The sequence below is a fragment of the Natranaerovirga pectinivora genome (genome assembly GCF_004342165.1).
Classification (GTDB): Bacteria; Bacillota; Clostridia; order Lachnospirales; family DSM-24629; genus Natranaerovirga; species Natranaerovirga pectinivora.
The window spans coordinates 461,371-511,012 of sequence record NZ_SMAL01000002.1 but is presented as its reverse complement, the minus strand read 5'-3'; the positions used below and the strand labels follow the sequence as shown (position 1 = coordinate 511,012).

Genomic DNA, 49,642 nt, shown 5'->3' with positions numbered 1-49,642 from the left:
AAATGCGTATTATATTATAGAATACAAAAATAGCTCTAAAGCCAAGAATGGAGGGGAATTGAAACCAATCCCCCCCAACTATTGACAAAGAGCCTTATATTATAGAATACAAAAATAGCTCTAAAGCCAAGAATGGAGGGGAATTGAAACCAATCCCCCCCAACTATTGACAAAGAGCCTAAATAACATTTGTAAACTACTTACTACTTCTTGTCCATCTGCAGCAGGCCTTACCCCAAAGTCTAGCATATAGGGTATGGGAATGTCTTCAGTTGCATATACCAAATTACTGAAATTAAACCAAAAAAAAGCACCTAAAACAGCAAACCAAAAGAACTTACCCTTTAAGGAAGCTACCATATTTATTAGTCTTCTGTACGTCATTTTTACCTACCTCAACCCTATTTCTTTTTTCCACTTTTTATTACTTTTTCTAAACTCTCTTTGAAACTTATATTTACAGATTTTTCATTCATTAATTCTTTATAATTCTTAATTTCTCCATCATTAAATTCAGCAATTAAACTGACTTGTTCTTTAGCTGTACTAACTGCAAAATAACGTTCACCTATTTTAATCAAATAAATTGCTTTATTATTTCCCAGCCTTAGACCTTCAATGATTTGCATGTTTTTGTGTTTATTTTGTTGATATTGTATTTTACTTAAGAATTTTGTCGTAAAATAAGCACCACCAAGAATCATGATAAATAATATTAGCAAAAGTATCAAGTACCAAAAATTTTCCATACCAACTGTTAATATTGTTTTCATATTTTACATCCTAACTGATTGCTTTTTTTACTGCTTCTAATACCCTATCTGCTTGGAATGGTTTTACGATAAAATCCTTAGCCCCTGATTGTATGGATTCAATTACCATTGCTTGTTGCCCCATAGCTGAACACATAATAACTTTTGCATTACCATCTAGTTCTTTTATTTTTTTAACCGCTTGAATCCCATCCATCTCTGGCATAGTAATATCCATAATTACTAAATCAGGTTTTAATTCTGTGAATTTTTCAACAGCTTTCAGTCCATTTTCAGCTTCACCAACAACATCGTAACCATTTTTTGTTAAAATATCTTTAATCATCATCCTCATAAAAGCTGCATCATCCACTATTAAAATATTTTTATCTGCCATATCTCTCTCTCCTTAATAATTCCTATTTATTTATGTTTAATAATATCTGTAACTCTTATTCCAAAGTTTTCATCAATAACAACTACTTCACCTTTTGCAACAAGCTTTCCATTAACTAAGACATCTATAGGTTCCCCTGCTATTTTATCAAGTTCTAAAATTGTTCCAGGTGCAAATTCTAATATTTCTTTAATTGATTTATGGGTTTTACCTAGCTCTACAGTAACTTCTAACGCCACGTCCATAATTAAATCAATATTTTCTTTTTGTTGCATTACCTCAGCCATATTAAAGTTTTGGAATTGGGCTGGTTGCACATTTATTTCTCTATGTGGTTGTTGATAATTATTATTCATTTGATACATATTAGGATTATGGCTTGGCTGCCCCATAGGCTGGTTATTAATAGGCGCCTCATATGTTGAAGGAGTTGGTTGTTCGTAACTTGCTATTTGTGGTTTTTCTTCAACTGTATTTTTTGTAACTTTTACTTCATCATTCTCTTTGGCATTTATAAAACTATTGTATAGATCCTTAGCAAAGGCCACAGGATATAATTGCATCATTTCACTATCCACTAAATCCCCGATTTTCATACTAAAAGAGACTTTTACAAAAGTATCAGACAAAAACTCTGCAATTTGATCTATATCTATAGAATCGTTTAAATCTATTAAGTTTGTTACTGGTGGGTTAATATCAATTTTTTTATCTAACATTGAAGACATGGACGTTGCCGCTGAACCTATCATTTGATTCATCGCTTCACTGATAGCACTAATATGCAATTCTGTAAACTCATCAGCTAGGTTAGTACCATCTCCACCCATCATTAAATCGGTAATAATTTTTGCATCTCTTTCTTTAATTATTAATAGGTTATTACCATCTAATCCTTCTTTATAATTTATCTGAATAAATACACAAGGTTTATCGTACTTCTCTACTAACTCATCCCAACCACAAAAAGTTATCTTTGGTGTTGTAATTGTCACCTTTTGATTGACTAATGTAAATAATGTAGTTGCTGCAGTCCCCATACTTATATTTGATATTTCACCTAAAGCATCCTTTTCTGACTCAGAAATCAAATCGTTATTATTTGATTTATCATCCTCCTCAGAATCATTCATCCCATTTAATAAAGCATTTATTTCTTCTTGAGATAACATTCCATCCATTATTAATCCTCCTCTCGAATTACAGAAGTAATTTGTATCGCATTTATATCTTTAAACATACCTGGTTTGGCAGTAAACTTTTTTATTTTACCAACAAAGACATCAATGTTATTGTCGATTTTTGTATCAAGTTTTATTATATCACCTTTTTGTAAATTAACAAAGTCATTTACTGAAATTTTACTATTACCAAGATTTATTCTAATTGGTATTTTTGCTTTAGATATAATAGTCTCAATTGCGTCTTTATAGTCTTCATTATCCTTTTGTTGCATTGTAGAAAACCAAAACTTGGTATTTAATTTATCCATTATTGGTTCAATACAAATATAAGGTAAGCAAATGTTTAATAATCCTTCTATTTTACCAATTTTTATACTTAAGGTAACCAAAGCGATCATTTCATTAGGGGATATAATTTGAGCGAACTGAGAATTAGTCTCTAATTTTTCTAAATGTGGCTCTAAATCTACTACACTTTTCCAAGGATCCCTTAATTCATTTATACAAACTGTAAAGATTTTTTCAAGTAAAATTCTTTCTATTTCAGAAAAGTCTCTTTGCTTTTCTAATGGTTTTCCTTTGCCGCCTAGCATTCTATCTATAATGGCATACCCTATATTTACTGAGAAATCCATTACAATATTCCCTTTTAAAGGTGAAAAATTAACAATACCTAATAATACTGGGTTTGATAAGGCATTTGAAAATTCAGAATAACTGATAGCTTCTGCATTTATGACTTCAGCTTGAACAGATGTTCTCAGATATCCCGGTAATGCTGTCGCTATTAATCGTGAATAATGTTCAAATATTATCTCTAATGTTCTTAGGTGCTCTTTAGAAAATTTAGAAGGTCTTGCAAAATCATAGTCCTTAACTTTCTTTTCTATAGCATTTTGTTTGTATTCTTCTACATCCAATTCCCCAGAACTTAATGCATTCAAAAGATTGTCTATCTCATTTTGTGACAATACCTCGCCCACTATATCTCACCTCCATTTAGAATTGCATTTATTAATTATAGATATACTCTCTAAATATAGTCTCCACAATTACATTCGTATTTAACACTTCATTTAAATGATTGGCTATATCTTTACCTAATTCTTTTGTTCCTACATTTGTTATTACTTCTTCATATGTTTTAAAACTTGCTGCTGAACGAATCTGCGCAATAATATATTGTTCTTGTTCAGCCATTAAGGTCATTATTCTTTTTGAATCTTTGTCTTTTTTATTGATAGTAAATCCTACACTAAATCTTAAAACGTGATTTTTATTAGTTGTTATAGACCTAGCATTTACAGATATTTGATCATCTATCATAATAATTTCTAAATCTTCAATGGGAATATTTCCAACTGTATCTTCATTAATTAACTCTAAATCCAATACTTGTTCCATCGTTGTAACAATTTTATTAACTCTTGTTAATGGTGGCAATGCAAGTATAATAAGTAATGTTGTAAGAATTAAATTGACTACTAGCAATGCTATCCCTATTGGTAATAATATTTTACCTTTTTCCATGTACGCCTCTCCTTACTTGCTTTTACTTTTGTAATTTATTTATTATTTTTATTTCTACTCTACGATTTTTTGCTCTTCCTTGAACAGTGCTATTATCATCTATTGGCCTGTATTCACCGTACCCAACAGCAAATAATTTTTCAGGACTAAACTCTTTATGAGTCATTAAGAAATTTGCAACTGTAATGGCTCTTGCAGAAGATAGATGCCAATTACTAGGGAATTGGATCGTATTCATAGGGACATTATCCGTATGACCTTCTATGGCTATTTCGTTATCTTCATATCTTTTTAGTACATTACCAATAATATCTATTAACTCTGCACCATCAGGCTTAAGTTCAGCTTTTCCACTGTCAAAAAGAATAGCCCCTTCTAATGATAATTGTATATATTGAGCTGAATATGTAATTTCTACTCGATCTGAAATATTCTGTTCATCTAGATATTCACCAATATCATTAGCAATCTCTCTAGCATTTTCTAGCCTATTATCAAAATCTTGAAAATCTTCACCATCACTTTGCTCTAAGTAAAACCCTAGTATATCTAATTGTGATATACCACTTGTTATTAATTCACCAACTTCTATTGCTTGTCCTCCTGGCATTAGATCAATATTATTGTCAAATGAATTGATTATTGCTTTGAATTTAGTAATATCAATTGTAGACATCGCAAACAATAAGACAAAGAAACATAGTAACAAAGTAACCATATCGCCATATGTACTCATCCATGCTGGTGAACCAGCTTTTGAAGGTTCATTTTTAGATCTTCTTGCCATTAAGCAACACCTTCTTTATCTTCCTCTTCTTCACCATCATTTTTTGATAAATCATTTCTTAATGTTGGTGATAAGAAGGCTTTTAATTTTTCTTCAATTACACGAGGATTTTCACCTGCTTGAATGGACAATAATCCTTCTATCATTACTTCCTTAAGTAATACTTCTTCGGCACTTCTCACTTTTAATTTGTTTGATATTGGAATTGCAATAAAATTGGCTAATAATGACCCATATAAAGTTGTTAATAATGCAACTGACATACTTGGACCAATTGTTGATGGATCATCTAAGGATTTTAACATATTGATTAATCCAATTAATGTACCAATCATACCCCATGCAGGACCATAGGCTCCAATATTTTCCCAAAAACCTTGAACATCTTTATGTCTATTTTCAATAAATGCCATTTCTGTTTCTAGAATGTTTCTTACCAATTCTGGGTCTGTACCATCTACAATAAGAAGTACGCCTTTTTTTAGGAAGTCATCATTAATCTCCTCTGAGGCTTCTTCTAATGCCAATAACCCTTCTTTTCTAGCTACATTTGACAAATCTATTATTCTCTTTATCACTGTACCTTCATTTAGATCTGTATCCTTAAAGATATGTACAATAGCTTTAAATGAGTTTAAAAACTTTTTTAAAGGATATGATATTAAAACTGCTGAAAAAGTACCACCGATGGTAATCATTACTGATGGTGCATTTGCAAAAGACCATATATCACCTTCCAAAAGTATGGATGCCAAAACAAAAAAGACACCAGCTATTAAACCTATTATTGATGCTATATCCATGTCCCCACCTCACTATCGTATTTATTATTCTTTATGTATTTTAGTCCTATTGTTGTATTAGAGCAATGCTATTACATTTTCTCTTATAATTTACAAAAAGCGTCATTATTTCTTCTCTTTGTTCTTTAACAATTATTTTTTTACCTGTTGTAAGCGTAATAATTGTATCTGGTGTATCTTCAATATATTCTATTAAATCAGGATTAATTGATATTTTTATATTATTAATTTTTGTTACTTCTATCATAATAAACACCTTTTTAAAAACGAAGGATGAAAGACTTTCATCCTTCGTTATCTATTATCTTTTTAAGTTAACCAATTCTTGTAACATTTCATCTGACGAAGTAATGATTCTAGAATTCGCTTGAAAACCTCTTTGAGTTGTAATCATTTCTGTAAACTCTCTTGATAAGTCAACATTTGACATTTCAAGAACACCTGCATTTAAGGCGCCTCCTGTTGCTGTTGGATCCATACCAATACCATCAAAATCACCAGAGTTAGTTGTTACTTGGAATAGATTGTTTCCAACTTTTTGAAGTCCCGCTGGATTTCTAAATTGAGCTATAACAACTTGTCCTAATAATTTATTTTCTCCATTTGTATATCTACCTTGTATTTTTCCATCAGGTCCAATACTAAAACCAGACATTGTACCTGCTTCTCTACCTGCACCAAAACCACTTGTATCTCCTCTAACAGATTGTATAGAAGTTTTGCCTGAAAACAATGTTAATTGACTTAAATCAACAGTTAAAGGTTCTGCCATCTCCGAAAAATCCGTAGCACCATTTAAGCCTGTAATGTTTAATTGTGTATCCCCTGTTAAATTAACTTTTCCTGTTGCAGGATTAAAAGAAACAGTAACTGAGTCAGTTCCAACAGCTTTCGTTTCCCCTTTAGAATCTTTTACTGCACCAACGGTTATTGCAAAGTCAGTATCGCCTGCTGTACTAGTTAACTTTAACTCTGCAGTATATCTGTACCCTAAGCTATCGTAAAAACTGATAGTAAAAGGTACGCCTCCATTTAATGGGTCTAACTGAGTATCATTTCGATCAATATTACCTTCTAAATATACATTTGTAGTTTTTTCCGGCTCAGAGTACAAATTTGCTGGTGATAATATAGATAAAGATTCTACAACACCTTTTTCTATTTCACCTGTATTATTATTAACACCCCAGCCCATTAACTTTTGTCCTTCAGGACTTACAATATTACCACTTGAATCAATTCTAAACGCACCCGCTCTTGTAAATTTATAACCGGATCCATCATCAACAACAAAAAAACCTTCTCCTTCTACTTTTAAATCTAAAGGATTATCTGTTCTTTGAGCTGCTCCTTCTGTCATTAATGTATCTATTGATGCAATATTAACCCCTAGGCCAACTTGCATTGGGTTTGTACCACCACGACCAGTTGCTTCATTAGCACCACTTGCACCTTGAAGCGTTTGATTAAAAACCTCACTAAAAGTAACTCTTCCCGCTTTAAAGCCCGCTGTGTTAACATTTGCAATATTATTACCAATAACATCCATTTTTGTTTGGTGAACTCTTAATCCAGAAATTCCCGAATACATTGAACGCATCATAATGCATTGACCTCCTTTAATTACTGTGTAACCTCTTCTTTCATTCAGAGGTTAATAGCTTCCATCTTGGTCCAGCTATAGTATCACAGCACCATCTATATTACTAAATATCTGTTCTTCTGTTGATTCTTGTTCCATTGCTGTAATTACCGTTTGGTTTGGTATATTAATTACAAAGGCAATATTATCCATTAATACCAATGACTCTTTAATTCCTTTAGTCTTGGCTTTTAGTACACCATCCTCAAGGCGTTCCATCTGATTTTGAGTAAGTTCTATATTTCTCTTTAACAACCTTTCATTGGCATGTTTAGAGAATTTTATACCTTCTTGCTTTGTAATGATTTGTTCTTGTAAAACTGACTCAAAAGATTTCTTACCTTTTAAGATATCAACCTTATCTTGTTCCCTGTTTCTTTCAACCTGTATTGGAGGAAAATGGTGTTTTTGTATTTTCATAAAATCCCTCCTAAAAAAAACTTTATTTATATACTACTTGCTTCATTCTCAGAAACACTCTCAACATCTTCTAAATTAAGAAGTTTGTTATTAACTTGTAAGTATGTTTTTCCGTTGGATACTTTAACAGATTCTACTTTTCCTTCTGTTACTACAGTTTCTTGAGTATCTGGGTCTACTGTTTTAACTAAAACATGTTTGCCTATTAGAGAAAGCTTTTGTTGTGTCAGTATGTTTTGATTAAGTGCTTTAATGGCATCTAAAGTTGAAAGCTTTGCCATTTGATTAACTATATCACCTTCATTGTATACCAACTTAACTTCGTCTAATGATACTGTTACATCATTTACTTGTAGTTGAACTTTTCCATTAACAACATTTACAGCTTCTACTATGCCTTCAACTTCAGTTACTTCATTGGTAAAAGGGTTTACTGTTATTGCAATAACATCTTTTCCAATTAAAGCATATCCTTGTTGTGCCATCATCGTTGTATTAATGTTTTGCATTTGTTCCAGTGCTGAAAACTGAGCCATTTGAGCTAAAAAGTCAGTATCACTTGTTGGATTTAGTGGATCTTGATATCTCATTTGAGTGACTAATAATTGAAGAAAAGCATCTTTTCCTAAATCATTATTGCTATTTTTTGTCTGTTGAGGATTATATGATTGCATTAACATTTTCTGTACATCATTTACTGAACTCATTTTTAAACCTCCTTAAACTGTATAATTAATGACTGATTCTTCTTCTAATATATTTTTTTCTTCTATTGCCACTTCTTCTGATAGATCTTCTTCCATTAATTCATTGATTCTTTGAATCTTTAGATTTTTCTTAGTAGATCCTTTTTGATTGTCCTGTGTTGAATCTTTTTCTTTATCTTGATTAAAGGGTTCGTTAGATAACACAACTTCTATCTTATCTACCTTTATGCCTTGTTGGTCTAATGATTCTTTTAAGTGAACCACTTGACTTTCAATAGCTTCTTTAACAAATTGATTTTGAGCTACAAATCTTGCTGAAATAGAACCTTGGTTTGATATTAGGGAGAAGTTAATTTTCCCTAAATGTTCTGGGTTAAGTTGAAACTCCATTTTTGTTATTTCAGGTTTTATTTGTACTTTAATTTGTTCTGCTATTTGTTTTATAATTTGTTCGTAATCTAAAGCTGTATCAGCATCTAAAGTCTCAATATGTGGCTGTAAAAAAGTTTCTAGCTTTTGCTCAAATTTTTCCATAAAAGAACTTGTTACTTCAGAATTTACTTCCTTATGTATCGTGTCTTTTTCCGTTACTTCAATAGTAATATTTGTTTTTTCTGTAGATCCTGAATGGGCTTTTTCGCTTTCTTCATCTTTAAAGTTATTTGTAAAATTATAATTTTCTTTTGAAGTTTCCTGTGGTAGTTTTTCAATATTAGTATTCAAATGTTCAATTTCTTTGTCATTTACCATATGATTTAAATCTCTTACTTCTTGGAACATTAATTTTATATCTTGTGACAACTCTTTGTCTGATAGTATCTCAAGGATATTAGAAACTTCTAGTATTTCAACAGTTAAATCTTGAAGTTTATCAACTGTAAATAAATCTTTTAATTCCAAGTTCATTGAACTAAGATAGTCCATTAATATTTCCGGGGTAATTCCTAATTGCTCTGTAATAATTCTTATTAATTTCAATTCAATTGATTCTTCTTCTTTTTCTAGGCTTTCAGTATCTTCTACCGGCTTAATTTCTTTACCACTTAATTGATACTTCTTTTCTGCAAAATTATTATCCACTGAATTATTAGAAGCTTCTTCTACCTTATTACTTTTTTTAGTATATTGGTCCATAATCTTACTAAAGTTATCTCCTAATGCTTTAACAGGTGATTTTAAATTCATAGTTTCTTGAGACATGACCTTGGTACTTATAATACTAAATCCTTCCATTCTCTATCCTCCTTTCTTTGTTTTTTTGCTAGGCTTAAGGTGCCATCATTCTTGTGATTCTTGCTGCAGTTGTTGGATTCATAGCACCTAATATTTTAGCGCGCTGTTCAGTATTTATATTTTTAAGGATAAGAACAACCAAGTCTAAATCTGTAGTCATTGTTTCTAATATTCTTGCAGCTTCCCCAGGCTTCATGCTTTGATAAGTTTCTGCATACTTTTTGGCCTGTTCATCATAAAGATACTGTTCAATGACTCTTTCATATATTTGTGCTGCATTTTGAGGAAATATGGATTCATAAAACTGTTTGTACTCATTTATATCGGGTGCTTTGTCATTAAAAACAACCACTTCATCAAATTTGGATTTATCTTCTAAAAAATCTATATACCTATTTTCAAACTCTTGAAGTCTACTTACTTCTCTTCTAAGCCTATCTGTTTCTTCATTTAAGTTTCTAATTTCACTGTTTTTATTAGCTACAACGACCTCTAGCTCTTTTAATCTATATACAGCCTCTTCTACTGTTTCAAAAGCATAAGGATTCTCTTTTTTATCTATTTCAAGTTGATTTTCTCTAACTTTTTCTTTTGGTAGCATTAAATTCAATACAGGTACATCATTGATTAAAGGTCTCATTACTTGATTCCCTAGACCAGCAATATCTAACTTTATAAGCAATATAAATCCACCTAATAATAAAACTGTAATACCTACCCCTATTAAGATAGAAATTATGCTTCCTTTAATTGTGTTTGTTTTTTCATTTTTGGACATGGTCAACCTCCAGTCTTTTGGGGTTTAAAATATTTATAACTGATTAATTCATCCACTATTTTATTCTCTTTAAGTTTTTCATCTTCTAAGAATCTTTCGAAATCTTTTTCCTTGAGCTTTTCATAAGTTTTTCTATCGATAACAGCAGTATTCATATCAATTCTAGTTATTTCTAGTTTTTGTTCTAATTCTGCTAGTTTACTTTCTTCTTCTTTACAAAACTCTACTATTCTTTCTAATCCATTATAGTAATCTCTAAGATTTTTAGCTGTTACTACTCTTTTCACATTGGTTTTTAGATTGTTCTCATAATCATCTTTTTTATCATACATTCTATACAATTCATCTAGTTGTGAAGAATGGGCCTGTACAGCATTAAAATAGGACAACTTCTTCTGATCCTCAATTTTATGTTTAATCTCTAATATGTTTTGAAACTTATATTTAAACTTTGACATTCTATCACCTATTCATTAAATAAATTGGTTAACTGATTTAAAGTTTCTTCAAATGGTAAATTTTCATTTGTACTTTGTTTCAAGAATTCATTAATCCTATTTATCATTCTTACAGCATAGTCAATTTCTTTATTAGATCCTTTTTTATATGCACCAATATTTATAATATCTTCAGATTCTCTATATGTAGCTAAAGTTGATTTTAATTTATTGGCTAATGCTTTATGTTCATCTGATGCGATATCATTCATAACACGTGAAATACTATTTAGAACATCAATAGCTGGAAAATGATTTTTATTGGCTAAATTTCTAGATAACATAACATGTCCATCTAAAATTCCTCTGGCAGTATCCGTTATTGGCTCATTAAAATCATCCCCGTCTACTAAAACTGTGTACAATCCTGTTATAGACCCTTCTGAGGATGTTCCAGCTCTTTCTAAGAGTTTAGGCATTTGAGCAAATACACTAGGCGTATATCCTCTTGTTACAGGTGGTTCACCAATAGCTAAGCCAATTTCTCTCTGAGCCATTGAAAATCGTGTTAGTGAGTCCATCATTAAAAGGACATCTTTTCCTTGATCTCTAAAATATTCGGCAATAGCAGTAGCTGTTTTTGCAGCTTTTTGCCTAATTAAAGCAGGTTGATCTGAGGTAGCAACAACTACAACAGATTGTTTAAGACCTTCTTCTCCTAAATCTCTTTCAATAAACTCCCTAACCTCTCTACCACGTTCACCAATAAGTGCTATGACATTTATATCTGAGGATGCATTTTTAGCAATCATTCCTAGTATAGTACTTTTACCTACACCACTTCCCGCGAAAATACCAATCCTTTGACCTTTTCCCACCGTTAATAATCCATCCACAGCTTTAATACCTAATGGTAATGGCATTTCTATTCTGTTTCTCTTTAAAGGGTTTGGTGGTGGCGCTTCTATAGGATAGTAATCTTCAGCTTTTATATCCGATGAATTAAGTGGTCGGCCTAATCCATCTAAAACTTTGCCTAAAAGTTCATTTCCAACAGGCACTTTTAATGGCTCACCTTTTGCTTCCACAATGCTACCAAGCCCAATACCTTCAATACTTCCTAATGGCATAAGTAATATCCTATTATCTCTAAATCCTACAGCTTCTGCCAAAACTTTTTTATTGTCACTCTTAGAAGAAATTGCACATAAATCACCTAAGTTTACACTTGGACCAATAGACTCTATTGTTAATCCAATTACTTTTGAAACACTACCTAGCTGCTTTATATAGGATTTATTTAATAAGTCTTTGTATTTGTTAAAATTGATAGTTTTCATAAACTTCAATTCCTTTCCAGTTTCCAAGGCATTAAGTGTATAATAATAGTGTCATTCTCTTTTATATATCCCTTATTTGGAGAGCAGTTCCAAGTCTGCAATCAATTCTGTTAATTGAGTATCAACGCTTGAATTAATTATGCCATTTTCAGTTTCGATAAAACATTGACCCTTTTCAAGCTTGGTATTACTTACTATATTGATCTTCACATTTGGATTACCCATATTAATTACATCTTTACTATGATCAATAATGTAGTTATAGTCATCTATAGCTACATTAATAAGGTATTCCCTAGCGGATTCTCTTGATCTGATGCCTTCATTTATTAAGTAGAGTATAATTTCTTTTTTGTTTTCTACCAGAATGCCTGTCATTTTTTCAATTATGGCAATCACTAGTTGAACGAATTCAGGTTCTAAAGATTCTATTAAGTTATTGTATTTCTCCTCTAATTGAATTTCTTCTTGTTTAAGTTTGTTTATTAGTTGGTCCGCCTCTAACTTCCCAATAGAATATCCTTCACTATAGCCTTGAGAATATCCTTGTTCTTTTCCTTCTTCGTATGCATTCTTTTTAATAACTTCAGCCTGTTTTTGTGCATCTTCCATCATCTGATTGATTTTTTGCTGTGCTTCTTCTTCTTTTAATTTATAATCAATTTCTGTAGAGATAGGCACTATGTTAGATTCCTCATCTTCTGAATCTTTATTAATAATTCTTGGATTTGTATTCTCAATTTTGATAACTTTTTTATTTTCTGGTGAAAAGGTAACAAATGACGATTTAAATAGATTAGACAACTATTTCGTCACCTCCACCTCGAGATATAACTATCTCTGCAGCATCCTCAAGTTTTCTTATAATATTAACAATTTTTTGTTGTGATTCTTCAACATCTTTAAGTCGCACAGGACCCATATACTCCATATCTTCTTTTATCATAGTTGCTAAACGTTTAGATAAGTTGTTAAAGATAACATTTTGCACTTCTTCTCCTGCCCCCTTAAGAGCAATTGCCAAGTCGTTGTTATCAACTTCTCTAAGAACCCTTTGAATAGATCTATCATCAAGAGCAATAATATCTTCGAATACAAACATTTTCTTTCTAATTTCTTCTGCTAATTCTGTATCTTCTATTTCCAATGTTTCCATAATGTGTTTCTCTGTACTTCTATCTACTGAGTTAAGTATTTGAACAATACTATCTACGCCACCAACAACTGTATAATCTTGTGTCACTAATGAAGATAATTTTCTTTCCAATACATTTTCTACATCTTTAATAACATCAGGAGATGTTCTATCCATTTGTGCAATACGTTTTGCTACATCTGATTGCTTTTCCCCTGGTAAAGCAGCCAAAATCAAACCCGCTTGTGCTGGTGACAAGTAAGATAAAATTAAAGCGATGGTTTGATTATGCTCTTCTGAAATAAAATTTAACAACTGGCTTGGATCTGTCTTTCTTATAAATTCAAAAGGTCTTACTTGTAATGACGCAGTTAATCTTCCAATAACATCTTTAGCCTTATCATTACCTAAAGCTTTTTCAAGTAATTCTTTTGCATAAGAAATACCCCCCTCAGCAATATACTGTTGTGCTAGACATATTTCATAGAATTCCTGTAGCACCGCTTCTTTTGCTTTAGGAGATACACTTCTTGTATTAGCTATTTCAAGGGTAAGTTGTTCTATTTCTTCATCTTTAAGATGTTTAAAAACTTCTGAAGATTTTTCAGGACCAAGAGTTATTAATAAAGTTGCTGCTTTTTGAACACCTGTCATTGTTTTGTCTTTTGCCATATTATCACTCCCAATCCTCATTTAACCAATTTCTTAGTAATTGAGCTACTGCATCTGGTTTTTCTTCTACAAATTTTTCAATTTGTTTTCTTGTTTCAGATTTATCATCAAATTCGATATCATCTAAGTGTTGATGTTCTTTTGTAGTTGCTAACATATCTTCTACAGATAATTCTGGCTCTATTTCTGTTATTTCAACTGGTTCCATTCCTTTATAAACAACAAAAGCTAATAAAGCAATTATAAGTATGGTTAGCCCTAATGTAATGTAGTTTGTCCAAGGCGTTCTCGTAACAACTTTGTCATAGAATATAGGAATTTCATACCCTATAACTTGCACATTAGGAATACCTGTAGCGTTTCTTACTAGGTTTACAACTTCATCTCCTACATCAAATAACACTCTTTCACTATGAATTTCTTTATATTCTTCAAAGGTCATATTTTCTAACAACCCTCTACGTTCCAATACCTCTTCGTCATGTATAACAAAGTCATTTACAACAACTGCAATAGAAGAAGAATCAAACAATATTTGTCCAATACCTTTTTCTGCACTTACGATTGTCTTGTTAACATTATAATTAATTTGGCTAATGGTCGTATTACTTTCAGACATACTTCCATCAGGCATAAAATACTCTGGTACAGCATTCCCATCTATCCCAGGCGCTCCACCAGCAACCCCATTCACACCACTTGATTCATATTGATAACTTGAACCAGGAATCCCAGTAGCCTGTCCGTTTGGAGTGGAATAAATCTCTGAAACAGAAGATTCTTTATCAAAATCCACTACAAGATTCACAACAACTTCTGCATCGTCATAAATACCCAAACTTAATAATGCAGACATAACATCTTTTCTTATAACGTCACTTCTTTGTCTTACTATATCAAAATTATTTCCTGGACTATTATAATCATTGCCATCGCCAAGAAACAGAATATTCCCTCTTTGATCAATCACTTTAATATTCTCATTCTTTAAGTTGGGTACTGCTGCGGCTAAAAAGTTAACAATGCCTAAAACTTGATTATTTGAAAATGATGGTTCTGTTGTTAATAAAACGCTGGCTGTTGATTCTCTATGTTGGTCAAATATTGTTCTATCTTGATTTGGAATAACCAGATTAACTATTGCATCTGATATACCATCCATTGTTTTAATACTATTTGCTAATTCTTGCCTAAAGGCTAGTTGATGCATTTGATTTCTTGCTGTTTCAGTTGTACTAAAACTTGTATTAAAAGCATCTTCATAAGTAAAACCTGTCGTAGGAATGCCTTTTTGACCTAAAGCCATATTTGCATCCGCAATTTGTTTTGCATCTACTTGAACACTGGATCCATCAGGTGATACTTTGTATCTAATACTACTTTCACTTAGTATGTCCCTAATTTCTGCCGCTTGTCGTGGAGTGAGATTGTTAGATAGCATTACAAACTTTGGTTGGTTAATTACAAGTATTAATATGGATAAAGCTGCGATTACTAAAATTGCTATTCCGAACATTTTTAATTTTTGCTTTTTATCATATTTTTCAAAAAAACTTGTAATTTGCTGTGAAAAATTGTTTAAAGTTTCATTCATTCTTACACCCCTTAAACCTATTTGGTAAAGGCTTTTGATTTTTTATTTTTAAATAGGTTCTCTGTTTAACCATTATAATTGAATTCTCATTATTTCGTTATATGCTTCTAATACCTTGTTTCTAATTTCCACTGTATACTGTAATGCTATATTTGCTTTTTCTTGAGCAATCATAACATCATGGATACTATCAACTTTTCCAGCAGCAAAATCTATAGACATTTGATTAGCTTCTTTTTCAAGTGCGTTAGTTTGATTAACTAAATTCATTGCTGAATTAAAAAAATCTTCAAATACTGTCTTGCCATTGGTTGAATTTGTTTTTTTATCTTGCCCTAATAGACCATTTATTGTTTGCAACGAGGAAACGTTCATCTTTCACCCTCCCTATTCTATATGTATGTTTTTATATTAAGCTAAATTATCTTCCTATCTCGAGAGCTTTCATCGCCATACCTTTACTTGCATTTAATGCTGTCACATTGGCTTCATATGCTCTATTGGCACTAATCATATTCGTCATTTCTTCAACCACATTTACATTAGGCATTAACACATAACCTTCTTCATTAGCATCTGGATGTGTTGGATCATATACTTGCATAAATGGTCGCTCATCTTCAACAATTCTTGAAACTCGTACTCCGTTAGCATTGTACTGATTCATTGTATTATTTAATACATCATTGAATTTATTATTATTTTTCTCTTCAAAGATAACCGTTTTTCTTTTATATGGTTGCCCATTCTCTGTTCTTGTTGTATTTACATTGGCTATATTTTGGGATATTATATCCATTCTAAGCCTTTGCGCTGTTAATCCTGATGCACTGGAGTTTAATGAACTAAAAAAAGACATAAACATCCTCCTTATCTTGATGTGATTGCTGTTTTCATTCTACTAAAATCATGTTTTACTTGTTCTATTAATGTATTATATCTCAATTGGTTTTTACTTAATTCTACCATTTCAACATCTATATCTACGTTATTACCATCTCTTCTAAATTGTAAATTGACTTTATCTTGTACTACTTTAGGCGTTAATTCATTTGCATTTAATCTTCCACTCATTAATGCTTCTCTTAGTTTGTTTTCAAATACAACGTCTTTTCGTTTGTACCCTGGAGTATCAACATTTGCAATGTTTTCAGATATAACCTGATTTCTTAGCCAAGATGCATCAAGCGATTTATTCATTACGTTGACATTACTAAATATTTTCCCATTCATTTACCTTTTCACCTCATACTTGTTATTAAATATATTATAATTTATCTAAAAAATAATTCAAGTATATTATACTAAGCAATTAGACTTAATTCAATTAAATTCGACATAAACCTTTATTATCCAATGGCTGGTCTAAAAATAAAGGTTATTTTTTTCTACAATATTATATATTAATATACACCAAACAGCGTAAATATGCAAGGTTCACCCTATTATACACCAATGGATTATAAAACTATATAATAAAATCATGTATGTTTTGAATTTCAAAAATAGTTCCATTGAATCAAGAATTTTATCACTTTCCATAAAATTTTATGGTTCTATACTACTAATTTACAAAAAAAGTTCTTGCTTTTTTAATAGCAAGAACTTTTCAAATATATTCTTATTTTTAAATTACTTATTTTCTCATTTTATTTAATTCAATTAATAAAACATCGTTAAGAACTTTAATGTAAGTACCTTTCATACCTAATGAACGAGATTCTATTACGCCAGCACTCTCAAACTTTCTTAATGCATTTACTATTACTGAACGCGTTATACCAACACGATCTGCAATTTTACTTGCAACTAAAATACCTTCCGGTCCGTTTAATTCATCAAATATGTGAAGTATAGCTTCAAGTTCCGAGAAAGATAATGTACCAATTGCTGAACTAACAATAGTTGACTTTCTAATCTCTTCATTATTTTCCTCATTAACAGATCTCATAATTTCAAGACCAACAACAGTCGCTCCATATTCACTTAATATTACATCTTCTAAGTCATATGCAGATTCTTGTCTATAAAAAAACAAAGTTCCTAATCTTTCTCCAGCGATATCAATTGGTACGATGATTCCATCATAGGATTCAACATTTGTGAAACCAAGTGTAGATAAATTTACATTTTCTTTAGTTGATAAAATATTCAATAGTCTTTCATTTAATTGTTCATCAATATAATCACCAATGTTATCTTGTAACAATTCATTTATTAAGCCATTGCCATCTCTGTTTTTTAATCCAATGAGTTTTCCTTTTTTACTAATCACCAAGGCGTTAGATGAAAGTATATCACTCATAACTTCACAGATATCGTTAAAAACTACACGTTGAGAACCTGTTCTCTGTAATAATTTGTTTATTTTTCTAGTTTTGTCTAATAATTGTACACTCATTTTTTTGACCTCCTATAAATATGCTTTTGTCTACTTATATTTAGGAATCTCCATAATTAATAATTTTAATACCATTTCTATTTATATTTATAGTTATAAAAATTATTAAATTATGCAAACCCTTTATATAAAATGAAAGGGATTAATAACATTTTATATTTTATCATAATATTGCTAAATTCACAAGCAATTTTGTAAATCTAAAGTTTATTTTATATTTTCTGTTTGATAATTACATTTTTCGTCTACACATACTAACTTCTTGCCTTTTTCAAGTAACACATTTTTACAATTTGGACATTTTTTATCTGTTGGTTTTTGCCATGTCATAAAGTCACATTCTGGGTTATTTTCACAACCAAAGAAACGTCTTCCTTTTTTTGTTTTCTTTATAACAATATCCCCTGTACATTTAGGGCATGTAACACCAATTTTTTCATAATATGGCTTTGTATTTCTACAATCTGGAAATCCAGGACATGCAAGAAATTTTCCATGTCTCCCATAGCGTATTACCATATTTTTACTGCACTCTTCACAAACAATATCCGTTACTTCTTCTTCTAGTTTAATATCTCCAATTTCTTCTTCTGCTTTATCAACTGTGATACTGAACTCTGGATAAAAATCTCTCAAAACTTGTTTCCAGTCAAATAACCCTTCTTCCACTTGATCGAGTTCTTTTTCTAACTTTGCAGTAAAGTTTGTATCCACAATATCTTGAAAATATTCCTTCATAATACTGTTTACAATTTCACCAAGCTCCGTGGGAAATAAAGACTTATTTTCTTTAATAATATATCTTCTTTGAATAATTGTTGTAATAGTTGGGGAGTAAGTACTTGGTCTTCCAATTCCTAATTCTTCTAAAATTTTTACTAAGCTTGCTTCATTATATCTTGGAGGGGGTTGAGTAAAATGCTGTTTACCATCTAATGCTTCATACTTTAATTCAGTTTCTTTAGTAATTACATTTAGAAGGTTATTCTCTTTTTCCTCTTCCTCGTCTAATTTATAAACTTTTAAAAACCCATCAAAAGCCAACGTAGATGTGCTGGTCGTAAACCGATAATCATTGGCATCAATTTTAATTGATGTAGTGATATATTTTGCTGGTTGCATTCTACTTGCAACAAATCTAGTCCAAATTAATTGGTATAGACGATATTGATCTTTTGATAATGATTTTTTTACTTTATCAGGCTCAAAATGGACATATGTTGGTCTTATAGCTTCGTGAGCATCTTGAACTTTCTTTGTAGATTTTTTTTCTTGAACAACTTCTGATAAATAGTGTTCCCCATATTCTAAACGAATATAATCTCTTAGTAAGGAATCTGCCTCTTCAGATATTCTTGTAGAATCTGTACGTAAATAAGTAATTAAACCAACTGTACCTTCACCTTCTACATCAACGCCCTCGTATAATTGCTGAGCAATTCTCATAGTCTTTTGAGTAGAAAAATTTAATTTCTTTGACGCTTCTTGCTGAAGTGTACTAGTTATAAAAGGTACCAAAGTTTTTTTAATTCTTTCACTTTTTCTAATATCTGAAATTTTATATTCTGCATTTTTCAATTCTGTTTCTATTACAAGCAATTCTTCTTGAGTTGATATTTTTATTTTTTCGTTGCCTTTACCATAGAATTTGCAAGAAATGATTTCCTTTTCATTTATCTTTAAAAAGGCTTCTAGTGTCCAGTATTCTTCTGGAATAAAATCATTAATTTCATCTTCTCTGTCACAAATTAATCTTAGAGCTACTGATTGAACTCTACCAGCACTAAGACCTTTTTTAATTTTTTTCCATAGTAATGGACTGATTTTGTATCCAACAATTCTATCCAGTATCCTTCTTGCTTGTTGTGCATCTACTAAATCCATATCTATTTCTCTTGCATCTTTAATAGAGTTTTTTACAGCATTCTTAGTAATCTCATTAAAAGAGATACGACTTGTTTGTTTCCCTTCAAGATTAAGCGCTTTTAATAAATGCCAAGAAATTGCTTCCCCTTCTCTATCAGGGTCAGTTGCAAGAAATACTTTTTGTGCTTTTTTAACTTCTTTTCTTAATTTACTTAGAAGTTCTCCTTTACCACGAATGGTAATATACTTTGGTTCAAAGTCATCTTCTACGTCTACACCAAGTTGACTTTTAGGCAAATCTCTAACATGACCATTGGATGCCTCAACTTTATAATTGCTTCCAAGAAACTTTTTTATGGTTTTGGCTTTGGCAGGAGATTCGACTATTACTAAATATTTTGCCATAGTTACCCTCCACTAAACATTGATGATAAAATACTTGTTTGGTAATTGTTTAATCAAACCTTTAATTTCTAAAATAAATAATAAATGATTCACCTTTTGTATTTCTATCTTTAATTCATTTGCTATTTCGTCAATATATTTAGGTTCTAGGCTCAAACAAGCATACACCATTTTTTCATTTTTATCAAGTAATTTTAATTTATTTTCTATTTTTTCTTCTATTCTCTCATATTTAGGCATGATATATTGAAATTCTTCTAATATATCTTCAATACTTGTTACCATCTTTCCCCCCATTTTTATTATTTCGTTTGTGCCTTCACTTAATTTATCCGTAATTCGACCTGGTAAAGCAAATACTTCTCTCCCTTGTTCAAGGCTTATCTCTGCTGTAATTAAGGACCCACTTTTTTTAGCAGCTTCTATTACTAAAATACCATCTGATAATCCACTTATTATTCTATTCCTTAATGGAAAGTGAGATGGATTAGGCTTAACGTCTAGATTATACTCAGAAATGATTCCACCTTGTTTTTCAACTTCCATAAAAAGGCTTATGTTTTCTTGAGGATAACATATATTTAGTCCATTGCCAAGAACACTGTATGTTTTTCCTTTACCTTCTATTGCTCCCTGATGGGCATAAGCGTCTATACCTCTTGCCAAACCGCTAATTACTTCAACACCAAGATTCGCAAGTTCTCTTGCAAAATATTTAGCCATTTCTTTACCATAGGACGTACATTTCCTAGCACCAACAATTGCTATTTTTAATTTTTTTTCATTGGGTAATATTCCTTTGTTATAAATTCCAAAAGGTGGATCATATATATTTTTTAATTGGGGTGGATACTCTTTATCATCAATGGTTATAAATTTTATATTTCTTTCTTGTAGTCTCTTATATCCTATGTTAATCGATTCTTCGTCTCTTGATTCAATTATTTTTTTTATATCATTGGTTCTAAGTATCGCTACATTTGATAAGTCTTTTTCAGATGCTCTCCAAACACCTTCAGGATCCCCAAAGCAATCAAGTAACTTTGCTGTCTTTTTTTGTCCAATTCCTTTTATATTACACATCCAATACCAATATAAACTTTTATTCATAATAATAATCCCCCAAGTGTCTTTTTATTATTTTTTAAGCTTATGTGATACACTCTTTAATTTAGGCAAACAAAATTCCCATAACTTATAATAATATTTATTTATTACTAGATCAAATTCTCCAATGTATTCTACAAATTCACCATTAAAGCCTTTTTTAAACTTATACAAACCATATAGTGGATTGTTTGGGTCTAAATCACCAGAAACTCCTCTGAAATCATATATTAGGCAGCCCTTGCTCATAGCATATTTAATCATCTCCCACTGCAATAAATAATTAGGCATTAGATTGCGGTAAACATTATCGCTAGCACCATATAAGTAACAAGCTCTTTTGCCTGATAATAGTAAAATTGCACCAGATACAATGATATCATTGGGATTATTCTTTTTTAATTCTAAAAGTTCATTTTTTTGAAGAATTAACTTCTCATTTTTTTCTATTGTATTATCCCTCGTTGTATTTATGGCAGCAAGCTCCTCATTAATATTGTCTAATGCTTTGTTAATATTGTACTTAGCAATAAACAATTTCATTCTGTTTTTATCTCCTAATGTATCATGCATTTTTTCAAAATAACTCAAGGGTCTAGTGATAAAACCGTCTCTATCTCCTGTAACTTTCATAATCCTTGAAAATTCTTTTAAATCATCCTTTTTACCTTGGTGTATTTCTATGCCTTTTCTTTCAGCCAATCTTATGTTATATCTAGTTTTATGATGAAAGTTTTTCAATACATCTAACTCATCACGATTAATATCTAACTCAAAAACAAATCTAGGCTGTGTGCTTTCAAAACCTAATGCACCCTTTTTATATACAAACCCATAATTAATTAATTTATCAATAATCCCTGTGTTATTTATACCACCTTCTATTACTTGTCCCTCTATATTATGTTCACGGTGCTTTATACAAGGATCGATTTTTACGAACATTGCTTTTGTTTTTTTTCCATAACTTTTTAAATGATAAATAAATTTTTCAAGCACTTCTTCATCGGTATAGTCTAGTACAAAACCTCTAGGTGCATATAAAATTGTTTTAAATGTTCCTGGTATTTTTCTTCTTAATAGTAGCGCCCCGGCAATTAGATTTAAGTGTTCATCCACAAGGCCTACTGTTTCATAAGACCAATTATACCAACTTTTAAACTTCCCCCACTCTATTGTTTGAAGTTCATTGCCAATCTCATGACTTTCAATAAATCTATTAAATTTACTTTCTTCTATTTTTGTAACAAATTTCATATTTTTAACCCTCCATAATATTCTCTTTTTAGAGATTTTCTTATAAATATAGGGGATATTTTTATTTCAACTTCATCTCCAATATTTATATCCTTATATGGAAGTGCTACCATGGTAAATTGCATATTGGGTCTACCTATAACCTTTAATGGGTAGCCATTTAAATATATATTACTCTTTTTTCTAATTAATCCTTTTAATATGTCTTTAACTGTGTTGTACATTAGCGATTTGAATCTAATTCCAACCCTTTCTTTTGATATCCCATATCCATCATAAAACCCAATAGGCACAACACCCACAATTAGATTTTCATTGGCTTTATAATCTTGTCCATAACCAATATATTCATTTTTATTTACTTGGCTAATAGATATTATTTTTCCTCTAGTTGTTGCAATTTTTTCAAGGCCAATTTGTTTCTTTGTATTACATGGACCATACAAACAGTTTCCTAATCTTACCATATTATATCTACACTCTACATAATCAATTGCATTTTCTCCATTTGCAATATGGTATAGAAGGGTAAAGTTATTTTCTTTAAATACCTTTATGATTTTTTCAAACCTTTCCCTTTGCTTAACTACAACTCCCTTTTTAGATTTGTATGTCGCTGCAAAATGTGAGAACACCCCCTCTAAAATAGTAAATTGTTCATCATATAGAGTAATAAATTTATATGCTTCATTTCCATCAATCCCAAATCTATTCATTCCTGTATTCACTTTTAGATGGATCTTCATCTTACAATTATTCTTTTTACACCAACTTAATAATTCTTCATATTGACTAATGGCGTTAATTGTCATAGTAAGATTGTTATCATGTAATTCTTTAAAATTCCAACTTGGCCCCATAACCAATATTGGTTTCTTAATCCCTTCTTTTCTTAGTTCAATACCTTCTTCTAATAATCCAACCCCAAAGTAATCAACTTCCTCTTCAAGACACTTTGCTACTTGGTCAGCACCATGTCCATATCCATTAGCCTTTACCACAGCTAATATTTTTATATTTTCATTGTTAATTGAGCTTTTAATCTTATAAAGGTTTTGTTTTAGAATATCTAGATTAACATTTACAACTGCACCCGTCATTGTGCTCACTCCTTAGAATGGATTCAACTAATCTTATTATTTACCATTCTAACCATGTATATTGTTGTTAATCCCAATATTTACGATCCAATGTTCTATATTGTATTGCTTCACTTAAATGATTTACTTTTATATCTTCACTATTTTCTAAGTCAGCTATGGTTCTAGCCACTTTAAGAATTCTATGGTAAGCCCTTGCACTTAAATTTAATGTTTGAAAGGCTTGTTTTACTATTTCTTTTTCTTCTATTCCAAGAACACAGTATTTCTCTATATTACTAATATGTAGATTAGCATTAAAATACCCTTCTCCCTTTGTTTTATTTAGATAACGATTTTTTTGTATTTGTTGAGCTTTTTTAACCCTTTCCTTAATTTCTTTTGAGGTCTCATTTTTTACAAATTCATTCAATTCATTATATTGTATATTAGAAGCTTCAATATGTATGTCTATTCTATCTAATAAGGGCCCACTTATTTTGTTTAAATATCTTCTAATTTGTGGTGGTGTACAACTGCATTTATCAATATTAGGATAATAACCACATGGACAAGGGTTCATTGAGGAAACAAGCATAAAATTTGAAGGGTAAGTTAATGTGGCATTCACTCTAGAAATGGTTACTTGACCGTCTTCTAATGGTTGTCTCATAACCTCTAGAACATTCTTTTGAAATTCAGGTAACTCATCTAAAAAAAGCACACCTAAATGTGCCAAGCTTATTTCACCTGGTTTTGGAATTTTACCTCCGCCAGTTAAAGCCGAATTTGAAAGGGTTACTATATAGGGAATGGTTTTTTAAATAATATAAAATGGTATTTCATCAGCTAAGTTTAAATTAAACTTAGTTTCTATAGCTTTTTTGTTACTTGCAAATACATAAACACTAATAATTAACTTTTTTAGAGTTGCATTATCCAAATTATTCACATCTACACTATCTAATAAATTAATGTATTGCTTATAATTAAACTTTAGCTCTTTTACCTCTTCATCTAAGCGTAATAGTTTATTATGTTTATATTCATTTTCTTTAAGCTGCTTTTGTAATTCATCATTTTGCTTTTGAAATTGTTTTTCATCTATAATTCCTTTTGTTAATAAGTTTAAATTAGTCATTTCTTGCTTATTAATATCCTCTTTTTCCACTAATATCTTTTTAATTTCTTCATCAACATTAGGATTGAATTTAGCCTTAATTACATCCATAATTTTTTCATCAATTTTTTGTTTGTTTTCTTTTAATTCTATAACTTTATTTTTGACGTTTTCAATAATTTCTTTTTCTATAACCATATTATTGTTTTCACATCTACTTTTACCATATCTATCGTTCATCGTACAACGCCACTCATAACCTAAATCTCTACTTGTCCCATCCTTTCTTACATAAGCTTTTCTCTTTTTTCTTCTCAAACCAACACCACATTTAGGACAGACTAATAAGTTGGATAACAAGTGTTTGTTTGAAGGTCTAACTTTATCTTTATGCATTTTCTTTCTCTTAGCTAATTCACGTTGAGTTAATTCCCACACTTCACTATCTATTATTTTAAGTTCTTCTTTGTAATGCACAATCCACTTATCTTCAGGAACTTTCTTTACAGTACCTGAATTAATATCGTCAACATAAGTCATATGAGTACGTTGAACACCCTTATATAATGGATTTTTTAACATAGAGCCTATCTGCTTTGTACTCCATTGTTTACCTAGTTTGGTAGTTACTTTTAAGTCATCATTTAAGTATCTTGCAATGCTCTGATAGCCTGATCCTTTATTGAGATACATATCATAAATTACTTTTACTATTTCACTTTCTTCATTATTAATATGCAAATATCCCTTTACTAAATCATAACCAAATGGATGAACTCCACCTGTCCACTTGCCCTTTTTTTGACTTTCTCTTATTCCAAATTGTACTGCCGCCCCTTTAATTCTACTTTCTTCTTGTGCAGTAATAGTAAACATATTAATAAATAACTCGTGTGATGGATTTAATGATGACAAAGAACCATCTTCAAAAAATACTTCAACATCATATTTTTTTAATTCTTTTAGAACACTACTACCATCTTTTATATATCTTGTAAATCTTTGAACATTTTTTACGTATATTTTATTGAAGTAGCCTTTTTTAGCATCTTCTATCATTTTTTTAAAAGCTTCTCTCTTTTCATAGTCCTTTGCTCCACTCAAGCCTTCGTCTGCATATATACCATATAAGAAAGATTTTTCACCGCTTTTTTTATATAGCATACCGCAATCAGCCACATCTAAATTCTCTTTTTCAAATAGTTTTGTATAATGGTTTTTTTGATTTTCTAATGAATTTAATTGATCTTCACTATTTGTTGATACTCTACAATAAGCAACTACTTTCATTTTTCATCCTCCGTTTAACAATTTATTTATATAGTAACATTATAGGTGGAGATTTTTAGAATTGTCAAGGATTAAAAACGTGTGAGTCAAAACCCACACGTTAACATTATTAAAACAACCCTAATACTTGTATGGTCATTTTAGCTACTTCAACCCCATCTTCTAATGCAATAAGTTTAAAATATTTTCCTATGTCCCCAAAATCAGACGAACCTTTAACCCTTGCAGTATTATTTGTTGTACTCTCAATACTTGCAATGGAATTACTGTTTCCTAAAGGATCAATAGAAAAAGTAAATGTTGTATTTACTGGAATATCATTATTATATTTAGTTGCAGTATATGTAAGTGTTTGATTAAGCCTAAGTTGACTGCTCCCACTTAAAGTATATGTAAAACTATCTTCCATCTCTTCAATAATTACTTTAACTACTACCTCAATACCTTTGTATAAAATAATTATATTAGTCTCACCTTCAGTAATTGCAGTAATTAAACCATTTTCTTGAATAGTACAAACATCTGTATTATCTACTATAAATACTAACTCAGGATTTTCTACAACTTCATTATTTCTTTTAGCTACTATATTTAATTGTAGAGAATCACCTTCGCTAAGATTGATAATACTCCCTTGTTCTACTTCAAGTGTATATGTGACTTGTTCTTCATATTTCCATCTGTCTGCAATTTCATTTTCTTTATCATCGGTAGAACCAAACAAATCTTTTTCACAATGTAAAATTAATAAACCTTGCTTAGTCCTATCAACTCCAACAACTTTCCAAGCACTACCCATTATAATAAACCTTTGTCCAGTATCGACAAAAGTGTCGGTATTAATATAGAGTATTATCTTGCCTGTTTCAAAAGAAAAAATAGTATTAGTCTCAATATCAAAACTAACACTATTTATAATAGAAGAAACTCGCTCAATATTCCCTTCAAAATTAAAGTTAATACTATAATTACACTCTCTGATTCTTGCTCTATTAATTCCTTTATTTCTATCTATTTGACTTATAATAAGATACTTCATATCATTATAAGTAACGATATTACCTGTCTTAATAGAAAATTTAGTTATGATATATTTGTCTGCATAGTAAGTTAATCCATCGCTAACATCTTCAACTATTGCCGATGTGTCCGTATTGTTTACAATAATATTCTCGCTATTTTTCCAGTTCAATCTGTCTAAATTAATAGTGAACACCTCCAAAAAGTAATATCTTCTAAAAGCCTTTTTTCTTTAGATTATTATTTATAGTAGCAAAAACTTCATTCTTTAATTTTTTTCCAAATCGTTCTAATTGAGGCATAATTGATTCATCTACATTACCATTTATCGTTAGTAAACTATCAATATTCATCTCAACTTTAGATCCACCTAGCGATCCATTCTTATTACTTGGATTCCATGGATTTGCATACGCAGGTACAACTGCCTCACCTTTATGTATTAATGCTAAACCATCATTTTTTATTAATGAAGCTCCACTTGCATAAGCTGGTACGCTCATTCCACTAGTAGTATTTGTAGTAGTTTTTGCATTTACTTCAGCTTGACTACTATCTATTTCACTCTTGCTTTTACGCCAAAAGAATAATTTATCTGTCAGCCAACTAATAGTATTAGATACCCAGTTTTTGAGTCCTGTCCATATAGACTTCATTCCTTCCCATATACTATTGAACATATCCTTTCCTATTTGTACAAAAGTACTACCTAGTCCCCTAAACCAAGAAAATAAGTTTGTAAAAATATCCTCAAACCATTGAATTGTAGTATTCCACACAAATTTCAAGCCATCCCACAAACCATTCATAATAGCTTTTGCAAGTGTTTTGAAGGTGTCTATTGCAATTTTAAGTACCAATTTTATTGATTCGATAGCTATCTTAAAGGTATTTTCTATTAACTTCCATATATTCTTGGTGATATTCAGTAAGGCTTGTCCCATTCCTTCCCAGTCACCTTTGAACAATGCAGTAAAAAAGTCAAAAACACCCTTAATTATATTAAGAACACTCTCTATGTTTTCTTTTATTAATCCAAAATACCTTTGAGTAAATTCTAATATGTCTTTTCCCCACTTATCCCAAAATGCAGAAGCCATTTCAATAAATATAGATATTATATTAGTAATACTTTCGATAACTCCTGAGATAGTATCTCTAATACCACCAAACGAATCACTTGTCGATAACTCTAAATCCTGAAATATACTAATAACAAATCTTATCAATTCAATGAACGGATTAAGGATCATACCTATAAAATCTATACTTTTCTCTATGATTCCAACTATTTTAGGCATACTGTCTATGAACCACTTTAAAACATCATTTACCACTGGCATAAACTTTTCGCCTAATTCTTGTACCAATCCACCTACTTGTTTTTTAGCCAAATCCCACTGTACATTGAAGTTACTATCAAAGGCATTACTTGCACTATTAACAGTACCTTCTGCTTCTTGCATAGTTACAATAAAAGCATCTAAATCATTAGTTCCATCTAACACATTAGACATTGCAACACCTGCTCTTGAGCCAAATAATTCTACTGCTTTTTGTGCTCTTTCTGTAGGATCTTCTATAGCCTGGATATCTTTAAGCATTCTTCTAAACTCTTCAGGACTTTCTACTTGTCTAGCTGCATTATTAAAAGCAGATATTGATTGATTTGCATCTAGTCCAGCTTTAGCCATCATGTTCATAAAGCCATTAGTCTCTTCAATGTTTAAACCTAATGCTTTAGCACTTGGAGCAACATCTTGTAATGCTTTCTGTACACTACCTAAGTCAGTTCCAAAATCTTGAGCCGATTTCTTTAACATATCTAATGAACCAACTGACTCTTCAGCCGTTAACCCCCATGCCCTACCGACTTGAGCTATATCCTTTACTACCTTGTCATTCGCTTGTCCTGTTACCTTAGCATAATCCATATAACTCTGTTGGTATTTCCCTATTTCATCTACAGTTAATCCCATAGATTGCTTTAAGGCTTCACTAGTTGCAACTATGTCTTCCATACTATCTGTATTCACCTTATATAAATCTTGTGATAACTTTCTAATAGCCTCAACCTCATCAGCGGTAGCACCTGTAGTTGCTTTAAACTTACTTAGTTCTTCATCAAGTTTATTTGTAGCTTTTACACCACTTGCAACTGTACCTGCTATTGCAGTTCCTACTGCCGCAATACCACCTGCAACTGATATTTTTAACCATTTTGACAAGTTTCCCATTTTATTATTAAGTTGCTTGTCGCTCCTATCTAACCCCTTCATCAATCCACTATCATCTAAATCTATGGGAGCAACATATTTTGCTAATTCTATAGTAGCCATCAATTCACCACCTTATTAATTTAGTAAAAAAAAAGGAATAGCAGATTTCTCCACTATTCCTAACTCTCCTTCATTGTGTTGGATAACCTCGTTTCTCACTCTGAAGAACACATTTTATTTATGTACTTTTGCATAACCTTTTTCACTTCTAATTCTATTCCAATCTGGTTCAGTTTGTTGGTTTAACTCAGCTTGTTGTAGTGCTTTTCTTCCATCTTCTGTTTGCTCTAATTGGAATATCCTTAAATGTTTAAGATATGATAAGAATACTGCATAAGGCATTTCCATTATTTCATTAAATGGTATTCCTATTTCTTTAGAAACGAATACAATATTTTTCATCATTTCAATCTCTGGTTCTTTTCCCCCATTATTGCTAGTAGTATTATTTCCACTTGTAAAATGAGGGATTATTAGTTTGGGTCTTTACTTATATCTCTAATATGCTCCATCATACTTTCAATAATAGCTTTTAAAAATCTCAAATCATCTAAATTTGTATCTATGTAATTCATATCAACAGTTTGGTTTTTGTCTAATGACAAAATATCTAATACCATCGTTTTCATAGTGTTGATAGCTTTTTCATTATCTTCTAATTCACCTATCTCTTGTTGGTATTTTGATAATTTCATTGTAAAAATTGTACTAATATTTCCTGGTATTACAAACTTATCACCATTTGGAACAACGAACTCCAAAGATTCTTTAACCAATACACCTAAATCTATGACTTTTGACATCTTATTTCATCTCCTATTTATCTTTAATTTTTAATTCAGTCGACTAAACTAAAAAGGGGAGTAACTATCCCCTTATTCTACATTTGTAAATGTTTCAATAATCTCTACTAAGTTTCCACTTTTATCAGATAACGCACTGAACTCGTAATTAATAGAAGTTGCATTATCCTTATTAAAATCTAATGAAAAACCATTTACTGATTGTGCCTTAGCAATGTTAACTATCAACTCCCCTGATCCATCTTTCTTTTCATGTAAAAATCTCAAATAGTTTACAGGTAGTTTTGTTTTACCACCTATTTTTACTTTTTTAACTCCTGTAATCTCATCTACATCTATAGATGCAGGTGATAAAACAGCTAAATTATCAATGAGCCACGTCATTATTCCACAGTTAAATGTTACTTCTTCTCTTGTTACAATTCTGTCTATAAGCCCACGATTAGCTGCTTCAATATCTATTATAGTAGGCGTATATGACAATGTCGCACCTGCCTCTATAGCACCTACGTTTTTTAAAGCAGATACAATTTCTTCTTCGCTTGCAGTTTCTGGATTATTTATCTTTCCAAGATATAATTCACCTGATCCAACAACAAATTTTTCTGAATCTTGTTTATGGTAATTACTCATTATTAACACTCTCCTTAATATTTATAATTTTAATAAAAAAAAGATAACTGATCTCCAGTTACCTTCAGGTAGACGAATCTTTCCCCCACCATTTAATACTTGTATATTTCTAATAAAAGTATCTTCATTCTTAATTAGTTTTTCACATCGAACATCATTTAAGTATTTGATTAACTCTTCTTCTATTGAGATAACCTTTTCAACATTTGGACTCTCTATATTAAAAGTGAGTTGATAAGTTTTTATATACTTATCTTCTAAAAGTCTTTCATTAAATACTATAAAATGATCTGCCTTTACTTTTAAAGGTTTTTCAAGATGATATATCGCTTCTTTGTTATCCAACAAGGACAACAGTTTCTCATTTTCAAGTAAATGTTGCCTAAGTAATTTAATCATTCTTGCAACACATCCTTTATTTTTCTCCTTATAGCTTCTAAGTTCATATCACGAGCATCTTCTAAGTATGGATTATCTAAACTATGATAATAAGCATAGTCTACACCATAACTACCGACTTCGCCCTTGATTTTATCCTCTGTTTCTTCAATATTATGTGTCATACTTCTTTTTAAAGTTGCAGTTTTAACGCCCACTAATAACTTAGCATCAGCTTCAATCATCAATAGACTTTCCTCAAGTGCTTTTATTGCCTTTTGTCTCATTTCCTTTTTAACTTCTGCAATCGTTTTTCCTTTAGCCATCTATTAACACCACCATATAATTATCCCATTCCATAATGTGAACAACTGTATAATCATTGTCTTTATATCTAACTAAAGTTCCTAAATTAACTAAGTTACAAGGATCACAAAATATTCTATATTTAACATCTTTTTCAAACTTATACTCGCTGTACGCTAATTCCTTAGAATATGGTTGTACATCTGCTTTAATCGTTTTTACTATAGTTGGTTGCTCGTTTGATTCAGTCCATCTCCCTGAATCATTTAGATAGCCTTCACAATTTAATATATGTACTTTTTTATTGTAAAACATATTTCACTTCCTTCTTGTCACCCTTATCAATAAAGGGCACAAATTACATCATTCTAACTCTTGGTAATGGTAAATTACAAAGAATAGATTTTGGTATACCATCAACATTAGTTTGATTTCTACTACCTTGTGTTTGTTGAACAATACCTAAACTATCTTTATTTTTATAGAAGTAAGACGCCAACTCTACAACAGAATTATTTAATTCCTCTGGAATCTCATCTAACCAAGAATAGTTTTTGATTGCTTTTTCTGCTTTATCTATATACAAATTTAATATAGATTCTTTTACCTCATCTGCTTCTAATTCTAGCAAATCTCTTAATAACTCTAACATTTAACCACCTACTTTTTAGTTGTAGTTGCTTTTGGCTTAGTAGTTGCCACCGACTTAGGTTTAGTTTCTGTCTTTTCAACAACAACTTCATAATCACTATTATTTTTAAGTCTATCTATATGGAATTTGTCAGTGATATTCCATTTCAAGCCTGTTTTTTTATTCTCAAACCACATTAACATCACTTCCTTTCTAAAAATATAGGAGTGCCAATAAGACACCCCTAATTTAAGTCATTTGAACCGACAAATCTAGTTCTTATTTACTGTCATTACAGCTAATGCTTCAGGCTTAATTACTTTAGCACCATAAACTTGTAAACCTTTAACTGCATCCCCAAAACCTTTTTCTGGTCTGTATGCTTCAATTTGGTCTACTTGTTGAGCGAAAGAAATTGCCATTCTGTGACCTGCAATTACTTTGTATTTAGTACTGTTATCATTTGGTAAGTTATTAGAAGTGTAAACTCTCATTCCATTTACATCTCCAATATATCCAGTAGCTAATACACTAGAATCTTTTGTAAATCTTGGGTCTTTTTGTAATAAACCATAGAAAAACTCAGGTACTACAACAAATCTATCTTGTTTAGGTACATTGTTTTCAGATAACATAACTCCTAAATCTACTAAATAGTCATAAGCATTATCCTTAGTAGGTACAATTGGAGTTGTATCATTACCGATTGTATTACCTGCTTTAACTTCTGTATAAAGACTTGCTATGTATTGATCCATTACATCAGCCATTCCATAAGCTGCTTCTTTCATTGCACCATCTAATAAATTAACATTAGCTTGTGCTTGGTCTACATCGTGTACCACAAAATTAAAGAAGTCTTGTTCCGTAATTTCTAATTTCATTTGGCTAGCATCTAATTCTTCTGGTGTACCTACTCCATTTTGCTTATCATATTTTCCAATGGTAATAGCACCAATAGTATTAATGTTAACTGTAGAACCTTGCCCTTTAATTTCTCCTTCATAATCTGTATTTACTACATTTCCAAATACTAAAGACTTCTTTAAACTTTCATTTAATCTTGCACTCCAAATAGTTGGTATAAATTTTGTTACTCCCATAAATATTCACCTTTACCTTTCAATTTTTATTATTAGTTTTTAACTTTCTTTAACGTCTAAGTTATAAAAGACATAAAAAAAAGAACTACTTATTTTGTAGTACTCTTTGAACTGCTTCCCAATTTTTATTAATTTCCTCTTGAGACATACTTTCAATTTGTTCTAATGTTAGAGCTTTCTCACTTCCACTTGCAGGAGGTGTATATGTATCTTTTCCAATTCTTTTCTTTACCTCTTCCTGAATATAACCATCTAAAATACTCTCTAACTTTTCAATATTTACAATAGTTGATTCTTCATCTGAACCAATTAAGAAGTCTACCATATCTAAAGGAATCTTCTTTTCATTAGCAATTTTTATTGCTTTATTAGTGATAGTTTCTCTTTGTTTTTCCTGTTTCATTTTTTCAATTTCTACTTGCAACTTTTGTAATTCTACATCTTTAGGATCAGCCTCAGGGAATCTCTTTTTAATCTCTTCATCTAACAATTTTTCTAAATTATTAGCTTTCCAAGTTTCTAACCCCTTACTAAAATGCTTATCCAGTTTAGGTTGTAATACCTTTTTACCTTCTTCATTATCCAAGAAGCTTTCTACTCCATCGGATGTTATAAAACCTCCAATATAGCTTTTAACTTCTTCATTATCTTTGTTTGTTTCAATAAATTCTTGTACTTGTTCTAAGTTTAATTCCATTATTAATTCTCCTTCCGCCCTTACTGTACAAGCCAATAAGTGCTATACATAATTTTATTTTAACCAAGCCATTTTTGGCTTAGTTGATTTATTTATTCAATACTATTACTTCTTTTCCAATCCTCAAAGTTACTAGGATAATCAATGTTTTGCTTAGATAGATTATCTCTTTTTTTAGTTGGATTCCAACCTTCTACAATTGGTATATAAGCCGACCGACATTGTATATGTGTATCATCAGGTATTTTAGGATGAGGCTCATCTTTTCGATAAACAGTTCCATGAAGCCCCTGACACAATTCAGTGGTACGATCATCAAGCGTAGCATCAAAAAGTAATGATTGTACTGAATCACTATCTTGATATATTTGCTCTTGTGCTTCCGATTGGACTCTTGCAGTCTCATTTCTAATAAGTCTATAACTATTATAATAGTCAGATCCCAAGTCCTTAGATAATTTCCTGCTTAATTTTTCTACACTTGTTCCACTTTGCATATGATTAATTAAATCTCGTCTTAACCTCTGCATCATAACCTCTTTATTTAACCATATTCTGTCACTATACATATAGCCCTCTATAGGAACATTGATAGCTCTTTCAATAAATTCTGGTCTAAGCACTCTATAATTAACACCTAGCTCTATTCCTTTATCTAACGTGTATGCAGTTTTATAGTAGGAATGTTTATATGTAGTTGTTAATAATGCAGTTACTAAGCCAACTTCTAATAATCCTATACGCCTAGCCTCTCTTTCAAGTACTTTATCTAGTCTATTCATTTCATTTATGAGTTGGGCATTACTTATATTAAGTTCGCCATCATCATCTGAATACTTAGTATAAACTTGTAATACTATTGCACGTATATCAGCTAGTGACTTTTTATATTCCCTAGCCAATCTTTTAATATCTTTTTCTGCAATTTTTTCTGTATCACGTTTTATATTAAGTATTTCTCTTTCTAACCTAGTCATTGTCCTCACCTAGCTCTTCATTGCCTATTTTTAGTTTGTCAAGTTCAATAGAATACTCCATCTCTTGCTCTTTGCGTTTCTTTTCCATAAGTAAAGATGGATTTTCTGCAAAAGAGAATAATTCCATTAATGTTTCGTGTGGGAATATGTCTTTTAACTTAGAGACTGCGTCCGATAATCCCACAATATCGTTTGGAATATTTGGCGTATATCGAATATGTATATCTTTATATGAGTAATCCTTGTTTTCAGTTAGTTTTAAAAACTGGAATAAAAACTTTACTCTAGTAGTCACACAATTAATCAAACTATCTGCAACATCATTACAACGTAACTCACAAGCTAGAAGCCTATTCCTTAATGCGTGTCCGCTTAAATTACTATGAAGTTCTTGATTCAAATCTGGACTATTTCCCATTTGGTGAATATCATCTAGTATTCTTTCAATCATATTTTTAACATGTTGATCTTGAACATTCTGTACCAAAAATTCAGCCTTTCCATCGTGAGGTAATACAATAATACCTAACTCACGTATTTCTTTGGCTTGTTCTTCACCGATATCTACACCAGTAAACACAAGGTATGCTTGTCTTAAATCACTTAACATATTGATTTGGTCTGAAACTAGTTGGTTATAACTATCGTTTAATATTTTTATTTTGTTATATATAGTTTGTTTAATAGTACATACCCCAACTGGAACAGTTCTAAACATATGTTCTTTTTCACTTATAAAAATTAAATCTTCATTATCTACAAATTTGTATTGAGTAATTTTATCATTATCATATACATCAATAAATTTTTCATTTGTAAATCTAGTACTCCACATATGAATAAACAACTCAACTTCTCCCTTTTCATTTCTTAAACAAAAAGAGTTAGTTGGATTAAGTATTCTACTGCAAAATTCTAGGTCATTGTTTACATAAAAAAGTTCATAACTCTCACCATAAATCTCTGCTTCAAGTAAAACTTGTTGGTCATGTTTCTTATTCCAATGTGCAAGATTATAATCTATAGCATTAATCTCTTCTTTATCACCTTTTTTAGATATATACGTCAAATCATTTCCAACTGTATATATTACCTCTTGATCACAAAATAACTGTATAAAATTTTTAATAACTTTTAAGTTATTTCTCTTTGACATTTCAGGATAATTGTAAAGAATGTCATGCTTATAATCGTAATAATCTCGCATCTTTGTATATCTAGGTAATTCCTTTTTATGCTCTTTTAAGCACAATAATATTAAATCTTGTTGTGTCAAATTTAACACCTCCTATAATCCTAATAAAGCTCTGTTTAGTAACTTTATTTTTCTACTTTCGCCCCTAATTTCTTCTACCGCATACCTAAGTGCATCAATTCCATGATTATATTTATCAATTGGCTTATTAAAATAAATTCCATTTTTATCTTTTTGCCAAGTATAATTTTGTAATTCTTCTGCTATATGTACACATTTTGAATGGACTATAATTTCAAACTGTTGCAAGAACTGTATACCATTAAGTATAGAGTCATTTCCTTTCTTTGCACCTCTAATTCTTGGTACACCATAACTTCTTATCTCCTCAATACTTTTAGGTTCTGAACTATCCCCAATAATAACTTCCTTACCATATCCCATATTAATTATGGTATCTGCTAGTTGGTTATTAAGCATACCTCTTTGTTGGAACTCATCAAATATATATAACTTCTTGTTTTCTTCATCTGCTAATACACACACCAGTGCCGAGGCATCGTTGGTGTATCCAAAATCGATTCCGAATAAAGCTTTAATGTTTGGGTTTTCTCTTATTAATTGAAGATAATCAAAGTCATCTATTTTCCAATTTGTAAAGATCAACTTGTCTAATGTAGCAAACTCACCAAGTGCATAAATTTTATAATATGTATAGTCCGTTTCCTTCATTTTTTCCAATGTTTGAATATAATCATCAGGAAGAAACCTATTATCTTTATATGTAGTATGTAATAACATCGTTGTTTTAGGATCTAGTTCTCTACAATGCCAATAATCATATACCCAATTACTTTTAGAGACTGGATTGTACATCAAGTGTATTTGATTATATGGATTCTTTGAACGTAACCTTAAATTAAGTTGACTAAAATCCTCTTGAGTTAACTCTGTAGCTTCCTCTATAACAATATCATCAATGTTAGTTATTGATTTTATTTTCTCTGGATCATCCAGTGGTTTAAAAATAAATTGACTACCATTAGGAAATGTAATACTTAATACCGTTTCCCTAAATTCTACTTGCTCATAGAGTTCCCAATCAGATATTACAGACTTGAATAATGCATAGATAGATTCTCTAAGTGTGCTTCCTATTTTACGAACTACTAAGCATTTTCTATTAGGATATTTTAAATATTTATATATCATTTTTTGTACAACAAAATGTGATTTACCTGATCCACCACCACCATAATAGACATTGAAACGCTTGTCATATTCTTGTAGATGAGGATAATACACATCGTTGAATATTCTTTTTTTAACCTGAACTTTAATACTATCACCCCTTACTTTGTTCCCTTGGTATTTGGATGGAAGTAAATAAATTGTGACTACTAAGCCACTTTCCCTACCAATTTAGAATGTACCCCTACCCTAACTCAGGGTATAAAAAAAGAACAGTTCTCACTGTCCTATAAATTAACCATATTATAAGCATCCTGAATAACTTCTCTTGTTATTCCAATATACTTTAATGTCATTGCTTGAGTTGAATGATTAAATATTTTCTGTAATGTTTCAAGTTTGACATTGTTTATATACCTATGGTAGCCAAAAGTTTTTCTGAGGGAATGTGTACCATAGTTCCCCTTGATTTTCAACTCTCTAACTAGGGTATTGATTATCTTATGTAATGACCTAACCTGTAAATGATCATCACCCTTGCGACTTTTAAATATATAATCCCCCATCAATACACCCTCTTGGGTATTTAAGTATAGTCTTAGGGCATCCTTAGCCGATTTATTTAAGTCAAACGCTTTATTTTTATCTGTCTTTTCTTCCTTAATATAAACAGTATCTTTTATTGTATTACCTTCCAATACATCTTCCCACTTTAAACTCAATAAATCTCCTGCTCTTAAACCTACATTAATACCTACTGTAAATATTGTATAGTCCCTTTTGTTGTCTTTACCTTTTAAGTACTGTTTAATTTTCTCTATATCTTTTATGTTCTTTAATGGTTCAACTTCGTTAGGTATTTTGTTCATTATAACCCCTCCTATTAATACTACTTTATATTAATAATAATATCATTAAGTAGTATTTAAGTCAAGGCTATTAATATATTATTGTCAATAAAACTTTGTTAGTCTAGTCATAGCAAGGATTACAAGGATTTTATCCAATACTACTAAATTCATTTAAGTAGTATTCACCATCAAATTTTTATTTTATAGCTCTTCACTATTAGAATCATCATCTATAATATCAACGATAATTTCTTTATTGGTATTAACAACTTCCTGCTTGTCAACCCATCCGTACAGGTTCTTCAGAGAAAAAATTCCCCCTGTGGCTTTACTTCTATTATATAATCTTTCTTCATACTCCATTTCAATATATCTTTTGGTGTCTTTTATCAAGTCCACATACCTACGTCTCTCTTCACTATCTAACCTTTGTAACCAATCATTTTCTTCGGCTTTCTCATAGTTTTGTATAGTTTGTTTACTACAACCTAACCACCATGCCAATCCAGTTACAGTTATATGCTTGTCATTCTTTTTAGTCCACTCGAAATACTCTTGTATATACTGCTCTAACTCTTCAGGACTTCCCCACTTTAAAGGTTTCCCTCCACCATTGCCTTGATTCCCTTTCTTAGCCATTATCTCACTTCCTTTCTTATATTTCTAATCTTCTCATACACTTCTCTAGGCACAATTAATACCCTCGCACCACCTAAAAACAACACTTTTTCATCTCTGCCAATAGGTATAATCCCACTATCCGTATTAACTCTGTCCAATTTACCATTTTTGTCTTCTCTAAATATCATTAATTCCATAATAACCTCCTAAATATGAGCATTAAAAAAGACACTCTATTAATGAGTGCCTATACTTACTTATATTTTATTTCCACTGCAACTTCTTTTATTAAATCTGGTATTACATCTAGGCTTCTAGTCTGCATAACTACTTCTTGCTCGATACATCCAATTTTACGATCAATATTTTCTAGTAATTCAATAACCTTACTTTCAAATTCAGTCATATTCACACCACCCCTTGTACTAATATATAAGAAAAGCTGTGAATTTATGCAATATAATATTGTTTCAGGACTTAAAAAAGATACTCTATTAAGTGCCTAGTTGGTATAGTCTTCCGTTTTTTCATCACAAACTAAAATTATATTGTTTTTCGAATCTACAATCCTTTGATTAATGGTGTAAATAGAGTAAAATTTTTCTTTATGCTCAACAAACTTCTCTATTTCTGTATTATTTCTAAAAGTATTTTGGGTTTCTTCTGAAAATAAATCCATATTAAGAAGTATTTTTTCTGATATAATAAAAACTTGGTTATTATGTTTAGATATATACTTCCAATCAATATTTTTAATATCTAACATTTTCTCACCTCCCATCAAAATAATTCTACAACAAGAGATGATATATTTCAATAATTTACAAAATTCTTTTTTAATAGTTTACAAATTAATAAGTTTAAATTATAATATTATTGAAGAAACTCACACAATTTTTATAGATGTGAGAGGTGAAGTACAATGAAGCCTAAAGTAGTTTTCGTCAGAGAGTATATTCGTTTTAGAAACGGTAAACTCGAAACAGTGTGTAAGCACTTACGATCAATGCCTAACCGCTAAAAAACTAACTTCCCCAAATATAAAATGGCTAGGGTCAAACTCTCAAAAAACTTGCTACTAGCCAACCGTTGTGTGAGTGGATTCCTCTATAATTCTATATTTATTACATAATACAATTTTTAGAACTAACTTTGTCCTATTTTACAGTCGATCGACGTTGCAATTTACCTACACCATTAAATAAATCACATTCACAACCACCATAAAACAAGTACTATGTATATACTTCCCTCTTATCTCGTCGCTACTATCCTTATCCATTACACCACCAAGAAACACAAGGGTAATAATAAAAAACAATATACCTATAGCAACTCTCATTATATCATCCTCTCCATCAGTTCAACGATAACCTTTAAGTACTCTTCTAATGGCTTAATCCTTTGCTCAAGTCTACTATCCACATCAAGAATAACCTCTTGGAAGCCGTCACAATATAAATCCTTTATCTTATCAAATAATTCTTCATTACTTACCATAATCTTCTACGTCCATTCATAGTTATAAAATCAACTACATATTCTTCTCCTAGGTTATATAATAAGCTTGTCAATAACCTCACATCTATTGCATCCTCAATGTATATGTTAATTTTTTTACTTCTTTTTTCTTCTAGTAAACTTTTAAGCCCATCATTAAACTCACTATGCTTTTCGATAACTAATTCAATTGCTTTTTCTTCTGTATTAGCCATAACTAATGCACTAGTCCATCCATAATCAACTTCATATAAATTCATATTATCTATCCTCCGCTTTCTTCTTAAAAAACATGTTCTTAACATCTAAAAAACATCTCACATAATCATTGTAATCATCATCATATTTCATAGCTTCTACAGCTTCCTTTAACTCTGGACTGTCCTCAAAAAAGAACATAAGTGTACCATCAACCTTATCTAATTTAATTACCTCGAACCCTTTTTGAACTAAATACGCTACATTGTACATGTTATATACATAATATAAATTTTCCATTATCCTATTCCCCTTACGCCATCACATTAATAATTTCTATTTCATATAAATCTTCCAATGCATCCAACTCATCACATAAGTACTTATACTGTTCTTCTAAGTCTCTGATTGTAGACATATGTCTCTTAATAGCCTTTTTCTTAGATCCCACTAATACCGCAACTTCTAAATCGACTTTACTTTCTTCAATCATTTTAGTTGTTTCCAACATGGAATCTTCCACAGCTGCTAAACTCCTAGAAATATAATCTACTCTGCATTGTACATCATAGTCTGCTTCCTCTAAGTATTCAATTAAACTAACCTCTTTAGTTGTTATCTTGTTATTACTCATTTCTAATTTAACCATTATACTCTCCCCTTGTCTCCATAAATACTTTTGTATAATTCCAAATTTCTAATTTTATTAAAGTCTGGTACACTAAAATCATCAATTTCCTTTCCAATATCTAATGCACACCAAAACTCAACTAGATCCCAGTTGTTTTCTATCCAACTTAGGATATATTCTTTAGTCTCCATCATAATATTTTTAGAAACCATCTTGTCAGCTAGGGACATTTTTTTAAAATCGTTCCCGCTTCTTGCAATAATATCATCTATTATTTTATTGTATCTGTCATTCATTTTATCTCACCTACTCTTTTAATAGTTCTTTCAATTTTTCTATATGCTCATATATCTCTTCGTGCTTATTGTCAATTCCTGCCATATTAATAAACTTATCTAGTCTACTATTAACTTCTGCAAATCTTTCTCTCATAACCTTGCTAATTCCCTTGAATATTCTTTGTTGTATTATTTCTAACTCTTCTTTTAATACATCCCTTGTTACTGCTCCATCTACACTTTTAGGAACATTAACCTTAACTTTTTCAACTACCTCTTCCTGCTTATTAGTTTCTTTTACGTCTAACTTAGTTTTAATTTCTTGCAATTTATTTTCCAACATATTAACCTCTCCTTTTTAACTAATTTAATTTTCTATACCTTCTATTGCCTAGTTCCTTTAATCTTTTATTACTTACCTTTAGATATTCTTGTAACATTTCTTCAAAATTCTTCATTTATGTAAATCAACCTTTCGATTTTGAAATTAAATAGCAGAGTATCAAGTCCGCCCTCTGCAATGGCTATGTTGTTATACCTTATCTTTACTTCCGAGGCATAACTTGAGGTAATTAGCCTGTTCGGATGTATACTTATTATGTATACTCACATTTTTTTCTTGATATAGGAGGACTGATCGGACTTGAACCGATATCAAAAATGTGCAAAAAATTCCCAAATAGATTATGACAAAAACTCAAATTGCATTCAAATAAGAGTAATGTCATTTAATAAAGATGTTAGTTTTAATATTCTGGTCCCAAAACTAACCAAAAAGGAATATAAAATGATAGAACAAAAAGACGAACAATGCTATATTTAACGTCCCACATTTACGCCAATAAGGGACATATGTATTTAAACTTTCTTACTATATTTCACTTCATTTTTTCTAGTAACTGCAAAACTAAATAAATCATCTTTATTGTATTTGTACCAAGTTCTCCCAGTAAATGTATTATGCTTTTCAATTAACGTAAAAAATCCCTCTAATACAGAAGGATCATAATTAATGCCTAATAAGTTACATATACCTTTTATATCTACATTCTGAACTGGCTCAATACCTTTGTCAGTTACCCATAATTTACTTTTTATATTTAATGATTTTTGACCTAGTAAAAACTTTTCTTTGGTTAATTCTTGTTGTGCTTCATATACCTCTGGAAGTTCTAAAACATCAACTAAATACTTTTTATTAGCTATATTGTCATTCTCAAAACTTGAGTAAAATCCAAGAAATGCACTATCTGGCAATAATAAAGTAGCTGCCTCAAGTTTAGTCTTAGGCTTTAACCCCAACAAACTATATATTAATAACAAAGTATTCAAATTATACTTCTGAAAGTAGTTAAAAGGCGTTATTCTGTCCATTATATTCAAATTTATATCATTCTTATTATAATAATCATCTTTATTTAACATTACTACATGATTGCTTATACAATGTATTGTAGGATGGCTCAAATCAATTCCCACAACTGGAAATGAATCATCTATACCAAGTTTCCGATATAATCCATCTCTAAAGTCATAGAAGTAACCTATTTGAAACCTATTAGGATATTTATCCATTAACAATATAGCACTTAACAAGCTATCGCAATCATCTGTGATAATTAAATTAGCCTTAAAATCATCATCATAAAACCAACCATTTTCTTTCTTGATTCTCTCTAAATACTCTTTTTTCATTTCTCTGGAATTTATTACTTCCGCACACTCTCTCTAATTTATCCAAGTACAATTCCTTCACATCCCTTCACACAATTATATTATTAAGATTTGCACTAACAAACCTCATTAAATGGGGTGGTTCTACCACCCCTATAAATTACTACTACCTTAATTTTTTATTGCATTGAACAACTACGCAACCTCTTTAATCTTTTTAGACTTCTTCATTACTTCAATCTGTTCACATATTTCCATAAACTTTAATGTATCTTTATGACTTAATCTATTAGGCAAATCAACTCTCACATCTGGAAATAAGTAATATACTTTATTTGTATTAGTTTCTAAACCTACTTCCAACTCTTGTATGTCCATTAGCTTTAAATGTGCTATTACATTCGTGTCATATAATTTCATTAAACTCCCCCTATTTTTAGCAATAAAAAAGAGCATCCACCTGGACACTCTATGTGTTAATTATATTAAGTTTTATTAAATTCTAATCCTGTATTGCAGTCACAACACCATTGTCTAAATACACATATCTATTCATACTATATACCCACTGTTCTCTAGTTCCATATTGAGTAGTGGTACGATTTACTTTTTGTGGTTCGCCCCAAGTCGAATCTTTAACTTCTTGGGCAGTCATACCTATTTGAGGTGGGGTCTTTGGTTGTATAATTTTTTCTGTTTTACTCCTAGTGTACCTTCTATATAATTGATCATTTTTCATCCATCTTAATTGATTTACATATTCCGTAGAGCAATCTCTATGTGCGATTTTTAAATAATGTCTTCCCAGTTGTATTTTACCACTTTCTCTTGTATGATAAGACATTCCAATACTGACAATTTCAGTGTAATTCCATCCTTCAATTATAATTTGTTCGGTTGTCATCCCATCGCTAAATTCCCAAAAACCTTGTGCACTTATTAAAATATTTAAGTTGTTTAAGTAAGTATTCACACCTTTATTACTAGATATGCTTTCAAATAGTCTTTTTGCATATTCAAACCTACCCAACTCATAATACTCCTTAGCCAATTCATACTTAGCATCAATACTCATTTCGTCTACATCTTTATATCCTTCTAACTCAATAAACAATTCAAGAGCTTTATCCCACTCTTTACTCTCATAATGCCCAACAGCCATTTCATATTTCTGACTATTTTCAAGTGCCAAAGTTTGAGCAGCTTTTTCTTCTTGACTTGTACAACCTGCTAAAAAAACAAATACACACAATAATACTATAACCCTCTTCATATATAACCCTCCATAATTTGAATATATAATTAGTACAATTAATTAAATTCTATCAAATAACTTGTTGAATTACTATACTAAAGTAAATAAATTTAAAACCTTAAAACCCACTACCGCCTTCCCAAGCTATCGCTTGTCCAGTTGGTCACGTTTCACAAGCTAAAGCTTGTTCACGTGGAATATATTTAAATTTATATACTATACTGGGGGGGTTTTTCTAATATATATATGTATTAGAGAATCCCCCCTATTTTTCAAGCTATGTACTCACCATTTTTATTTCCCTTATGATCATCAAACCATTTCTTAGCATAACTATTTGATTTTCTTACTTCTTTTAGTGCTTCTTTGGTTAATCCTGACTCTCTTGCAATTTCACCAAACTTAATTATTCTTCCTCTATTTTTACTTTGCTTCTCAGTCCATTCTAAAAATACCTGTGGATTAGTTTTTTCTTTATTTCTAGGTGGTTTTTTATTTTTAGTCGAATGTTTAGCCATTTCCTTATCTATTTGATCTGGCATAAACTTCTTGTAATTTGTCTTCAGTTTATCTCTTAAACGTGTAATATAATCAGTATAATCATCACTAGCAAATATATAAATTTTACACACTTCTTCATTGCTAAACTGTCTACATTTAATTCTCATTATATTTTGCTCTGTGTCAACGAGGATTTGACTTTTCATGATATTACACATAGCTATATTAGTGAAAAAACCCTTTTCCAAACACAACAACTCTTCAATTTCTTTCTTTATAGTATTATTATCTTTTATATTCCAATCCTCATTTTTCTTATTTAGATATATATATGTTTGCAAATATACTGTATCAGCTTGCCTATTGAAGCCAATATGTGCCATTACTTGTTCTTCTTTCCAATCATTATTACCTTTTATATTTCCAAAATAAGCTAACTTATTCGTGTTTAACAACGTATTAAAGCGTTGGAATATACCTTTTTTCTCACCATACGTTGCCACAAAGATATCATTTTTAAAATTATCATTAATCCATTTGGAAATAACATCTATATAGTAATTCTTTTTAAGTAGCGTTAGTTGACTAGTACTTACAGGGATATGGTATAAATTTATATCTTTAATTTTTTTAGTATCATTTATTTGCACTATATTAAATTTTTGTTTATCAATATCATAATCTTTATCATTTAAAGCAGTCGCATCAAAGATATAATATTTAAACTTGTCTGTTTCAAACTTGTCAACATTTGATTCAATAAGAATAAAATTTCTTGTGTTTTCTTGATCTTTATTTTTTTTATTTACAAACAAACAACCATCTGTATATATTTGCTTCAATCTTAATACATTATCATAAATTGTAGAACTGACATTCTCCTGCAATATATCAAAAAACTCTTTATCTACTTCTTCATTATACAAAAGTGTTTCTTTAGATTTTTTAAACCACATCACATCATATTTAGAACTATAATCCTTTTTTATTGCATTTAATTCATTCTCTATTTTATTGAATGTGTCCATCAGATAATTCTTCTGTTCGCTTTCAACACAATTATCTAATGCTATTCTTATATTAGAAATGAATTTTTCATTTATTGTAATAGGATTAAATAAAATTGGTTTTTCGTCTATTAAAACAATTTGCCTAGTTCCATTATTCCAATTATATAATTGATCTCTATCTTTTTTACTCATTCTAAAATATTTTTGTGTAGAAATCAAAACTATAGGGTATTTTTGTTGCTCCCTTAACTGGTCAATAAATTCTTCTCTGCTTTTGCTTTCAGTATTCTCTTTATCATATTTCATAAAATAACATCTATCACTTATTTCTTCATGTTTATCTATTTCTTCAAGTCTATCCAATCTATCTGTTACAACAATAGCACCATAGTGATCCAATTTATCTTCTCTAGTCAACTCTCCCCAAGCTAAATAATTATTGACTAAATTACTCAATAATGCTTTTATCAATGCACTTTTTCCTATCCCACATCTAGCAGTGATAACATCAACTTTTGATTTGTCCTCATTATCATAAATTCTATTAGTAACTTTTGTTGCAAATTCAATTTGCTTATTATGTACTTTACTATGCTTACTTATATATTGGGCATAATCTTCTATAGTATCATGAATCTTCAATTCTTTTTTAGACTTATTAATTTCAATATTATTGTGTTTAAAAATACTCAATTAATCACTACCCCTCTTTAATTCTTTAAATTATAGTTTTATAAAATACTGCAAGTGCCTCAAATAACTCAGGAGTTTTGGTATATTTATAATTTCTTACCCCATCAATTCTCTTAACAAATACATACTTAATTCCCTTGTTAGCAAGATAATCAACTTCATCAAGAAATTGTGTGCAATATTCTTTATCCCATTTATTCAACTAATATTTCCACCCTTTCAATTAATAACTAGCCAAAAGAGGGAATGCCCCTCTATTAGCTGTTAAAATGTAGTATCCAAATCAAAGTACGCATCCGCCATTAAATCTCTGATTTGCTTAGCATTACTGTATCGTTCATTAAGTATTCTCTTATCAAATTCTAATTTTGCATCTTTTAATAGTTCTGTGCATGTTTCCATTGTTTCATCTACAAAACGATAAATCATATGTGCTTGTCCATATGTCAACTTAATATCTGTTGTATCTTTTTCTGTAATTCCTTCTTCTATAACTCTGATCGCTCTTTCTTCGTATGTTTCCATATTAAAAGCCTCCTTCAAATTTTTCATTTTCTTCATATAATAATCCGATTAACTTTTCTGCATCATTAATTAAAATTCTTGTTACATTTTTAGTAAGTTCATTTTCTATGTGTGGTAATTTAATTTTTTCATTTTCTACATACGTTTGTAGCATATAGAACAGATCATTAACTTGTCCATATGTAAGGGTGATTTCAGATAAATCATCTTCTGTCAAACATCCTTCTTCAAGTTCTACCTCATTGTTGCCATTAATTAATTGTAACCATTTATTAAAACCATTAGTGCCTTTTCCATAAGGACACCCTTCTTTCCAGTACATATCTACTACAGATTCAGCTAGACTATTTATTTCTTTTTTAATTTCTACATTTTCCATTTGCGATACCCTCCTAAATTTTAATTTAATTTTTAACTTCTCATTCCACTGTGGAACGAAAATTCTCACTCCATGGGAAAGTTCTACTTTCCCAATACCCTCTGCATACAAGTCGAACCTTAATACCTAGTCACTCAAAGTGACCTCAAACTGTTCTAAATCTAAAAACAAATAACTTTTCGCATTACCTCTAATATTATTAATTTTAAACTCTTTCCCCACGTAATCTTCAATTTTACCACCCACTACATGCGAGCTCTGCCTATGGATACTACCGATATAATCATCTTTAACATAGATAGCGGGGTAAATATTATCTTTTAATTTAATTACAACATTATTATCTGCAAGCTTTTTCCTTATATCTGGAGATTCTAGTCTCGCCCCATCTTTAACCATAAACTGCCATATCTTACACTCATAATCTTTTAATAAAGGAAGCTCATAGTTCTCATCTATACAACTAGTACTTTTCTTATTTATATAAATTTCTTTTTCAATAATGTTAGTCGCATAGGTTTTATCTTCTACTTTATGTACTTCTGTTCGCTTACCATCTATATCTAATATGTTCCTAAACTTATCTACATGTTGTATATTTTCTGGCAAACTAACTAATTTAAGATTAGTCTTAATTTTATTTTCTTTTTCTTTTGCATTTTCTAATAAGCCATATGGAGCTACTATCCAAGGAAATAAATGGTTTTTATTTTGGTTAATACCATATTCATTTTTATTTTTGCTTAGTTCATATGCAATTGTTACGCAAGCAGATGCTAGTATAGAAGGATTAATAACCTCTTCATTAATCTTATTAATTTTTTCCTTAATTTCTAATGCTTGTTTCTTAATTTCTTCTTGTTCTTCTTTTGTACTTTCTAAATATTTTGCTTTTAACTCTTTGGATTCCCTATATAAGCTATTTATTTCTTCATTCCCACAAATTTTATTAGCAACTTTAATCGCATTATTTCTTGTACATTCGTAGAGTTCTCCATACATTGCTTGTATAAGTTTACGCTCATCTTTTATACTTTGGCTATTACCTTCACCAATTTTACGCATTTCCTTGTCTATCTCACCTTTTTTGGTGGAAAAATTATTGTGTATTGGCATTAGTTCCTTTATTAGCTTACTCATTGTGCCTCTATCATACATTTTTTCGTTGATTAAAATGGTGTGAGGATTCACGCAATCTAAATACGCCTTACTTTCTAACCCTATTTTATTTTGTTTGTTTTCTAATTCTATGGGAAAGTATTTGTTAAATTCTTTTTCTAATCCAAAACAAAACCTTCCTAATGGCGTTCTATGAGATAGTAATTTATAATCAGGTGTGCCATCTATATACTTAAAATAATAAGGCTTTTGATAATATTTTTTTAATCCGTTTGGAATCTCCACTTTTAAACCTGACTTAACCGCATCTATTATCACACCTTGGAAATGTTTTGTTAATCGCACGCCTAAATCATATTTTGACTTATTATCTTCTAAAAAGCTTAATTCTTGTAATGTTGTACCAATGTTAGTTATTTTTCCAGTTAAATCTTGCATCGTAGCTTCTTCTAATTGCCATATGGCATCAAAATCAAATTTTACTGCCTTAGCTGTTGCCTTATCTGCAGGATTAACTTGTATATAATCTTCCTTAACATAATCACCTAGTTTTTTACCTTTATGTACTTCCATATTGGCTGGGAATATGCTTATTTTATCACCATCGAAGTCGCACCCTGACATGCGATCTGCCGTTAAATCATAGCAATTAACTTGGATTACATTATGTAAGTGCTCTAAGTATTCGTTGTTACTTTTTACAAAATTACCTTTATTAACTTCACTAGGATGTGTTAAAGGATAACGGATCATAACTTGTTCGCCCTCTACACCTTCACAACTAAATTCATTTCTACCTAAAAACCCTTTAACTTTACTTTCATCTCTATAAGCTGCCCATTCCATAAACGCAATTATATCACCAGTAATATATAAATTTTGGGATGGTACTCTAATTCTACCTATCATCAAATCTTTATAAAGTTGTTTGCTTTTTTTATATAGAAAGTTTTGTATCTCTTTATCAAAAATTAATTCTTCGTTAATCTCAATTAACTTTTTAACATAATCTAACTTTGTTTCAATTTCTTCTTGATTCTCTGAGCTATCGTATTCTATAATATCTAAAAGCAATTTAACATTTACAACGTCCCCACGCCTTAAAACATTGTCAATTACTTTGCGTTGCACTTTGCTTAGTTCAGCCATATCGTATACATCTAATCCCAAACCATTTAAAGCTTGATAAGATAAAGGTGTATATTTCTTAGGATTATTCTTAGCATAATTGGCTATACCTAGCTTTTTAAATCCATAC

64 protein-coding genes (1 of these 64 cut by a window edge) are annotated in these 49,642 nt (G+C 30.4%); all 64 read right to left on the bottom strand.

The window, feature by feature from the left end:
• Positions 1–120 precede the first annotated feature (120 nt).
• Positions 121–384, bottom strand: a complete 264-nt coding sequence (locus EDC18_RS04830) for a hypothetical protein (protein WP_132250837.1) — start codon at positions 382–384, stop codon at positions 121–123.
• A 17-nt stretch (positions 385–401) separates the two neighbouring features.
• On the bottom strand, positions 402–773 hold the full coding sequence (locus EDC18_RS04825) for a flagellar biosynthetic protein FliO (protein WP_132250835.1): 372 nt from the start codon (positions 771–773) through the stop codon (positions 402–404).
• Between the two features lie 10 nt (positions 774–783).
• Positions 784–1,149, bottom strand: a complete 366-nt coding sequence (locus EDC18_RS04820) for a response regulator (protein WP_132250833.1) — start codon at positions 1,147–1,149, stop codon at positions 784–786.
• A gap of 26 nt (positions 1,150–1,175) precedes the next feature.
• Positions 1,176–2,330 carry a flagellar motor switch phosphatase FliY gene (gene fliY / locus EDC18_RS04815; protein WP_132250831.1) on the bottom strand — a complete coding sequence of 385 codons (1,155 nt, stop codon included), beginning with the start codon at positions 2,328–2,330 and terminating at the stop codon, positions 1,176–1,178.
• A 2-nt stretch (positions 2,331–2,332) separates the two neighbouring features.
• A complete protein-coding gene (gene fliM, locus EDC18_RS04810) occupies positions 2,333–3,316 on the bottom strand; it encodes a flagellar motor switch protein FliM (protein WP_132250829.1) in 984 nt (327 codons plus the stop codon).
• A 31-nt stretch (positions 3,317–3,347) separates the two neighbouring features.
• Positions 3,348–3,863: a flagellar basal body-associated FliL family protein gene (locus EDC18_RS04805; RefSeq protein ID WP_132250827.1), complete on the bottom strand. Its 516-nt coding sequence runs from the start codon at positions 3,861–3,863 to the stop codon at positions 3,348–3,350.
• A 22-nt stretch (positions 3,864–3,885) separates the two neighbouring features.
• Positions 3,886–4,650: an OmpA family protein gene (locus EDC18_RS04800; protein WP_132250825.1), complete on the bottom strand. Its 765-nt coding sequence runs from the start codon at positions 4,648–4,650 to the stop codon at positions 3,886–3,888.
• Positions 4,650–5,453, bottom strand: a complete 804-nt coding sequence (locus EDC18_RS04795) for a flagellar motor protein (protein WP_132250823.1) — start codon at positions 5,451–5,453, stop codon at positions 4,650–4,652. Before EDC18_RS04795 ends, EDC18_RS04800 begins: the two co-directional genes overlap by 1 nt.
• Positions 5,454–5,499: 46 nt before the next feature.
• Positions 5,500–5,700, bottom strand: coding sequence for a flagellar FlbD family protein (locus EDC18_RS04790; protein ID WP_132250821.1), 201 nt, complete (start codon positions 5,698–5,700; stop codon positions 5,500–5,502).
• Positions 5,701–5,754: 54 nt separating this feature from the next.
• Positions 5,755–7,056 (bottom strand): flagellar hook protein FlgE, encoded by a 1,302-nt coding sequence (locus EDC18_RS04785; RefSeq protein ID WP_132250819.1) that lies wholly within the window; start codon positions 7,054–7,056, stop codon positions 5,755–5,757.
• A gap of 75 nt (positions 7,057–7,131) precedes the next feature.
• Positions 7,132–7,515, bottom strand: a complete 384-nt coding sequence (locus EDC18_RS04780) for a TIGR02530 family flagellar biosynthesis protein (protein WP_132250817.1) — start codon at positions 7,513–7,515, stop codon at positions 7,132–7,134.
• A 26-nt stretch (positions 7,516–7,541) separates the two neighbouring features.
• Positions 7,542–8,222, bottom strand: a complete 681-nt coding sequence (locus EDC18_RS04775) for a flagellar hook assembly protein FlgD (protein ID WP_132250815.1) — start codon at positions 8,220–8,222, stop codon at positions 7,542–7,544.
• A 12-nt stretch (positions 8,223–8,234) separates the two neighbouring features.
• On the bottom strand, positions 8,235–9,455 hold the full coding sequence (locus EDC18_RS04770; protein WP_132250813.1) for a flagellar hook-length control protein FliK: 1,221 nt from the start codon (positions 9,453–9,455) through the stop codon (positions 8,235–8,237).
• A 34-nt stretch (positions 9,456–9,489) separates the two neighbouring features.
• Positions 9,490–10,233 (bottom strand): MotE family protein, encoded by a 744-nt coding sequence (locus EDC18_RS04765; protein ID WP_132250811.1) that lies wholly within the window; start codon positions 10,231–10,233, stop codon positions 9,490–9,492.
• A gap of 2 nt (positions 10,234–10,235) precedes the next feature.
• Positions 10,236–10,691 carry a flagellar export protein FliJ gene (gene fliJ / locus EDC18_RS04760; RefSeq protein ID WP_132250809.1) on the bottom strand — a complete coding sequence of 152 codons (456 nt, stop codon included), beginning with the start codon at positions 10,689–10,691 and terminating at the stop codon, positions 10,236–10,238.
• 8 nt (positions 10,692–10,699) lie between these two features.
• A complete protein-coding gene (gene fliI, locus EDC18_RS04755) occupies positions 10,700–12,010 on the bottom strand; it encodes a flagellar protein export ATPase FliI (protein ID WP_132250807.1) in 1,311 nt (436 codons plus the stop codon).
• Between the two features lie 72 nt (positions 12,011–12,082).
• Positions 12,083–12,814, bottom strand: a complete 732-nt coding sequence (locus EDC18_RS04750; RefSeq protein WP_132250805.1) for a FliH/SctL family protein — start codon at positions 12,812–12,814, stop codon at positions 12,083–12,085.
• Positions 12,807–13,817, bottom strand: coding sequence for a flagellar motor switch protein FliG (fliG, locus tag EDC18_RS04745; RefSeq protein ID WP_132250803.1), 1,011 nt, complete (start codon positions 13,815–13,817; stop codon positions 12,807–12,809). Before fliG ends, EDC18_RS04750 begins: the two co-directional genes overlap by 8 nt.
• Before the next feature lie 4 nt (positions 13,818–13,821).
• Positions 13,822–15,411: a flagellar basal-body MS-ring/collar protein FliF gene (gene fliF / locus EDC18_RS04740; protein ID WP_132250801.1), complete on the bottom strand. Its 1,590-nt coding sequence runs from the start codon at positions 15,409–15,411 to the stop codon at positions 13,822–13,824.
• 72 nt (positions 15,412–15,483) lie between these two features.
• A complete protein-coding gene (gene fliE, locus EDC18_RS04735) occupies positions 15,484–15,786 on the bottom strand; it encodes a flagellar hook-basal body complex protein FliE (RefSeq protein ID WP_132250799.1) in 303 nt (100 codons plus the stop codon).
• Positions 15,787–15,832: 46 nt separating this feature from the next.
• Positions 15,833–16,270 (bottom strand): flagellar basal body rod protein FlgC, encoded by a 438-nt coding sequence (gene flgC / locus EDC18_RS04730; RefSeq protein WP_132250797.1) that lies wholly within the window; start codon positions 16,268–16,270, stop codon positions 15,833–15,835.
• A gap of 11 nt (positions 16,271–16,281) precedes the next feature.
• Positions 16,282–16,644: a flagellar basal body rod protein FlgB gene (gene flgB / locus EDC18_RS04725; protein WP_132250795.1), complete on the bottom strand. Its 363-nt coding sequence runs from the start codon at positions 16,642–16,644 to the stop codon at positions 16,282–16,284.
• Positions 16,645–17,047: 403 nt separating this feature from the next.
• Complete coding sequence (gene codY / locus EDC18_RS04720) at positions 17,048–17,812, bottom strand: GTP-sensing pleiotropic transcriptional regulator CodY (RefSeq protein WP_132250793.1); 765 nt, start codon at positions 17,810–17,812, stop codon at positions 17,048–17,050.
• Between the two features lie 207 nt (positions 17,813–18,019).
• The gene (gene topA / locus EDC18_RS04715; protein ID WP_132250791.1) at positions 18,020–20,083 is read right to left on the bottom strand and encodes a type I DNA topoisomerase; all 2,064 of its coding nucleotides are present in this window, start codon (positions 20,081–20,083) and stop codon (positions 18,020–18,022) included.
• Between the two features lie 12 nt (positions 20,084–20,095).
• Positions 20,096–21,193: a DNA-processing protein DprA gene (gene dprA / locus EDC18_RS04710; RefSeq protein ID WP_132250789.1), complete on the bottom strand. Its 1,098-nt coding sequence runs from the start codon at positions 21,191–21,193 to the stop codon at positions 20,096–20,098.
• Between the two features lie 27 nt (positions 21,194–21,220).
• On the bottom strand, positions 21,221–22,447 hold the full coding sequence (locus EDC18_RS04705; protein WP_132250787.1) for a lipid II:glycine glycyltransferase FemX: 1,227 nt from the start codon (positions 22,445–22,447) through the stop codon (positions 21,221–21,223).
• Positions 22,444–23,547 (bottom strand): alanine racemase, encoded by a 1,104-nt coding sequence (gene alr, locus EDC18_RS04700; protein ID WP_132250785.1) that lies wholly within the window; start codon positions 23,545–23,547, stop codon positions 22,444–22,446. Before alr ends, EDC18_RS04705 begins: the two co-directional genes overlap by 4 nt.
• Positions 23,548–23,614: 67 nt before the next feature.
• Positions 23,615–24,331 carry an ATP-binding protein gene (locus tag EDC18_RS04695; RefSeq protein WP_279230903.1) on the bottom strand — a complete coding sequence of 239 codons (717 nt, stop codon included), beginning with the start codon at positions 24,329–24,331 and terminating at the stop codon, positions 23,615–23,617.
• Positions 24,332–24,346: 15 nt separating this feature from the next.
• Entirely contained in the window at positions 24,347–25,936 is a 1,590-nt protein-coding gene (locus EDC18_RS04690; protein ID WP_132250781.1) for a recombinase family protein, read from the bottom strand.
• A gap of 109 nt (positions 25,937–26,045) precedes the next feature.
• On the bottom strand, positions 26,046–27,152 hold the full coding sequence (locus EDC18_RS04685) for a hypothetical protein (RefSeq protein WP_503487620.1): 1,107 nt from the start codon (positions 27,150–27,152) through the stop codon (positions 26,046–26,048).
• 19 nt (positions 27,153–27,171) lie between these two features.
• A complete protein-coding gene (locus tag EDC18_RS04680; protein WP_132250778.1) occupies positions 27,172–29,295 on the bottom strand; it encodes a phage tail tape measure protein in 2,124 nt (707 codons plus the stop codon).
• A 114-nt stretch (positions 29,296–29,409) separates the two neighbouring features.
• Complete coding sequence (locus EDC18_RS04675) at positions 29,410–29,640, bottom strand: hypothetical protein (protein WP_132250776.1); 231 nt, start codon at positions 29,638–29,640, stop codon at positions 29,410–29,412.
• Between the two features lie 68 nt (positions 29,641–29,708).
• Complete coding sequence (locus tag EDC18_RS04670; RefSeq protein WP_132250774.1) at positions 29,709–30,038, bottom strand: hypothetical protein; 330 nt, start codon at positions 30,036–30,038, stop codon at positions 29,709–29,711.
• A 72-nt stretch (positions 30,039–30,110) separates the two neighbouring features.
• Positions 30,111–30,671, bottom strand: coding sequence for a hypothetical protein (locus EDC18_RS04665; RefSeq protein WP_132250772.1), 561 nt, complete (start codon positions 30,669–30,671; stop codon positions 30,111–30,113).
• 21 nt (positions 30,672–30,692) lie between these two features.
• Positions 30,693–31,070 carry a hypothetical protein gene (locus EDC18_RS04660; RefSeq protein WP_132250770.1) on the bottom strand — a complete coding sequence of 126 codons (378 nt, stop codon included), beginning with the start codon at positions 31,068–31,070 and terminating at the stop codon, positions 30,693–30,695.
• Positions 31,067–31,375: a hypothetical protein gene (locus tag EDC18_RS04655; protein WP_132250768.1), complete on the bottom strand. Its 309-nt coding sequence runs from the start codon at positions 31,373–31,375 to the stop codon at positions 31,067–31,069. Before EDC18_RS04655 ends, EDC18_RS04660 begins: the two co-directional genes overlap by 4 nt.
• Entirely contained in the window at positions 31,368–31,670 is a 303-nt protein-coding gene (locus EDC18_RS04650; RefSeq protein ID WP_132250766.1) for a hypothetical protein, read from the bottom strand. Before EDC18_RS04650 ends, EDC18_RS04655 begins: the two co-directional genes overlap by 8 nt.
• Positions 31,671–31,713: 43 nt before the next feature.
• Positions 31,714–32,007, bottom strand: a complete 294-nt coding sequence (locus EDC18_RS04645; RefSeq protein ID WP_132250764.1) for a phage head-tail connector protein — start codon at positions 32,005–32,007, stop codon at positions 31,714–31,716.
• 8 nt (positions 32,008–32,015) lie between these two features.
• Positions 32,016–32,183, bottom strand: coding sequence for a hypothetical protein (locus EDC18_RS14525; RefSeq protein WP_165878481.1), 168 nt, complete (start codon positions 32,181–32,183; stop codon positions 32,016–32,018).
• Positions 32,184–32,258: 75 nt separating this feature from the next.
• Entirely contained in the window at positions 32,259–33,089 is an 831-nt protein-coding gene (locus EDC18_RS04640; RefSeq protein WP_132250762.1) for a phage major capsid protein, read from the bottom strand.
• Between the two features lie 85 nt (positions 33,090–33,174).
• Positions 33,175–33,786, bottom strand: a complete 612-nt coding sequence (locus tag EDC18_RS04635) for a DUF4355 domain-containing protein (protein WP_132250760.1) — start codon at positions 33,784–33,786, stop codon at positions 33,175–33,177.
• Between the two features lie 92 nt (positions 33,787–33,878).
• Positions 33,879–34,763, bottom strand: a complete 885-nt coding sequence (locus tag EDC18_RS04630) for a minor capsid protein (RefSeq protein WP_132250758.1) — start codon at positions 34,761–34,763, stop codon at positions 33,879–33,881.
• Positions 34,756–36,039: a phage portal protein gene (locus EDC18_RS04625; RefSeq protein ID WP_132250756.1), complete on the bottom strand. Its 1,284-nt coding sequence runs from the start codon at positions 36,037–36,039 to the stop codon at positions 34,756–34,758. The genes EDC18_RS04630 and EDC18_RS04625 overlap by 8 nt, the downstream gene beginning before the upstream one ends.
• 12 nt (positions 36,040–36,051) lie before the next feature.
• A complete protein-coding gene (locus EDC18_RS04620; protein ID WP_243115057.1) occupies positions 36,052–37,263 on the bottom strand; it encodes a PBSX family phage terminase large subunit in 1,212 nt (403 codons plus the stop codon).
• Positions 37,264–37,436: 173 nt separating this feature from the next.
• Positions 37,437–38,018, bottom strand: coding sequence for a tyrosine-type recombinase/integrase (locus EDC18_RS04615; protein ID WP_132250752.1), 582 nt, complete (start codon positions 38,016–38,018; stop codon positions 37,437–37,439).
• Positions 38,019–38,201: 183 nt separating this feature from the next.
• Entirely contained in the window at positions 38,202–38,639 is a 438-nt protein-coding gene (locus tag EDC18_RS04610; RefSeq protein WP_132250750.1) for a terminase small subunit, read from the bottom strand.
• A complete protein-coding gene (locus EDC18_RS04605; RefSeq protein WP_132250748.1) occupies positions 38,639–38,818 on the bottom strand; it encodes a hypothetical protein in 180 nt (59 codons plus the stop codon). The genes EDC18_RS04610 and EDC18_RS04605 overlap by 1 nt, the downstream gene beginning before the upstream one ends.
• 56 nt (positions 38,819–38,874) lie before the next feature.
• Positions 38,875–39,027, bottom strand: coding sequence for a hypothetical protein (locus EDC18_RS14520; protein ID WP_165878480.1), 153 nt, complete (start codon positions 39,025–39,027; stop codon positions 38,875–38,877).
• 96 nt (positions 39,028–39,123) lie between these two features.
• On the bottom strand, positions 39,124–39,387 hold the full coding sequence (locus tag EDC18_RS04600; protein WP_132250746.1) for a hypothetical protein: 264 nt from the start codon (positions 39,385–39,387) through the stop codon (positions 39,124–39,126).
• A 423-nt stretch (positions 39,388–39,810) separates the two neighbouring features.
• Complete coding sequence (locus EDC18_RS14515) at positions 39,811–39,963, bottom strand: hypothetical protein (protein WP_165878479.1); 153 nt, start codon at positions 39,961–39,963, stop codon at positions 39,811–39,813.
• A complete protein-coding gene (locus tag EDC18_RS14510) occupies positions 39,963–40,121 on the bottom strand; it encodes a hypothetical protein (protein WP_165878478.1) in 159 nt (52 codons plus the stop codon). The genes EDC18_RS14515 and EDC18_RS14510 overlap by 1 nt, the downstream gene beginning before the upstream one ends.
• Positions 40,115–40,381, bottom strand: coding sequence for a hypothetical protein (locus EDC18_RS04595; protein ID WP_132250744.1), 267 nt, complete (start codon positions 40,379–40,381; stop codon positions 40,115–40,117). Before EDC18_RS04595 ends, EDC18_RS14510 begins: the two co-directional genes overlap by 7 nt.
• A 1-nt stretch (position 40,382) precedes the next feature.
• Complete coding sequence (locus tag EDC18_RS04590) at positions 40,383–40,619, bottom strand: DUF5659 domain-containing protein (protein ID WP_132250742.1); 237 nt, start codon at positions 40,617–40,619, stop codon at positions 40,383–40,385.
• A gap of 13 nt (positions 40,620–40,632) precedes the next feature.
• The gene (locus tag EDC18_RS04585; protein ID WP_132250740.1) at positions 40,633–40,968 is read right to left on the bottom strand and encodes a hypothetical protein; all 336 of its coding nucleotides are present in this window, start codon (positions 40,966–40,968) and stop codon (positions 40,633–40,635) included.
• Positions 40,968–41,246, bottom strand: a complete 279-nt coding sequence (locus EDC18_RS04580) for a hypothetical protein (protein ID WP_132250738.1) — start codon at positions 41,244–41,246, stop codon at positions 40,968–40,970. The genes EDC18_RS04585 and EDC18_RS04580 overlap by 1 nt, the downstream gene beginning before the upstream one ends.
• Before the next feature lie 10 nt (positions 41,247–41,256).
• The gene (locus tag EDC18_RS04575; protein WP_132250736.1) at positions 41,257–41,571 is read right to left on the bottom strand and encodes a hypothetical protein; all 315 of its coding nucleotides are present in this window, start codon (positions 41,569–41,571) and stop codon (positions 41,257–41,259) included.
• A gap of 515 nt (positions 41,572–42,086) precedes the next feature.
• Entirely contained in the window at positions 42,087–42,923 is an 837-nt protein-coding gene (locus EDC18_RS04570) for a hypothetical protein (protein ID WP_132250734.1), read from the bottom strand.
• A 174-nt stretch (positions 42,924–43,097) separates the two neighbouring features.
• Complete coding sequence (locus EDC18_RS04565; RefSeq protein ID WP_132250732.1) at positions 43,098–43,322, bottom strand: hypothetical protein; 225 nt, start codon at positions 43,320–43,322, stop codon at positions 43,098–43,100.
• Between the two features lie 82 nt (positions 43,323–43,404).
• Positions 43,405–44,175, bottom strand: a complete 771-nt coding sequence (locus EDC18_RS04560; RefSeq protein WP_132250730.1) for an outer membrane protein assembly factor BamD — start codon at positions 44,173–44,175, stop codon at positions 43,405–43,407.
• A gap of 254 nt (positions 44,176–44,429) precedes the next feature.
• Positions 44,430–46,361 (bottom strand): hypothetical protein, encoded by a 1,932-nt coding sequence (locus EDC18_RS04555; RefSeq protein WP_132250728.1) that lies wholly within the window; start codon positions 46,359–46,361, stop codon positions 44,430–44,432.
• 25 nt (positions 46,362–46,386) lie between these two features.
• The gene (locus EDC18_RS14505) at positions 46,387–46,563 is read right to left on the bottom strand and encodes a hypothetical protein (protein WP_165878477.1); all 177 of its coding nucleotides are present in this window, start codon (positions 46,561–46,563) and stop codon (positions 46,387–46,389) included.
• 62 nt (positions 46,564–46,625) lie between these two features.
• Positions 46,626–46,886 carry a hypothetical protein gene (locus EDC18_RS04550; RefSeq protein ID WP_132250726.1) on the bottom strand — a complete coding sequence of 87 codons (261 nt, stop codon included), beginning with the start codon at positions 46,884–46,886 and terminating at the stop codon, positions 46,626–46,628.
• Position 46,887: 1 nt separating this feature from the next.
• Positions 46,888–47,265 carry a hypothetical protein gene (locus EDC18_RS04545; protein WP_132250724.1) on the bottom strand — a complete coding sequence of 126 codons (378 nt, stop codon included), beginning with the start codon at positions 47,263–47,265 and terminating at the stop codon, positions 46,888–46,890.
• 126 nt (positions 47,266–47,391) lie between these two features.
• Positions 47,392–49,642, bottom strand: the 3' portion of a protein-coding gene (locus EDC18_RS04540) for an RNA dependent RNA polymerase (protein WP_132250722.1). 1,256 nt of this gene lie beyond the right edge of the window; 2,251 of the gene's 3,507 nt are visible here — the last part of the coding sequence; the start codon falls outside the window, past its right edge; the stop codon is at positions 47,392–47,394.

Bases quoted from the DNA above. Each gene is read 5' to 3' on its own strand.
- codY (WP_132250793.1), bottom strand. From the start codon at position 17,812: ATGAGTGTACAATTATTAGACAAAACTAGAAAAATAAACAAATTATTA.
- EDC18_RS04680 (WP_132250778.1), bottom strand. From the start codon at position 29,295: ATGGCTACTATAGAATTAGCAAAATATGTTGCTCCCATAGATTTAGAT.
- EDC18_RS04600 (WP_132250746.1), bottom strand. From the start codon at position 39,387: ATGTTAGATATTAAAAATATTGATTGGAAGTATATATCTAAACATAAT.
- EDC18_RS04780 (WP_132250817.1), bottom strand. From the start codon at position 7,515: ATGAAAATACAAAAACACCATTTTCCTCCAATACAGGTTGAAAGAAAC.
- EDC18_RS04820 (WP_132250833.1), bottom strand. From the start codon at position 1,149: ATGGCAGATAAAAATATTTTAATAGTGGATGATGCAGCTTTTATGAGG.
- EDC18_RS04665 (WP_132250772.1), bottom strand. From the start codon at position 30,671: ATGAGTAATTACCATAAACAAGATTCAGAAAAATTTGTTGTTGGATCA.
- dprA (WP_132250789.1), bottom strand. From the start codon at position 21,193: ATGAATAAAAGTTTATATTGGTATTGGATGTGTAATATAAAAGGAATT.
- EDC18_RS04650 (WP_132250766.1), bottom strand. From the start codon at position 31,670: ATGTTTTACAATAAAAAAGTACATATATTAAATTGTGAAGGCTATCTA.
- fliE (WP_132250799.1), bottom strand. From the start codon at position 15,786: ATGAACGTTTCCTCGTTGCAAACAATAAATGGTCTATTAGGGCAAGAT.
- EDC18_RS04825 (WP_132250835.1), bottom strand. From the start codon at position 773: ATGAAAACAATATTAACAGTTGGTATGGAAAATTTTTGGTACTTGATA.
- EDC18_RS04615 (WP_132250752.1), bottom strand. From the start codon at position 38,018: ATGAACAAAATACCTAACGAAGTTGAACCATTAAAGAACATAAAAGAT.
- EDC18_RS04640 (WP_132250762.1), bottom strand. From the start codon at position 33,089: ATGGGAGTAACAAAATTTATACCAACTATTTGGAGTGCAAGATTAAAT.
- fliJ (WP_132250809.1), bottom strand. From the start codon at position 10,691: ATGTCAAAGTTTAAATATAAGTTTCAAAACATATTAGAGATTAAACAT.
- fliI (WP_132250807.1), bottom strand. From the start codon at position 12,010: ATGAAAACTATCAATTTTAACAAATACAAAGACTTATTAAATAAATCC.
- EDC18_RS04705 (WP_132250787.1), bottom strand. From the start codon at position 22,447: ATGAAATTTGTTACAAAAATAGAAGAAAGTAAATTTAATAGATTTATT.
- EDC18_RS04655 (WP_132250768.1), bottom strand. From the start codon at position 31,375: ATGGCTAAAGGAAAAACGATTGCAGAAGTTAAAAAGGAAATGAGACAA.
- EDC18_RS04690 (WP_132250781.1), bottom strand. From the start codon at position 25,936: ATGAAAGTAGTTGCTTATTGTAGAGTATCAACAAATAGTGAAGATCAA.
- EDC18_RS04805 (WP_132250827.1), bottom strand. From the start codon at position 3,863: ATGGAAAAAGGTAAAATATTATTACCAATAGGGATAGCATTGCTAGTA.
- EDC18_RS04800 (WP_132250825.1), bottom strand. From the start codon at position 4,650: ATGGCAAGAAGATCTAAAAATGAACCTTCAAAAGCTGGTTCACCAGCA.
- EDC18_RS04785 (WP_132250819.1), bottom strand. From the start codon at position 7,056: ATGATGCGTTCAATGTATTCGGGAATTTCTGGATTAAGAGTTCACCAA.
- flgC (WP_132250797.1), bottom strand. From the start codon at position 16,270: ATGTCTTTTTTTAGTTCATTAAACTCCAGTGCATCAGGATTAACAGCG.
- EDC18_RS04605 (WP_132250748.1), bottom strand. From the start codon at position 38,818: ATGGAATTAATGATATTTAGAGAAGACAAAAATGGTAAATTGGACAGA.
- EDC18_RS14515 (WP_165878479.1), bottom strand. From the start codon at position 39,963: ATGAGAGTTGCTATAGGTATATTGTTTTTTATTATTACCCTTGTGTTT.
- EDC18_RS04635 (WP_132250760.1), bottom strand. From the start codon at position 33,786: ATGGAATTAAACTTAGAACAAGTACAAGAATTTATTGAAACAAACAAA.
- EDC18_RS04675 (WP_132250776.1), bottom strand. From the start codon at position 29,640: ATGATGAAAAATATTGTATTCGTTTCTAAAGAAATAGGAATACCATTT.
- alr (WP_132250785.1), bottom strand. From the start codon at position 23,547: ATGACGGGTGCAGTTGTAAATGTTAATCTAGATATTCTAAAACAAAAC.
- EDC18_RS04795 (WP_132250823.1), bottom strand. From the start codon at position 5,453: ATGGATATAGCATCAATAATAGGTTTAATAGCTGGTGTCTTTTTTGTT.
- topA (WP_132250791.1), bottom strand. From the start codon at position 20,083: ATGGCAAAATATTTAGTAATAGTCGAATCTCCTGCCAAAGCCAAAACC.
- EDC18_RS04545 (WP_132250724.1), bottom strand. From the start codon at position 47,265: ATGGAAAATGTAGAAATTAAAAAAGAAATAAATAGTCTAGCTGAATCT.
- EDC18_RS14510 (WP_165878478.1), bottom strand. From the start codon at position 40,121: ATGGTAAGTAATGAAGAATTATTTGATAAGATAAAGGATTTATATTGT.
- EDC18_RS04550 (WP_132250726.1), bottom strand. From the start codon at position 46,886: ATGGAAACATACGAAGAAAGAGCGATCAGAGTTATAGAAGAAGGAATT.
- EDC18_RS04790 (WP_132250821.1), bottom strand. From the start codon at position 5,700: ATGATAGAAGTAACAAAAATTAATAATATAAAAATATCAATTAATCCT.
- EDC18_RS04585 (WP_132250740.1), bottom strand. From the start codon at position 40,968: ATGGTTAAATTAGAAATGAGTAATAACAAGATAACAACTAAAGAGGTT.
- EDC18_RS04610 (WP_132250750.1), bottom strand. From the start codon at position 38,639: ATGGCTAAGAAAGGGAATCAAGGCAATGGTGGAGGGAAACCTTTAAAG.
- flgB (WP_132250795.1), bottom strand. From the start codon at position 16,644: ATGAATGGGAAAATATTTAGTAATGTCAACGTAATGAATAAATCGCTT.
- EDC18_RS04765 (WP_132250811.1), bottom strand. From the start codon at position 10,233: ATGTCCAAAAATGAAAAAACAAACACAATTAAAGGAAGCATAATTTCT.
- EDC18_RS04595 (WP_132250744.1), bottom strand. From the start codon at position 40,381: ATGAATTTATATGAAGTTGATTATGGATGGACTAGTGCATTAGTTATG.
- EDC18_RS14525 (WP_165878481.1), bottom strand. From the start codon at position 32,183: ATGTGGTTTGAGAATAAAAAAACAGGCTTGAAATGGAATATCACTGAC.
- EDC18_RS04570 (WP_132250734.1), bottom strand. From the start codon at position 42,923: ATGAAAAAAGAGTATTTAGAGAGAATCAAGAAAGAAAATGGTTGGTTT.
- EDC18_RS14520 (WP_165878480.1), bottom strand. From the start codon at position 39,027: ATGACTGAATTTGAAAGTAAGGTTATTGAATTACTAGAAAATATTGAT.
- EDC18_RS04630 (WP_132250758.1), bottom strand. From the start codon at position 34,763: ATGACTAGGTTAGAAAGAGAAATACTTAATATAAAACGTGATACAGAA.
- EDC18_RS04770 (WP_132250813.1), bottom strand. From the start codon at position 9,455: ATGGAAGGATTTAGTATTATAAGTACCAAGGTCATGTCTCAAGAAACT.
- fliG (WP_132250803.1), bottom strand. From the start codon at position 13,817: ATGGCAAAAGACAAAACAATGACAGGTGTTCAAAAAGCAGCAACTTTA.
- EDC18_RS04830 (WP_132250837.1), bottom strand. From the start codon at position 384: ATGACGTACAGAAGACTAATAAATATGGTAGCTTCCTTAAAGGGTAAG.
- EDC18_RS04580 (WP_132250738.1), bottom strand. From the start codon at position 41,246: ATGAATGACAGATACAATAAAATAATAGATGATATTATTGCAAGAAGC.
- EDC18_RS04590 (WP_132250742.1), bottom strand. From the start codon at position 40,619: ATGGAAAATTTATATTATGTATATAACATGTACAATGTAGCGTATTTA.
- EDC18_RS04565 (WP_132250732.1), bottom strand. From the start codon at position 43,322: ATGAAATTATATGACACGAATGTAATAGCACATTTAAAGCTAATGGAC.
- fliY (WP_132250831.1), bottom strand. From the start codon at position 2,330: ATGGATGGAATGTTATCTCAAGAAGAAATAAATGCTTTATTAAATGGG.
- EDC18_RS04670 (WP_132250774.1), bottom strand. From the start codon at position 30,038: ATGTCAAAAGTCATAGATTTAGGTGTATTGGTTAAAGAATCTTTGGAG.
- EDC18_RS04560 (WP_132250730.1), bottom strand. From the start codon at position 44,175: ATGAAGAGGGTTATAGTATTATTGTGTGTATTTGTTTTTTTAGCAGGT.
- EDC18_RS04645 (WP_132250764.1), bottom strand. From the start codon at position 32,007: ATGTTAGAGTTATTAAGAGATTTGCTAGAATTAGAAGCAGATGAGGTA.
- EDC18_RS04660 (WP_132250770.1), bottom strand. From the start codon at position 31,070: ATGATTAAATTACTTAGGCAACATTTACTTGAAAATGAGAAACTGTTG.
- EDC18_RS04575 (WP_132250736.1), bottom strand. From the start codon at position 41,571: ATGTTGGAAAATAAATTGCAAGAAATTAAAACTAAGTTAGACGTAAAA.
- fliF (WP_132250801.1), bottom strand. From the start codon at position 15,411: ATGAATGAAACTTTAAACAATTTTTCACAGCAAATTACAAGTTTTTTT.
- EDC18_RS04775 (WP_132250815.1), bottom strand. From the start codon at position 8,222: ATGAGTTCAGTAAATGATGTACAGAAAATGTTAATGCAATCATATAAT.